Origin of the sequence: Candidatus Poriferisodalis sp., from assembly GCF_965214215.1 — a bacterium.
In the GTDB taxonomy this organism is placed as follows: domain Bacteria; phylum Actinomycetota; class Acidimicrobiia; order Acidimicrobiales; family Poriferisodalaceae; genus Poriferisodalis.
Genome location: NZ_CBDCBD010000001.1, coordinates 1 through 49,349, shown reverse-complemented (window position 1 = coordinate 49,349; position 49,349 = coordinate 1). Strand labels below are relative to the sequence as shown.

Sequence of the window (49,349 nt, the reverse complement as noted above, 5' to 3'; positions counted from 1 at the left end):
GAGCCGCTTGAACAGGCGCCGGTTCTCGGGGACCATCGTGATGCCGCGCGCCACCCGGTAGCTGGTCGGGCGGTCGTTCACGACCTCGCCGTCAAGCACCACCTCGCCCGAGGTGGGCTTGAGCATGCCGAGCAGTGTCTTGAGCGTGGTCGACTTGCCGCTCGCGTTGCCGCCCAGCAGGCACACCAGCTCGCCCTCGTAGATCAACAAGTCCACGTCGCGCAGCGCATGCACCGCCCCGTAGTGCGCGTTCACCCTGCGCATCTCCAGCAGCGGGATGCGCACGCCGGGATGTGCGTCGGGGCTGGGGACGGAGCTTGCGCCCGGCTTGGCCTCGGGGCTCTGCTCGTCGTTCATGCCGACGCCCCGTGGCCCAGGTACGCCTCGACGACCTGGGGGTCGGCCGACACGTCGGCGTAGTCGCCCTCCGCGATCTTGACCCCATGGTCGAGCACGATCACCCGGTCCGAGACCTCGCGGACCACCTCCATGTCGTGCTCGATGACCACGATGGCAAATCCCCACTCGTCGCGCAGCCGCCCGATCAGGCCGGTCAGCTCGGCCGACTCGGTGGGGTTCATGCCCGCCACGGGCTCGTCCAGCAGGATCAGCTTGGGCTGGGTGGCCATAGCCCGGGCAATCTCGAGGCGTCGCCGGTTGGCGTACGACAGCGTGAACGCGGGCTGGTCGAAGCGGTAGCCCGTGAGCCGGTTCCCGAAGAACGACAGCACCTGCTTGCCTCGCTCGGCGATCTCCTCCTCCTCGCGACGAAAGGCCTTCGTCCACAGCAGCGCCCCCACGACGCTTTGGCGCGTCCGACAGTGCTGGGAGACCATGACGTTTTCGAGCACGGTCATGTTGGCGAACAGCCGGACGTTCTGGAATGTGCGGGCGATGCCGCGTGCGGTCACCCGGTTGGGGTCAAGGCCGATGAGCGACTCGCCCTCGAAGCGGATGTCGCCCTCCGAGGCCGACACGGTGGCCGTGATGGCATTGAACAACGTGGTCTTGCCGGCACCGTTCGGCCCGATCACCGAGACGATCTCGCCGGGATACACGGCGAGATCCAGCCCGTCGAGCGCTGTGAGGCCGCCGAAGTCGACGCTGAGGCCTCTCGTTTCCAGAAGCGGCTGCTCTGGCGGGGCGTCGTGGCTCATGACTCCCCCGCAACCGTCCGGCCGGCCGTGGCACCCTTGTCGTCGTCTGCTTTCTCATCGTCGCCGGTCTGGCCTCGCAGCCAGGCGTCTTGGGCCATCTCCTCCTGATGCAGCTCGCGAGTGCGGCGCACACTCGGGATGAGCCCCTCGGGCCGGGCCAGCATCATCCACACCAGCAGCGCCCCGTAGATCAGCAGCTTGAACTCGGAGAACTCTGCCAGCAGGCCTGGCTGTTTGGGCCCTCCCAGCACGCCGATCAGCACTGCCGAACCGGCGATGACGCCGACGATGCTGCCCATCCCGCCGAAGATGACCACCACCAGGATCACTATCGACACCAAGATCAGGAAGCTGGAGGGGAACACCGAGCCCACCTTCGCCGCGAAGATCGCCCCGCTGAACGAGCCGAGCACCGCCCCCACTACGAACGCCAGCAGCTTGACGTTGACCGTGTTAATGCCCATCGCCTCGGCCACGGTCTCGTCCTCGCGCACCGCCATCCAGGCCCGCCCGATGCGCGAGCGCTCCAGCCGCCACGAGACGTAGATTGCGATCGCGCAGAAAGCCAGCACCAAGTAGAAGACGCTGCGCGGATCGGTGCCCGACACCTCAGCGAGGCCGAAGATCTCCGCACCGGGAATGTTGGTGATGCCCTGTGAGCCGCCGAACCAGCCCGACAGCCAGTCCGACAGGAACAGCAGCCGGATGATCTCGCCGAAGCCGAGCGTGACTATGGCGAGATAGTCGCCGCGCATGCGGATGACCGGCGCGCCGATGAACAGGCCGACCAGCCCGGTCAGAATCACGACGCCGATGAGTGCAACGAACCATGGCAGCTCGGGGTTGATACGCGGTGAGGCAGCAGCGGTGAGGACTGCAGCGCTGTAGCTGCCGACGGCGAAGAACGCCACGTAACCCAGGTCCAATATGCCGGCGAGCCCGACCACCACGTTGAGACCCAACGCCAGCAATACGAACAGGCCCACGTTGGCCAGCAGCTCGTTGGTGAGCTTGCCCGCGAACATCGGCAGGATCACCAACACCGCTCCGGTAGCCAGGATCAGCCCGAGATGCGCTCGGGTGCGGGCCGGGCCTTCGAGCGAGTCGATACGGGCCTTTGCCCCCTTGACGCGGCCGCGTCCGACCACGGCGAGCACGGCTGACCCGATCGCCAAAGCGATCGCGCCGGTGACGGTCAGCCCGCCGCGGGGGGCGTAGAACCACTCGACCGGCCCTTCGAGACCCATCCCCTCGGCCAGGTCGGTGGTCAGCGATTCCAGCACCGCAGCGCCGAACAGCGTGAGCACCACCGTCCACAGAATCCGCTTGGCGAGCGGCGGTATCACACGCAGCAGCCCGCCCAAGGCACCGATCACCGCGCCCACAGCGAGCCAGATCACCACCGCGAACACGGTGCCGCGGTTGAACGCCAACAGGTCCGCCAGGATCGGGCTCCAGTTGACCAGCGGCTCGCGCAGATCGAAGTTGGCAATCAGGATCGCCAGCAGCGACAGCCCCCCGCCGACCACCGCGCCGCACGCTGCCCCGCCGACCACCTCATAGGTGCCGGGTCGGTGGAACGGCACACCCTCGCGGCGGACCTGATACCCGACGCGGCTTCCCACAGCGAACGGCAGGACCACAAGCGACAGGTACCCCAGACTGAGGATGCCCTCGATGATCGCCCGGCCGTCGAGCTTGACGGGCATGTTGGACAGCGAGATGAAGATCTGCCCGACGGCGCCCACCGCACCCATGCGGGCGATGCGTCCCCAGTCCTGCGCGAACGGCGGGCGCGGCGGCGAGTCATTGCTGGCTGTGCTCGCCGCGGGCCCCGGCGTCGGCTGCGGCCCAGTTTCGGGCGGCACTGTGAGACTCATGCCCGGTCCTCCGCAGGGAGCCGCTCGCCGAACAGGCCGGCCGGCTTCACCAGCAGCACGATGATGAGCATCGAGAACGCAACCGCGTCACGCAGCTGCGACACGCCGCTCACGCCCAGCGGCTCCAGGATCAGCAGCGGCCCGACCGACTCGGCCACGCCGATCGACAGCCCGCCCGCCATCGCACCACCCAGATGCCCGATGCCGCCCACCACCGCAGCACTGAACGCTTTGATGCCCGGCAGGAAACCCGTCGTGTGGATGACGCTGCGGAACAGAATCCCCCACAGGATCCCAGCCATCCCCGCCATGGCACCGCCCACCGCAAACACCTTCACGATGGTGCGGTTCACGTCGATTCCCATGAGCGCCGCTATCTCGGCATCTTCGGCGACGGCACGCATCGCCTTGCCGGTCTTGGTGCGGTCGACGTAGTACCACAGCGCTGCCATCGACAGCGCAGCCACGACCACCACCAGGATCTTCGCCCCCTCAATCTGCAGGAACGTGTGCTTGGCCTTCACCCAGTCCGGCACGTCGGGGTAGGACTTGCTGGCGGGCCCCAGCAGCACCACAGAAGCGTTCTGCAGGAAGAACGACACGCCGATCGAAGTGATCAGCGGGATCAGCCGCGGCGAGCCGCGCAGCGGGCGGTACGCGACCCGTTCCATGATCACCGCCGTCAGCGACGACACGATGATCGACACGACCACGATGAACACCAGTGAGCCGATGAAGTTCGACTCCCACAGCCCGGCATCGGCCAGCTTGTTCGAGGTGATCATGCCGGTCATGGCGCCCACCATGAACACCTCGCCATGGGCGAAGTTGATAAACCCCAGCACGCCGTACACCATCGAGTAGCCCAGCGCGATCAGCCCGTACATCGAGCCCTGGGCAATTCCCGATACGACCAGCCCCCGGAACTGGGCGCCGGTCAGGCCGGTCGCATCGGGATTCGCCCACCGGGCGAACGGATTGTCGGGGTTGATCTCCTGGGCAATAAAGGCCGCAAAGCCGACAGCGAGGACAATCAGCACCGCCGCCCGGATGACGGTGAGGAACCAGTCGACCCGGGTGCGGGGCCGCAGCAGTCGGGCGCGCACCGCCTAGAGCTTTTCTCCTCGGCTCACGGTGCGAAGGAGAACACCACGTTGTCCATGCTGGCCTCGGCGTTGTCCTCACCGCCGATGTTCTGCACGACGGTGATGCGAGCCGCACCGCAGTCGCCGAAGTCGTCGCAGTTGATCGTGCCGATCAAGCCGCTGTAACCCTCGACGCTGTTGAGGTGGTCGCGGATGCCCTGGCGGTCGACTACGAGCGTGTCACCGTCGAGATAGGAGGCCGCCGCAATCGCGTCCAACAGCAATGTTGTTGCGTCGTAGCCGTGCGCCCAGAACGGTGCTGCCGGAGACTCGCCCCAGCGCTCCTCGTAGACGGCCAGGAAGTCTTGCGCCGTCTTACCGGTGCTCTGGTTGACATTCTCGCCGAAGCGTGTGTCCGGACCCGAGAAGTACATGCCCGCGGTCTGCGACAGCGCCAGGTAGTTGGTGTTGAGCAGCCCGTCAGCGGCCAGCAGCACCGTGTTCTCCAGTCCCGAGACTCCCGGCGCCTGGTCGGCGATGAAGTCGCCTGCCGGCTGGAAAATCGGGAAGAACAGCGCCTCGGGACCGCCCGCAGCGATCTCGGTCAGCACCGGCACCATATCGGTGTCTTCCTTGTTGACCGCTGAGAACCCGGTCATGGTGCCGCCCTCGGCCTCGAATGCGTCGGCAAAGGCCTGCGCAAGTCCCTGGGTGTAGGGGTCGCCGTCATGGATCGCCGCGGCCGTGGTCAGCCCCAGCTCGCCGAAGACGAACTTCGCCATGGCAGCGCCCTGGAACAAGTCGTTGTGAGCTGTGCGGTAGTAGCCGACGTTGTAGTTCTCGCCCGGCGTTCCCGCCAGGTCCGATGTGAGCGCAGGCGACGTGTTGCCGCCTGAGATCAGCACCATGCCGGCGTCGGTGATGAGCGGCGCCGCTGCGACGGCAGCGCCTGAGCACGAGGTGCCGATGACGCCGAGCACGTCTTCGTCAGCAACGATGATCTGGGCTGCTGCCTGACCGCCGTCGTTGGAACACAGATCGTCGAGCCCGGTGCCCAAGTCGACCTCGAAGCCGTGGATCTGTCCGTAGTCCTCGATCGCCAGCATGACCGCACGTTCGAGCGGCAGACCGAAGAACGCGACATCTCCGGTGATGGCGTTGAGCGAGCGGATCTGGACCGCACCGCCCGATTCAACCGTGACGACACCGAGGGAGCCGTCGCCGAGATGGTCCATCATCTCTTCTGACGGAGCCTCCGTGACCGCCAGCGCATCGGTCGCTGGGGGCGCCGTCGTGGTCTCCGCATCGTCACTGTCGTCGCCGCACGCAGCGGCGAACAGCGATACCGCGAACAGCGTCGCTGCCAGCGTCAAGAGCTTTCGTTTCATGCGCAAATCCTCCCCGGTACGTCAGCCTGAGGACCCTGCGCAATGCGCTCGCGCCTCCAGCACTTGCGGCCTCAGCCGTCGGCTTCGTGCACAAGTGCCAGCATGGTTTGCCAAGCTGAATGCGTCTCTTCCTGAGCATAGATGACACGTGTCGTCGGAAGGTACCCAGTGAGCGCCTCTGTCGAACGCAATTGGCGGGCGGGCAGGATCTCGCCCGAGGCGCTGTTCGCCGTCGGCGCGGTGTCGCAGTATCTCGGCGCCGCCACGGCTTTCGAGTTGTTCGACGAGATGGGACCCAGCACCGTCGCACTGCTGAGGGTTGCAGGCGCCGGTGCCGTGCTCGTCGTGCTGCGGCGCTCGTGGCGGCGGCACTGGTCACGCATCGAGCTGGCGTGGACGGCCGCTTTCGGCGCCGCGCTGGCGTCGATGAACCTGTTCTTCTACCTCGCTATCGAGCGGGTGCCGCTCGGCAACTCCGTCGCCATCGAGTTCATCGGCCCGATTGCCGTCGCAGCTTTCGGCACCCGCACGTTGAGATCAGGTTGGGCGCTGGCGTTGGCAATCGCCGGGGTCGTGGTGCTGGCCGGATTCGCGCCTCCCGAGGCACAGCTCGGCGCGCTGTTCTCACTGATCGCAGGCACGCTGTGGGCGGGCTACATCATCCTGGGGCACCGGGTGGCCCGTTCGGGCATGGCAGTGGACGGGCTGGGCGTCGGCATGCTCATCGGTGCCGTCGTCATCAGCCCGGCTGGTTTCAGGGGCCTCGATGCCGGGGTGGGAGCGCCGCTGCTGCTGGCGGGCGGCGTCGCCGCGGGGGTGCTGTCGAATGTCATCCCCTATGGCATCGACCAGCTCGTGATGCAGCGTCTCGAACGGGCACGGTTCGCGCTGCTGCAGGCGCTGCTGCCGGTGACGGCGACGCTGATCGGGCTGGCGTGGCTCTCCCAGGTGCCGAGCCTGCGTGAGGTGGCGGGCATCGCAGCTGTCATCGCCGCCATCGTCATCAACCGCGAGTCCGATCCGACGCCGCGCGACGTGATTCCCTGAACAGCGCGGCCGTCTCAGAACAGTGGGTTGCGCCACGTCGACGCCGCCGCCAGCGCCCCAGCGAATGACGCCGATCCGGTGAGCGCCAGCAAGCCCCAGACCACCAGGGGCGAGCGGCGCGAACGTGTGTCGACAGGCTCGCCCGAGAGCCGCTCGGCGAGCGTGGGCAGGTGCTGGCGCCGGCTTGTGTCGCCGATGGCAAAACCGGCCAGCACGCCCGCCACCAGGCCGCCGAGATGCCCGCCGATGGAAATGCCCGGAATGAGGAATGAGATGAGGACGTTGATGATGATCAGGCTGCCCAGCCCGTCCTGCCACGGCTTGCCGCCGCGGAGGTACTCCACCACGAAGGCCGCGCCCATCAGGCCGTACACGGCGCCCGAAGCCCCCACGACAAAGGCGTCGGGCCGCAGGAGCAATGCGCCCGCTGATCCCCCGAGCAGGGACACGACGTAGGTGCCAGTCAGCAGCGCCGGGCCCACGGAGCGCTCGAGGCGTCTGCCCAGCAGGTACAGCACCAACATGTTGAACAGGAGATGTCGCAGATCGGCGTGCAGAAACGTGCCGGTGACGATCCGCCACCACTGCCCGAACTCGGCGATGTAGGGGCCCAAAGTGCCGTAACCGTCGAGCACCGAGTACCGCAGCGAGCTGCGGGAGAACGGCAGGACGCGCGCCAGCTCGTGGGTCCCGAAGAAGACCACGACCGAGACGGCGCCGAGCACGACCGTTGCCGCCGGCTGCCCGCCGCGTCCTACTCCGAGCCCGCGCACGGCCCTGAACCCTACGAGTCGCGCTGGTGCGAGCCAGTGCAGGCGGGTGCATACAGACACCGGCTGATGCTGGCCGGCGCAGACGGGTGCAGGCCGCACTAGCTTGATCTTGGCCGGGAAGCTCGTCCGGGTTCGCCGAAGGACCAGAGACTGTGTCGACGCTGCAGGAGGTCATGGCGCAGTTGCAGCTCGCCGGAACAGCGCAGAATCGCAAGGTGTACGCCCGCCACGGCGCCGCTGAGCCGATGTTTGGAGTCAGCTACAAGGACCTGGGCCGCATCGCCAAGCCGCTGGGGACCGACAAGTCGCTGGCCATCGACTTGTGGGACTCGGGCAATCACGACGCCCGCGTGCTGGGGCTGCGCATCGCCGATGCCGCTGCGATGACCAAGACGCGGGCGCGGCGCTGGCTGCGCGATGTCGACAACTACATCCTGGCCGAGGCGCTCGGCGGGCTGCTCGCGCAGTCGCCGCACGCGCGCGGGCTCAGCGACGAATGGCGAGACTCGCCCCGTGAGTGGCCCGCCTCGGTGGGCTGGTTCATCGTGACCTGCACCGCCGAGCAGACCGACGTGTGGTCGATCAGCGAGCTGCGAGATCTCGTCGCCCAGATCGAATCGGAGATCGGTGAGCGACCGAACCGGGTGCGGCACGAGATGAACGGCGTGCTCATCGCGATTGCGTTGCGAGACGACACCTTGCGACGCTCGGTGCTCGAAGTGGACAGCCGCATCGGCCCCATCGTGGTGGACCACGGCGAGACGGGCTGCAAGACGCCAGCCATCGCTCCCTACATCGACCGCACGCTGACGCATCGGCGCAAGATGGCGCAGCGGCGGGCCCAACAGGCTGCGGCCAAGGCGGCTGTGAAGGAAATCGCCTAGCCCTTGTCGCCGGAACCGACTGTTTCGCGCCTGTCAGCCCCTAGCTTCCGTCGCCGCAGTCACGCACGTCGAGGAGTCGCCGGGCGATGATCCGGGCCTCGTCCAAGTCGGCCACGAAATGCTCAGCAGGAACCGAGCGAAGGACGTTCAGCTCCCTGATGCTCGCCGCCTGCGACACCTCAATGCCCATCACGATGCATTTCGCGCCCCCCTCGACGGCGACATCGACCAGATTGCCCACCATGTAGGCGGCGCTGTCGTCCATGTAGCGCGTGTCGGTGAAGTCGAAGATCACCACCTCATGTTCGGCCACATCGGTGGTAATCGACTTGAGAAGCTTGATCGAGGACGCGGCGGTATAGGTGCCGCGCAGTGATAGCAACCCAGTGCGCGCAGCGAACGGATCTGGGCCGTCGAGGTCGAATCTGGGCAAGCCGCCGGCCCCGGCATCATCGCCGTCGTTCTCGGATTCGTCCGGAGCATTCAGGAACGTCATGTCCAGCAACGGGGTGGAGACCACCGTGTCGAGCTCGAATCGCTCGAATTGTCGGGCGGCAGTCATCGCCGCTGCGATGAGGCCGGCACCGACCGCCACGACGAGGTCAGCCACCATCGACAGGCCCAGCGTCAACACCATCACGCCGTACTGATCAAGCTGAACTCGGCGCACGCGAGTCAGGTACTGCCAGTCGATGATGTCGAAGCCGATCTTGATGAGAATGCCCGCGAGCACTGCGTGCGGGATGAGTTCGGCGTAGCTGCCGAGACCGAGCACCAGCGCGAGCAGCACCAATGCGCACAGCACGCCCGAGACCCGTGAACGTCCGCCGCCCTTGACATTGGCGACCGTGGCTGAGGTGGCGCCCGCACCGGGCACAGCACCGAAGAAAGCAGCGACGACGTTGGCGAAGCCGACGCCGATCAGCTCACGGTTCGGCTGATGCTGGTCTCGCGTCATCGAATCGGCGACCATCGCCGTCAACAGACTGTTGATCGAACCGAGCAGCGCGAGCGTCACAGCCGGCGCCAAGGCACCTCCGAGGTCTCCCCAGCCAAACTCGGGCATCTCGAACTCAGGCAGCCCGGAAGGTACGTGGCCGATGACGTCGACGTCACCGAACCACAGCACGCTGATCAGCGTGCCGATGAGCAATGCCGCTACTGAAGGGGGAAGCATCCGACGCAGTCGCCGCGGCCAGAACATGCACACGACGATGGTCAGCACGCCGAGCACCAGGGCACCGGTTTCAATGTTTCCGATGGCGTCGGGAAGCGAGCGAATGGAGGCCGACACCCCGCCGAGCGCCACGTCGCTTCCGAGGAATGGCACCAACTGGACTACGACGATGATGACGCCGACGGCGGAGGTGAAGCCTGACACCACCGGGTAGGGCGTATAGGCCACGTAGCTGCCAAGACGCAACGCTCCGAGCAGTATCTGGATGACTCCCGCAAAGGCGACGATCGCGAGCGCCTTTCCCAGGTCTTCGCCGGCGTAGTCGATGACAACAACGGACATCGCCACCGACAGCGGTGCAGTCGGTCCCGAGACCTGCGTCCTGGAGCCGCCGAAGACCGATGCCAGCAATCCGACGGCGATGGCGCCGTACAGGCCAGCGATCGCGCCGAGGCCCGAGGCCACGCCGAACGCCAGCGACAGCGGCAGCATGACCACCGCTGCGGTGAGTCCGCCGAAGACGTCCCCGCGCATCTGTTCCCCGCTGTAATCAAGCCTCCGCGTTCTCAGCGCTGGCATGTCAACGCCGGTTCAGGCCGTCCGCCGGGCTATTGGCCGATGAAGGTGTCCAACGCCGCGAAGACGGTGGCCTTGTCAGGGTCCACAAAGACGTGGGTCGCGCCCGAGCTGTAGAGGGAGTCTCCGATGCGTACCAGGACGCCGTAGCGGTTGACGGGAAGCCCCTGGAAGGTGGCCACGTAGTCGGTGCCGAAGGACTCGTCCCCGAGGCCCGGGTCTTCGCCGTAGCTGAACGAACCCACCGCGCCGGTCGTCGGCTCGGGGAACTCACCGCAGTCGACCAGCTCGGAGCGGTAGTTGATAAAGGCTTCCGAGGCCGCTTCAGGTGACTCGAATCGAGCGACCGAGACATCAAGAAATGGCCCCGTCAGCGGATCGGCCGCCCACATGGCTTCGGAATAGGCCACTGGCCCGATCCCGCCGTAGGCCGGGAACCCCGGACAGGTCTCGACCCGTGGTGTGTTGCTAGCGACTTGCAGGGAGTCGAAGCCGCCTGGCGTAGTGCCTTCAAGCAGGACGCCCTCGACCGCGGGGGGTAGCGCGTTCGCCACCGGCGCAGCCTCGGTCGTCGGGGGCGGCGCTTCGGTAGTCGTCGGGGGCGGCATCTCGGTCGTGGGCGGCGGCGCCTCGGTCGTCGTCGGGGGCGGCGCCTCGGTCGTGGGCGGCGGCGCCTCGGTCGTCGCGACCGGGTCCGGCGCCGCCGCTTCGGTGACAGGAGGCGGACCGTCGTCAGAGCCGCCGCACGCGGCAGCTACGAGGGAAAGCACAACGTACAAAGCGCAGATGCGTCGCATAGGGGCAGACTAGGACCTGCAGCATTGTGAAGAGAGGTGCACAGTGAAATTCGGAATGACACTGGCCAACACGGGCCCCAACGTCGAGGGCGATTCGGCGATCGCGTATGCGCAAGCGGCAGAGGCAGCCGGCTTCGAGTCGCTGTGGACGGTCGAACACGTCGTGGTGCCGGAGGGTTACCAGACGCCGTACCCGTACTCCGAAGACGGCAAGATGCCCGGCAAGCGGGACGACATCGACATTCCAGACCCGTTGATGTGGATGGCCTTCGTCGCCTCGGTGACCTCAGAGATCAAGCTGGGAACCGGGATTCTCATCGTGCCGCAACGCAACTTCGCCGTTACCGCAAAGGCCGTGGCGTCGCTTGATCGGCTCTCGGGCGGCCGGGTACTGCTCGGCATCGGCGCAGGGTGGATGAAGGAGGAGTTCGACGCGCTTGGCGTGCGATTCGAAGACCGCGGCTACATCACCGACGAGCATCTCGGCGCGTACCGCGCGCTTTGGCAACAAGACGTCTGCTCGTTCGATGGCGAGCACGTCTCGTTCGACCGCGTGTACTGCCGTCCCCAGCCGAAAGGGGACATCCCGATCATCGTCGGCGGCGACAGCAAGCGCGCCGCCCGGCGGGCGGGCGAATTCGGCGACGGCTTCTTCCCGGTTTCGGGTGACCTCGACGAGATGGCGATGCTCTTCGACCACGCGAAACGCTGCGCGGAGACGGCCGGGCGAGACCCCGACAGGCTCGACTTCACCACAATCGGTGCTGCTACTCCCGAGTGGGTGGAAAAATACGCGACGATCGGCGTGACCCGACTCATCACCAATCCGATGTCACGGTCCAAGTTCGATGACTTCAGCCGGGACATCATCACCGCATACGCCGACGCCTGAACCTGCAAGCGAGATTCAACTTGTGCTTGAAGCTCACTCTGTGCTCGAGGCCCTGTTCGACTACATCGAGGCGTCACCGTCGCCATTCCACGCGGCTGCTGCTGCCGTGGATCGGCTGAGAACTGCTGGCTTCGCCGAAGCCGCGCGCAGCGACGACTGGAGCGACTTCGACTTCACCGCTGGATTCGCAATTCGAGACGGCGGCACCGTGTTCGCCGTACGTGCCAGTCCGGACGTCAACCCGCAGGAGCTGCGCTTCAACGTGATCGGCGCCCACACCGACAGCCCAAACCTGCGCATTCGCCCGCAACCCGATAGCGGCACGCTCGGCTATCGCCAGCTCGGCGTGGAGGTCTACGGCGGTGCACTGCTGAATTCGTGGCTGGATCGCGACCTGGGCCTGTCGGGCCGAGTCGTCGTACGCGACTCGATGTCGGGTGACACCGCAACAGTGCTGTGGCGCTGCGACCGGGCTTTGCTACGAGTCCCGCAGCTCGCGGTTCATCTCGATCGGGAGGCGAACGACGGCTTGAAACTGGACCGCCAGCAGCACATGACCCCGGTGTGGGGGCTCGGCGAACCGAGCGCGCACGGATTCCGCGAGTTTCTGGCAGCCGAACTTGCGGTCGAAGCCGATGCAGTGTTGGCGTGGGATGTCATGGCACACGATCTCACCCCGCCAGCCCGCCTCGGCCAAGACGGCGAGATGTACGCGGCCGCTCGAATCGACAACCTCGCTTCGTGCCATGCAGCTATCGAGGCGCTGGCCGGGTGCGCAGAACAGCACGACGACACCGCTGGCGTCGTCGTGCTATTCGACCACGAGGAGATCGGCAGCTCTTCTGCTACCGGCGCCAGCAGCCCGATCTTGGCCGACGCGCTGGAGCGCATCGCTCAAGGCCTCGGTGCCAATCGCGAGCAGTACCTGCGCTCGGTGGCTCGTTCGCTGTGCGTGTCAGCCGATGGAGCCCATGCCGTGCATCCGAACTATCCCGAGCGCCACGAACCCGGTCACCTGCCGGCGCTGAACGGCGGCCCAGTCGTCAAGACGAACGCGAACGTGCGCTACGCCACTGACGCGCGCACTCATGCTCGCTTCGTGGCAGCATGCGGCGCCGCCGGAGTGCCCCATCAGGTCTATTCCCACCGTGGCAATCTGGCGTGCGGCTCAACCATCGGGCCGATCACGGCCTCCCGACTGGGAATGAGCGTCGTCGATGTCGGCTCGCCGCAGTTGTCGATGCACTCGGCCCGCGAACTCGGCGGCAGCGACGACCCCGCGATGCTGACTGCGGCGCTCGGCGCTTTCCTCGCCAACGGCTGAAGCCGGCCCAGCGCTCAGATCCCGGCTTCGCCTCAGGCGACGGGCAGGCTATCGCACCTCAGAATGCCCAACGCCTTGCTACCCGCTCTAGTTCGCTGCGCTCACGGGCCGCTCAGGCCCCGGCTTCGCCTCAGGCGTGGTGCAAGTAGTCGTCGAGGTGTGAGCAGTCGTTGAAGCGGCGCAGCACCCAGTCGCCGTCGCAGCAAACGACCTGTGTGACCGAGCAGTTGTCGGAGCCGCCGAACGAGAACGGCGTCGACCCCGTGATGTGCGCCAGAACGGCCCCGATCACCCCGCCGTGAACGCATGCGGCCACGAGCTGATCGGGATGCGCGGCGGCGATGCGCCCAAGCGCGCCCATGCACCGTCCGACGAGCTGCTCGTTCGACTCAGCGCCGGGAATGACGTCCCATCGCCGCTCGATGTGCAGCCGCTCGTACAGCGGATGGTTGTCGGCTGCGTACTGGCGGATCTTCCCGCCGTCCCATTCCCCTAGGGCCACCTCGCGCAGGTCGGGCTCGATGGTGGGAGTCATGCCGAGGCGCTCGGCCAGCGGCGCAAAGGTCTGCTGGGTGCGCTGCAGCGATGACACGTAGAGCGCGTCGATTGGTTCGGTAGCCAGCCGGCGGGCCATCATCGCAGCCTGGCTGTGCCCCGCCGGGGCCAGCGCGGGATCGCCTTGATCGCCCAGCATCGGGAAGGGCTCGCCGGGAATGAACGCCTGAGACGCGCCGTGGCGTACCAGCAGAACTTCGGTGGCACCCGGCGGCCGCATCCACCGCTGCTGCTCAAACTGGCGCACCTCGGTGTCGGAGGCCGCGGCGTCGTCGTCGTATGCCTCGCCGGAGGGTGCGAGGCCGTCTTCGAATTGGGTCACGGCGGCAAGCTAGCCCCGGCAGCGCCGTCGCCGACGCAAGGTCCGGCCGCGGCCTGTGATCAGTGCGCTATCGGCCCGTGACGGCGTTTACTCGATCTGGTAGGCGGCTTCGCCGTGGTCGCTGACATCGATGCCGGCCATCTCCACCTCGGCCGAGACCCGGATGCCCATGGTGAGCTTGATCACCGTTGCGATGATCCATGTGGCCGCAAACGAGTACAAGGTGACCACGGCGATCGACAGGACTTGATTCCACAGCAGCACGCCGCCGCCGAAGAACACCCCGTCGATGAAGTCCTGAGTCTCTCCAGGAGCGGCGGGCACCGCAGACGAGTCGGCGAGGAAACCGAGCAGGATGCCGCCCACGGCGCCGCCCACCCAGTGAATGCCGACCACGTCGAGGCTGTCGTCGAAGCCGACCCTGAACTTGGCCTCGATCGCGAAGAAGCAGATGACGCCGGCGATTGCGCCGAACGCCAGCGAGTGCATCGAGCCGACGAAACCCGCCGCCGGTGTGATGGCCACGAGCGCCGCCACAACGCCCGAGGCGATGCCGATGGTGGACACTCGCTGGTGCCGTGCGTACTCGGCGAACGCCCAGCCGACCATGCCGGCTGCTGCCGCAATGAACGTGTTGACGAACGCCTGCGCCGCAGCGCCGTCGGCTGACAGCGCCGAGCCGGCGTTGAACCCGAACCAGCCGAACCACAAGATGCCCGCGCCCAGCATGACGAAGGGCACGTTGTGGGGCACGGGCCGGTTGTCGGGCCAACCTGAGCGCTTGCCGACCACCAGCGCCAGCGCCATGGCTGCCGCGCCGGCGTTCACATGGATCGCCGTGCCGCCAGCAAAGTCGTGCGCCGGCAGGTTGAAGATCCAGCCGTCAGCGCCGTACACCCAGTACACGACCGGCGAATACACCAGCAGCGACCACACCGGGACGAACACCATCCAGGCAGAGAACTTCATGCGGTCTGCGACAGCGCCCGAGATGAGGGCCGGGGTTATGGCTGCGAACGTCATCAGAAAGCCGAACGTGGCGAGCCCTTCGGCGTCGTGAATGCCAGCCATGCCAGCCAGCGAGAAGTCGCCGATGATCGGCAGGCCGCTTTCGCCCGCCGCGAGGCTGTAGCCCACGAGCACCCAGATGACAGGCACAATGCCGAGACACCACATGTTCATGTTGAGCATGTTCAGTGCATTCTTGGCACGGACCATGCCGCCGTAGAACAGCGCCAGACCCGGCACCATGAATAGCACCATCGCCGCGGACGTCAATATCCAAGCGATATTGCCTTCCATCACATCCCTCCTCGTCGCGCATGGACGCGCCAGTGGACAGTTCAGAGGCTGATCCGAACATCATTGCAGGTCAACCGCCCCGACACTGTGTTCTGCGGTGGCCCGCAGAACTGCCCACGCCTCGGCCCGAGGGTCTATGGGGCTCCGGAGGATGCAGCATCGAGCGCCGCTTGGAGATCGCCCAGCAGGTCGGTGACCGTCTCGAGCCCGACCGACAGCCGCACCAAGTCGTCGGGCACCTCGAGGACCGAACCGGCGGCCGAGGCATGGGTCATGGCGCCTGGATGCTCGATCAGCGATTCGACTGCACCCAGTGACTCCGCCAACGTGAACACCCTCGTCGAAGTGACGACGCGCTCGGCTGCGTCACGCCCGCCGTGCAGCCGGAACGACACCATGCCGCCGAAGGCGCTCATCTGCCGGCAGGCGACGTCGTGGCCAGGGTGATCGGGTAGTCCCGGGTACAGCACCGAGCGCACAGCGGGGTGCGCCTCGAGGAGCTCGACGATCGCCTGCGCGCTCGCGCTGTGACGGTCCATACGTACGCCGAGCGTCTTGACACCTCGCAGCGCCAGGTAGCAGTCGAACGGGCTCGGCACCGCGCCCACGGCATTCTGGGTGAACACCAGGTGGTCAGCCAGCCCGTCGTCGTTGGTGGCCACGAAGCCGCCGACAACGTCGCTGTGCCCGCCGATGTACTTGGTGGCCGAATGCACGACGACATCCGCGCCGAGCGCCAGCGGCTGCTGCAAGTAGGGCGTGGCGAACGTGTTGTCCACCACGACGACGCCGCCCAATTCGTGCGTGACGGCGCAGATGGCCTCGATGTCGAAGACCGTGAGCAGCGGGTTGGTGGGTGTCTCCAGCCACACCATGCGGGTGCTGGGCGTCCAGGCGTCGCGGATCTTGTCGGGCGCGGTGAGATCGGTTGCCGCCATACCGACGCCTGCGTTGCCGAACACCGTGTCGATGAGCCGGAAGGTGCCCCCGTACGCGTCGTCGCCGAGCAGCAGGCTGTCGCCCGGTCGCAGCACCCGAAGCAGCGCATCCGATGCCGCCAGCCCGCTGGCGAAGGCGAACCCGTGACGGGCACCCTCCAGCGACGCGACGCACACCTGGTAGGCGTGCCGGGTCGGGTTGCCGGTGCGGCCGTACTCGTAGCCGTGGCGGGGCTGGCCGACAGCATCCTGTGCAAAGGTCGTGGCCAGCGAGATCGGTGTGACCACTGCACCGGTGTAGGGATCGTGGGGCTGGCCCGCCCGAATCGCCCGCGTCTCGAAGCCGAACTCGTCGGGATCCTCGAATCCCGACACCTGTGGATCGCCGCCCAACATCAGCCTTCCCCCAGTTCACCCGGCGGGCTGACGTCGACCTCGTCGCCCGGCTGCAACCCGCGGGACTTCAGCCAGTCGTCGTCGAAGACGCGGCTGAGGTAGCCGCGTCCCGAATCGGGAATGAGCGTGACCACCAGCGACACGCCAGCGAGGCCCGCAGCGTCAAGCTCGGCGGCGACGCGCAGCGCGCCGGTCACCGCAGTGCCGCCAGAGCCCCCGACAAGCAGGCCCTCGGTGCTGGTCACTCGCCGGGCCATGGCAAACGAGTCGGCGTCGGTCACCGGCAACACCCGGTCAACGATCTTGGCGTGGTAGGTGGTGGGCCAGAAGTCCTCGCCGATGCCCTCCACGAGATAGGGGCTCCCGTCGCCGCCTGCGTAGACCGACTCGGGCGGATCGGCCACGATGACCTCGATCGCCGGGTTCTGCTCTTTGAGGAAGCGACCGACACCGCTGACGGTGCCTCCAGTACCTGCGCCGGCGACAAAATGGGTGACCCGCCCACCGGTTTGAGCCCAGATCTCAGGACCGGTGGTCTCGTAGTGCGCCTGAGGGTTGTTCTGGTTCGAGTACTGATCGGGCGAGAAGGCCCGGGGTGTTTCGGTGCGCAGCCGCGCCGCAGTGGAGTAGTACGAGCGCGGGTCTTCGGGATCGACCTTGGCCGGGCACACCACGACCTCGGCGCCGTAGGCACGCAGCAGAGCCACCTTCTCGGGCGCCACCTTGTCAGTGCACACGAACAAGCAGCGGTAGCCCCGCTGGGCGGCCACAACGGCCAGGCCCACGCCGGTGTTGCCAGAAGTGGGTTCGACGATGGTGTCGCCGGGCTGCAGGCGCCCGTCAGCCTCGGCGGCGTCGATCATGGCGACCGCGGCACGATCCTTCACTGATCCGCCGGGGTTGGCGGTCTCGAGCTTGGCTACCACCGGGGTAGCGATGTCGGGCGCCACCCGACCCAGCCGTACCAAGGGCGTCTGACCGACGAGATCGAGCACCGAAGACGCTATGTCCAAGCCTTCGAGGGCCCCGGGCATCGGACCGGCATCAGTCACGGCGTCACAGCCTACGAAGGGTGAACTCGCCGCGCCGCTGCGTCGAGACTTGTGCGGGAACGCCGCTCAAAATGGCCTGCCTGCACACGGAACGAAAGGTCCAGCTTCGTTGCGCAGATTTGCCGGAGGGTCAGGAGGCGGGGTCGGCGAGGCCGGCGAGCGGGGAGAGGTCTGTGTTGAGCAGCTCGACACCGCCTTCGGGCAGTACCGAGACTTCGTGCCACAGGCGCAACTTCGGCGGTCGGCCGAGGAGCTGAACCGTTGAGAGAAACGAGTGGAAGATCGCCAGGTGCGTGGAGTGCGATCGCGACCACGCTTCGAGCGAGGCCAGGTCTTCGAACCATCCGACGAAGCTGGTCGATTCGAGGTCTTCGCCGTCGATGGTCTGCTCCCGCAGGAAGCGGCTGGAGATGCAGCCGGTGTCGGGGTTGTTGGCCAGGAAGTCGATGCCGGCACGCAGCTTCGGTTCGATGTCGGTGAAGTACATCTCTCGCTCGTCGTCAAGGCATTCGTCCCACTTCTGTCCTGAGCGGATCAGGCACAGGTTGGCGGGCAGCGGCGAGCCCGGCGCCGCCTCGAATGGATCCTCAGCGCTGTCCGCCATGCGGTCTCGCGCTGCGCCCCAGTAGTCGTGCAACTCGGTGAGGTCCACCGAGGTCAGGTTGCGCACGCCCGGCAGCGGTCGCTTCGTCCCCGCGATGGTCTCCCAGCGATCTGCCGGAATGACGGCCGTCTCGCAATAGACCCCGGCTCGGTGGAGCACATCGCAGTCCTGCCGCCAACGCTCGTAGACCGCCGGATCGACCCAGTAGGCCATGAATACGGTCTCGACATCACCCTCGGCCTCGGCTGCGTCATCGCCCTCGTCGGTGAAGTTGACGATGCGAGCACGCTCCACGTGATCGGGCCGGTCGTCGCCACCAGTCAGTGCCGCTTGCAGATCTGGCAGGGTCTCATCGTTGCCGGGACCCTTCGAGAAGATCATCGAATAAGCCGTCAGCTCGGGAAAATCGACGACGCACCACGCCGGAGCGCTCGGCGTATGCCCCTCGGGCCGGTTCGCTGCCATCAGCCAGCAGGTGCCGTCATGCTGCGGCGGCCGCTCGGCGAGTTGCGCTCAGGCGCCGAGTTCGGCGGCGCGGGCCCGGAACTGCTCGACGTTGGCTTCCTTGATGTCCTCGTAGCCGCGGATCATGTCGGGAAGCTGTGCGATCTCGACGGCACGGGCGTACGCAGCGCTGTCACCGCTCGCCAGTGTGTCGAGCGCCCGTGAGATCATCCCGCGGTACTCGTCGATCAGCTCTCGCTCCATCTTGCGATGAGCGGTCTTGCCGAAGATGTCGAGCGCCCCGCCGCGCAGGCCCTTCATCCGGGCCAGCAACGCGAATGCGACATCACCGGAGCGGCCGAGGCCGATCTTCTTCTCGACACCCATGCGCCGCATGATCGGCGGGTGCAGCTTGTAGGTGACCTCGGTCTTGTCGCCGAACTGGTCGCGCACGGCCTGCTGGAAGGCGTTGTTGCGATGCAGGCGGGCAACTTCGTACTCGTCCTTGTAGGCCATCAGCTTGTGCAGGTACCGGGCCACGGTCTCGCTGAGTGCGGTGTCGTCGCCCGCAGCAGCCTCGGCCTCGCGCACCTTGGCCACGAACTCGGCATAGTCCGCCGCGTAGTCGACGCTCTGGTACCCGACCAGGTCGGGCACACGGATACGCAGCAGCCGGGCCAGTTCTTCGGACTGATCGGGAACCGAGTCGATGAGCTTCTGCTCCCGCTTCGACGGACCGCTGTCGCGCTTCACACGGCCACCGCGCTCCACGTGCAGCGTCGCCATGAAGTCGGGATCGAGCACGATCTTGCGGCCGATGCGGAACGCCTGGGTGTTCATCTCGACGGCAACGCCGTTGAGCTCGATGGCCCGCTCGATCGCCGAGGCGCTGATGGGCACCACGCCCGACTGGTAGGCGGCGCCGAGGACCAGCACGTTGGCCGGCATGTGCGAACGGAACAAGTTGTCCGACAGCGTGCCTGCGTCGAAGTAGATGTTGCGCTCGGGCGTAGTGGCATCGTCGATGGAACGCTGGAAGGCCGTCCACTCCGGGAACTCTGCGGAGGTGTCGCGCACCATTGCGCTGGTCGGCACTTTCGACGAGGACACCAATGCAACCGTGCGGCCCGCCTGCGCCTTCTCGAGGTTGACCGGGTTCGTGCCCGACAGCAGGTCGAACACGATGTAGGCGTCGGCCTCGCCGGTGCCGATCTTGTTGGCTTCGCCGGCATCAGCGCCATCGGGAGCGTCGGCATCGGGAGTGCTGCCGAGGCGGCGGACCTTCAGGTTTGACACCACCGGGCCGCCCTTTTGGGCAAGCCCCGTTTGGTCGAGCCCGTTGGCCTGCTTGCCGTCGAGCAGCGCCGCTGTAGCGAGCATCTGGTTCACGGTCACGACACCGGTGCCGCCGATGCCCATCATCAAGATGTTGCCCTCGTCGAGCCGATTCGGCTCAGGCAGATCGTCGCCGATGTCGTCGACGGCTGCGGTCGCCTTGGTGGGCACCTTGCCGCCGGGCACCACCTCGATGAACGCCGGGCAGTCACCGTCGAGGCAGGTGAAGTCCTTGTTGCACGAGGACTGGTGAATCTGAGTCTTGCGGCCGAACTCGGTCTCGACCGGTTGCACGCTGAGGCAGCTGGACTTCTCGCCGCAGTCGCCGCAGCCTTCGCAGACGGCCTCGTTGATGAACACCCGCGTCGCAGGCTCGGCCACCTTGCCGCGCTTGCGGTCACGACGGAGCTCGGCCGCGCACGCCTGGTCGTAGATGAGCACAGTGCAGCCGTCGATGTCACGCAGCACCCGTTGCGCTTCGTCAAGCCGGTCGCGGTGCCAGACGTCGGTGTCGGGCGCGAACTGCGCGTCGGATGGGTACTTGGAGGGATCGTCTGCGACGACCATCACCTTGGCCACGCCCTCGGCATGCAGCGAACGAGTCAGCTCCGGCACCTCCATGCCGCCGTCCACGTCTTGGCCGCCCGTCATTGCGACCGCTGCGTTGTAGAGGATCTTGTAGGTGACGTTGGTGCCTGCCGCGACGGCTTGGCGCACGGCCAGCGAGCCGGAGTGATGGAACGTGCCGTCGCCGATGTTCTGGAAGCGGTGATCCATCGTCACGAACGGCGCTGCACCGACCCACTGAATGCCCTCGCCGCCCATCTGAGTAGTGCCGCGGACGTTGCGGGTGGGCGTCATGGCTGCCATGCCGTGGCAGCCGATACCGCCGCCGGCCTCGGAGCCCTCAGGAACCCACGTCGAGCGGTTGTGCGGGCAGCCCGAGCAGAATCCCGGGGTGCGGCCCGCTGCCTTGGCCCCGTCCTTGGTGGTCACCGCCAGCGGGATCGTGATGCGCTCGGGCACCGCAGGGCCGATGCCGTCGCCGCCGAAACGGTCCACTAGGAACGGCCGGATCTTGCGGGCGATGAGATCAGCATCCATCTCGCCGTGGCCGGGGAACCAAAAGCCGTCGGAGGCGTCGCGCTTGCCCAGGATGCGCGGAGCATCGGGCGTGCCGTAGAGGATCTCGCGCGCCAGCGTCTCGATGATCGAGCGCTTCTCCTCGACCACGACGATCACGTCGAGCCCGTGAGCGAATTCGCGCAGGCTGGTGGGCTCGAGGGGCCACACCACTGTCGGCTTGAAGATGCGGATGCCGCGGCGAGACAGCTCTGCCTCGCTGAGGCCCATGCGGTCGAGTGCCTCGCGCAGGTCGTAGTAGGTCTTGCCGGCCGCGACCAAGCCGACTTTGGCGTCGGGGCTGGTGACGGTCTGGCGGTTGAGCTTGTTCTCGGCCACGAACTTGTCGACTGCAACCATGCGGCCCTCATGGATTTCGAGTTCCATGCGCACGGCATTGGGGCCGAACAGGGCGTCTTGCTGGGTGTGTGCCCAGGGCTTGCCTTCCCATTCGAAGGCGGGGCGCCTGGCACTCACCCGTCCTGGTCCGACTTCGACGGTCGAGTAGCCGTCGGCCACATTGGTGACAATCTTCAGCGCCGACCAGAAGCCCGAGTAACGGGAAAGCTCGTAGCCCCAGCGGCCGTAGTCGATGACTTCCTGGACCGAGCCGGGGTACAGGATCGGCGTCTGGAAGTGAATAAGCACCGCCTCGGACTCGGACGCCAGCGTGGACGACTTGGAAGCCGGGTCGTCGCCCGCTACGAGCAGCACGCCGCCCTTGGGATCGACGCCGCAGACGTTCGCATGCTTGATGGCGTCGCCAGAGCGGTCTACTCCGGGGGCTTTGCCGTACCACATGCCCAGCACGCCGTCGTAGATGCCTTGGAAGTTGCGGTTGGCGAGCTGGCTGCCCCACACGGTGGTTGCGCCGAGATCCTCGTTGAGCCCGGGAACGAAGCTGATGTTGTTCTGCTTCAGTTCCTCGGCATTGCCGGTCATCAGCGCGTCGATGCCGCCCAGCGGTGAGCCGCGGTATCCCGACACCATCGCCGCGTTGTTGAACCCGTCTCGGCGGTCGGCGCGCAACTGGTCTAGCAGCACCCGCAGCAGGGCCTGCACACCTGACATTGCGACATCGCCTTCGGCGCGGTCGAAGCGGTCCTCGAGCTTGAAGTCTGCGAGTGCCATCGAATCCCCCTGATCCGCCGTCATGGCTTCCTGCGGAGGCTACCCGTCAGCCCAAATCGCTGCCCGTTGAACGAGGGCGCCGGGGATGAGCCTGACGGCAGATCAGCTCTTTGCCAGCAAGGCCGGCCGCGGGAGCGTGAAGGCCAAGCCGAGCGCGCAGGCATTCGAGGCGGCAGCCATGGAAAACGTCCAGCCGTAGCCGCCGGTGGTGCCGAGCAGCAGCTGAGCGACGTAGGGGCCCACCGCAGCGAACGAACCCGCCGTAGCGAAGAAGCGTCCCACGATTGCGCCGGCGTTGGTGCGGCCGAAGTAGTCGGCGACCAGTGCCGGGAACACCGCCACGCTGCCGCCATAGGACAGGCCGAACGCGATTGACGAGGCATAGAGCAGCACCAGCCCGTCGGACATCGCGATGCCGACGAAGGAGAACGTTTCCACCGCCAATGCCAGCATCACGGCGCGGCGACGGTCGATGTGGTCCGAAAGCGGGCCGGTCACGATGCGCCCGACGAGCCCGCCGATGCCAATGGAGCTGATGACGCCTGCCGACCACAGCGGTGAGAAGCCGAGGCTTCGGGCGTACTGAACGCCATGCGCGAAGGGCACGAACACCACGACGAAGGTCAGGGCGAACATGCCGAAGATGCGCCAGAACACCGAATTGCGCCACGCTTGGGCAGCGGTCCACGCAGTTGCGGGATTCTCGCCATTGGGCGAGCGCCGGCGTACTGCGTCCACGACGAACGCCGACGGTCTCGACACAATCCGCGAGCGCAGAGTGGGACGCTCAGCAGGATCGGGTGTGCGCCCGTCAGGTCGCTGGCCGATCGACTCAGGATCGCGCACGAACACCATTGCGGTCGCCGCCATGAGCACGCCGCTCGTCACCGCCATCACTGCGATAGCGGTACGCCATCCGTACTGCGAAACGAGCCACGCAGCGATCGGCGGCGCCACGATCCCCCCCGCGCTCCCGCCGGAGCCGACGATGCCGGTCGCCAGCCCGCGCCGATCGGTGAACCAGCGCACGACGGTGGCGTTGGCAGGCACCCACGACGACGACATGCCGAGGGGGGCGATCACCGCAAGGCCAATGAACACCATGGCCAGGCTCCCTGCGACCGAGAGCACCAAGTAGCCCGCTGCGAGCAGCACTGCGCCCAGGGCAATCACCCTGCGCGGCCCGAACCGGTCGGTGAGCTGTCCGGTCCAGGCGCTCGCGGCGCTGTAGGCGAGGATGTAGGAGGCATATGCGAGCTGCAGCCAACTCGCCGACCAGCCCTTGTCAGCGCTGATGGCCCCTTCGAACGTGCCGTAACTGAACTGGATGCCGTAGACAATGAACAGCACCCAGAAGCCGGCCCATGCCACACGCCAGCCGTGGAATGGCCGACCGATGAGTGGGTTCACGAAGCGTGCATTCTGGTGCGTGGCAGCCGCCGATGGCGGCGGCCGCTACATGTCGCCGGGCGTGATGTAGAACCAGATGGGGTGCTTCTCGCCGGCATCAGCCATGGCCTTGCGGGCAGCCAGGATGGTGCGGCCGGCTTCCGTCGAGGTGAAGAACCACCGAGCGCCGGCCCACGCAGCGGGTGCGTGCTCGGCGAGTGCCAATGCTGCAGTCTCGTAGTAGCCGCGGATGTCCTGGGCCACACGCGCGGGGATGCCCGGAATGCCGGCTTCCTTCCATGGGGTGCCCTCTGCAACATTGATGAACGACTGCACCGCTGAGGGAATGTCGTCCGCGCTGACGGTGCGGCCTGCGCCTGTCCTGTTGCCGAGCTTGGCCACTGCCCGGTCGTAGGCGGGCCGCAGGCCGTTGGCCTCGTCCACAGCGGGGTGCAGGCTGGGATCGTGGCGGGGCGGCAGCTCGCACGACATGGTCTCGGTGCCGTCGTCGGTGATGGACTCGGCGAATTTTTCCACGACCGGTTCGGACGAGCGCAACAGCCCGAAGGCGTGAGCCAGGACGCGGTGCTGAAAATCTGCGTCGTTGGGCTTGCCTAGCGGGCGGCCCAGCGGGAATTCGCACCAGAGCCCCCGGGGCGGGGCCGTGCCCTGGATGTGGGCGCCGATGGAGCCCAGCGCCACCGTGGCGATTCCGGCTTCCTCAAAGACGTGGGCGAGCGTACTCACGGTACGCGTGCACAACGGTCAGACAGGGGTGAACAAAGCGACGTCCACCTCCTGGTCGCGGAGAAACTTTGCGCCCGCAGGCCCGGAGTCCATCCGGACTGCGGAGAGGTCGAACTGGTTGCCCGCATAGGACAGGTGGATGTCGGAAACCTTGCCGATCGTGCCGTCGGCTGCGAGCTCATCGAGACGATCGATCGGGAACACCGTGTTGAGGTCGAGCGCAATGCCGGTGGCGTCGAAGTTGGGGCTCCAGTGGCCGCACATGTAGTCGCGGCGGCTGCCGTCGAGCACGCGATAGCCGGTGTCCATCGGTGCGAAGTCGTCCTGGTCGGGATGGTGCAGCGAGGCGGAGGTCACGATCGCCACCGTGGCCTCGGCCAGCGGTGGCGGCGTGGTGAACGCGGTTGTCTCAAAGTCGGGCATTTCGAGCCCGCCGGTCAGTGCCTTGACATCGGAATCAGCCATAGAGGCAACGCTAGGACTTGCGACAATGCCTTGCTCGGGAAGTGCGCCCGCTGCGGAGGCGGCAGGAGACTCTGCTCCAGCGATCCTGCAGGCGAGAGATGCGCACCGCACCGCATCTCTTGCCGACGTCATAGACGATTCACAGTGCATCCACTCGGGAACTGGTCGCAACGTCGCAAAGTCTCCTGCCGCCTCCGCTGCTATGGCATCTGTGTCAATCGGTTCAGGCGCTAGGCGGGTTGTTCCAGGCTGAGGGAGCGTTGGCGGAGGCGGCGCATTCCTCGCAGCCAGCGGTCTGGGTCTGAGGCTTTGCGTTCTACGTAGGTCTGGGCCTCGGGGTGGGACAGGATGAGGAATCGCTCTTCGGCCATGGCCTCGGTGATGACTTCGGCGACGAATTCGGGCTCGACGATGCCGTCGGTACTGCCGTCGGCGAGTCGCTGCGGGGCCATGGCCGTGTTGACGCCTTGGGGGCACAGCACAGACACGCGGATGCCGTCGTCGCCGTGGAGGATTGCTTCCATCTCGGCCAGCTTGATGCAGGCGGCCTTGGTGACCGAGTACGGCGCCGAGCCCATCGCAGCCAGCAGGCCTGCTGCGCTGGCGGTGTGGACCAGGTAGCCCTCGCCCCGGGCCAGCATCGAGGGCAGCACTGCACGAGCTGCGTACACGTGGCTCATGACGTGCAACTCCCACTGGGACTGCCATGCGTCGTTTGACGCAACCACCCCGCCTTCGGCGCCAGCGCCTGCATTGGAGAAGAACACGTCGATCGGGCCGTGCGTATCGAGCGTTTGCTCTACGAGGCGTGCGACGGCCGCCTCGTCGGTGACGTCCAACCCGACGCCTTCGCAGCCGAGTTCGGCTGCCACGGCTCCCGCAGCATCAGCGTTGTAGTCGGCGACCACCACATGGCGCGCGCCCTGCGCCAGCCAATGACGAGCGGTGGCGGAACCGATGCCGCCCCCTCCCCCGGTGATGATCGCTACCCGATCGCGCAGTTCCATTCCCTGTGCTCCTTGTTCCGCCTATCGGCTCAGCCTCTGCGGCTCGGCGGTGCCGATGCCGCCGATTTCCTCGCCGTCGTCGATGGCCTTGATCCGAGCCGCGTACGCCGTCTCGGCGAGGCGCTCGGCACCCAGGTACCGGCCGGGGCTGGCCCCGTCGACATGGCCCATGATCCCCCGGTACAGGCTGAACCCGCACAGGGCTGCCAGCTCTTCGGGCATATCGCGGACGTCTTCGGGAGTGAGGCTGTAGTACTGGTTCTGCTGCTGGCGCATCCAGCCCCGGCAGTACTGCACGCTGATTCCCAGGCGCCAGTCGTCTTCGGTGGTGTTGGCGCCGCCGCAATGCCAGGTGCCGCCGTTCACCACCAGCACCGAGCCAGCCCCCATCTCGGCGGCGATGTACTCGGGCTTCTCGCCCGGCTGGGGCTCGTGGTCGAAGCGATGCGAGCCGGGCACCAGGCGGGTGGCGCCGTTGGAATCGGTGAAGTCGGCGAAGGCCCAGATGGTCGTGACCATGAACGGCGGGCGCGGGCGCGGCACGTCGATCTGATCCACGAGGCCGTCGTCGGAGTGCAGGCCCTGGTGCACCTCGCCGGGGCCGATGTGCATGCAGGTGGTGCCCGACAGGATTGCCCCCGGCTCCATCAGCCGCTGCGGGAAGGGCAGCACGTTGCGGTGGATCGGCAGCTTCCAGAACGAGCGGTGCTTGTTCAGCAGGTTGTACATGCGCTTGGTGGCGAACCCCTCGATGCGGTTTCCCTTCGGTTGGACGTTCCGCTCCTCTTCGACCTGGGCGACGGTCTCGCAAATTTCGGTGACCAGCTCGGGTTCGATGGCGTTCTCGACAATGCAGTAGCCGTTCTCTTCGACTTCGTCGAGATAGCACTGGAGCTCAGTTTCGTTCGCTGTGAGATCGGTGATGCCGCTCATGGCACCAGTCTGGCAGGGAGCAGGTGCCATCGCCCCTCCTCATGAGGGTTGAGGTTTTGCGTTCGTAGGATGAATGCCGTGGACGGCGAGAGCACGTACGCGTCGAGCCATGGCAACGCCGAGCTGCGTCCGCTCATCGACCTGACGTCGGGGCCCACGGCGCTGGACTACCTGCGCGAGGCTTGGCGCAGGCGAGAATTCGCCATCGTCGTGCCGGCCCAGGATCTTCGGGCCCAGAACATGGACACGACGCTCGGCCAGTTTTGGCATCTGATGAACCCGGCGCTGCTCGTGGGCGTGTACTTCTTGGTCTTCGGCGTCGTCATCGACACGAGTCGCGGTGTCGAGAATTTTTTGGGATTCTTAATCGTGGGCATCGTGCTGTTCCACCTCTCCCAACGGGTGGTGCAGGAGGCAGCCGTCTCGATCACTCAGAATCTCGGTTTGATCCGGTCCATACAGTTCCCGCGCATCCTGCTCCCTGCCGCTTCGGTCAACGGCCAGACTGCGGCGTTCGTCCCAGCGATCGTCCTCGCACTCCTCGCGGTGCTGGCCACCGGCGAGAGACCATCCACACGCTGGCTGGTGCTGCCGGTCGTGCTGGTAGCACAATTCGCGTTCAACTTCGGCTCAGCGCTCATTTCGGCGCGGATCGGCGCCGCCGTCACGGACTTGAGACACATCCTGCCGCACCTGTTCCGGCTCTTGTTCTACGCCTCGGGCGTGATCTTCAGTGTCGAAGCATTCGTGGACAGCCTCGCCTGGCGTCGGGCTTTCGCACTCAATCCCATCTACGACCTGATCACGTGCGCTCGCTGGTGCCTGCTTGGACAGACAGTTGATATGTGGGTTCTGATCGGCACCATCGCGTGGAGCGTCCTGATGCCCATCTTGGGATTCATGGTCTTCTTCCGCTCAGAACAGCGACTCGGTGCGTGATGGCAGACGTGGGAGCTGTGACCGTCCAGATTCGCGACGCTCACGTGAACTACCGGGTGTACGAGGAGCCGGCCAAAGGGCTCAAGCAGGGATTCGCTCAACGTCGATTTCGTCGTCGTTACCGCACTATCGAGGCAATTGTCGGGGTGACACTGACTCTCCACGAGCACGAGACGCTCGGACTGATCGGGGCCAATGGGTCAGGAAAGTCGACGCTGCTCTCGGCGATGACCGGATTGTTGCCGCTTGCATCCGGCAACATTCGGGGCCGTTCGAGGCCATCGCTGCTTGGTGTGTCGTCGGTGATGCGACCGTCACTGTCGGGCCGCCGCAACATCCTGATCGGCGGCTTGGCGCTGGGCTTCTCTCGGACGGAAATCGAGCACCGCATGGACGACATCATCGACTTCGCGGGTGTTCGCGCAGCAATCGACCGCCCCATGGGCACGTACTCGTCTGGCATGCGGGCGCGGCTGCATTTCGCTATTTCCACCGCTCGCATACCCCAAATCCTGCTCATCGACGAGGCGCTCACCGTGGGAGACGAGGACTTCCGCCGCCGTGCGGCCGAACGCATGGACGATGTCTGCAGTGCAGCGGGCTCTGTGGTTCTGGTCTCGCACAACATGGCAGAAGTCGAGCGCTTCTGCGATCGGGTCGCCTGGCTGGACGACGGCCGGATTCGAGCTGTTGGCGAACCTGCCGAGATCATCGAGACCTATGTGACGACCTCGCGTCCCAACTCCCGCTGAATGGGCCGAGCGCTGCGGGAAGAGCAGCGCGAGACTGATCGGGTGGCTGGAGAGGCACGCCCGCACCGGCGCATCATCCTGAACGCGTTCACCATGAACTGCGTCGGTCACATTCAGCAGGGCCTGTGGGTACGCGACGACACTCGCCAGCGCGAATACACCTCGCTCGAGCCGTGGCTGGAACTTGCCCGCATCTGCGAGGCGGGCTGCTTCGACGCCATATTCCTGGCGGACGTGATCGGGCTCTACGACACGTACCGAGGCAGCGCCGACACGTCGCTGCGCGAGGCCATGCAGGTGCCCGTGAACGACCCGATGCTGCTGATCCCCGCCATGGCAACGGTCACTGAGCACCTCGGGTTCGCCTTCACCAGCAGCGTGCTGCAGGCTCACCCGTTCACGTTTTCTCGCCAGATCACCACGCTCGACCACCTCACCGGCGGGCGCGTGGCCTGGAATGTTGTGACCTCCTACCTGCAGAACGGCGCGCAGAGTCTCGGTTACCCCCGGCTGCCCAAGCACGACACACGCTACGAGCGGGCCGAGGACTACCTCGACGTCTGCTACAAGCTCTGGGAAGGCAGCTGGTCTGACGATGCAGTGGTGGCCGACACCGAACGCGGCGTCTACACCGACCCCGACCGAGTCCGGCCGATCGACCACGAGGGCCCGTACTACTCGGTGGCCGGACCTCACTTGTCGGAGCCGTCACCACAGCGCACGCCAGTGATCTACCAGGCCGGCTCGTCGGACCGGGGGCGGGACTTCGCAGCGAAGCACGCCGAGTGCGTCTTCGTCGTGGCGGGCACGCGAGGCCTCGGACGCGTTGCGGAAGACATCCGGCGCAGGGTGAGCGCTGCGGGACGTCAACCCGACGATGTGAAGATCATCACGGGCCTGTCCCCCATCGTCGGCGGGACGGAAGCCGAGGCGAAGGCCAAGCACGCCGACTACCTCGAGACGCTCTCGGTGGAAGCGGGTCTTGCGCACCTGAGCGGCAATCTCAATGTCGATCTCAGCCACATCGACCCCGACCAGCCGCTCGAATCGCTGCGCACCGAAGGAGTGCGCGGGACGGTCAAGTCCTTGCTGGATTCCGCGCGGCCGGGCACCCGAACCTTCGGCGACCTCATCAAGCTGAACATGGCTGGGCAATTCCTGGTCGGCTCACCCGAGCAGGTCGCCGATGGCATGGCGCGCCGGCTGGACCAAGGCGTCGACGGTTTCAACTTGGTGTATGCCACCACCCCAGGCACGTTCGTGGACTTCATCGAAGGGGTCGTCCCAGTGCTGCGCGAGCGAGGTCTCGTGCGGCGGGAATACCAGCCGGGAACGCTGCGCGAAAAGCTCTTCGGCTGCAGGCGCCTGCCCGACACCCACTACGCCGCCGGTTTCCGCCAATAGCCGAAGCTGGGAGTTCGCACTCGGGCGCTCCTGGCGCCGATTCGCTCTCTCGGCGGGGAGTTGCGGACAGGTTTCGTGGAGGAATGCTGCACTGGCCGCAATGCGGCCCGATCAACCCTGCAGTGTGGCGCGTGACGGCCCCCGCAGCGTCACGCCGCCGTCGACGACGAGCGTGTGGCCGGTGATGTAACGGGCCTCGTCGCCGCACAGGAACCTGACTGCTGCGCCGACATCCCAGCCGCTGCCCTCAATTCGCAACACGCTGGCTCGGCGACGGGCTTCGGCGAGGTCGTCGGGCATGTCGTCGCCTCCGACAAGCGGAGTCCGCACGGGGCCCGGTGCCACGCAGTTCACCCGGACGCCGTCAGCGCCGTGGTCGACCGCCATGGCCGACGTGAGGGCCATGATCGCCCCTTTCGAGGTCGAATACGCCGTCATGCCGCGAGGACGCAGGGCCGAAATGGATGAGATATTGACGACCGCTCCGCCGCCTGAGTGGGAGATCATCGCCGGGATTGCATGCCGGGATGCGAGCACCATCGAGGTCAGGTTCACGTCCATGACCCGCTCCCAGCGGTCCAATTCCTCGGTGACCACCGTTCCGCTGCTGCCGATGCCGACGTTGTTCACGAGAATGTCCAGCCGACCCCAGCGCTCCAACGCCGCCTGGGTCGTGGCCTCGCAGTCGGATTCGACGGTCACATCGGCGCCGATCGCGACGGCGCCGCCACCTTCGGCGCTGATCATGTCGACGGTGGCCTCGGCGAGATCGAGCTTGCGATCCACCGCCAGCACATGCGCCCCGGCCTCGGCCAGCAGGATCGCGGCGGCCCGCCCATTGCCGATTCCGTCGCCCCGCGCCCCCGCCCCGGTGACGATCGCCACCCGCCCGCTCAGATCGGCGCTCGCCCGCGTCGCAGTCATCATCCAGCCCCGCTGCGGGGCGAGTGCTCAGCCGCCACTGTTGCGGCGCAAGGTGCTGCGGTCGTCCAGCGGCGTCCACGCATCGGCGTAGTCGTCTTGCAGCTCGCTCAGTCCGGCAGCCCAGGCCGTCGGGATCCACGCATAGCGGGATTCGAGCATGAAGACCAGCATGTCGGCCATCCGCCGGGGCTCCAGATCGGCTGTGGTGCCGGCGTCGTAGGCGTCGATGTCGGGGCCGTGGGGCAGGAAGGCGTTGTGGATGCTCACGCCGCCGGGCAGGAATCCTCCTTCGGGCTTGGCGTCGTAGGTGCCCTCGATGAGCCCCATCAGCTCGCTCATCACGTTGGAGTGGTACCAGGGCGGCCGGAACGTGTGCTCCTGCACGGCCCAACGCTCGCGGAACAGCACAAAGTCGACATTGGCGGTGCCGGGAATGTCCGAGGGAGATGTCAACAGCGTCCAGATCGACGGCGCCGGATGGTCGAACAGCAGCGGTCCGAGCGGGCAGTAGTTGCGCAAGTCGTACTTGTACGGGGCGAAGTTGCCGTGCCACGCCACGACATCGAGCGGCGAGTGCGGCAGGTGGGTCTCAAGCAGGCGGCCGTCGTGCTTGAAGACCAGCCGCGTGGGCCGGTCCTCGGCCTCGTAGCCGGCGACCGGGTACAGGAAGTCCCGCGGCATGGCCAAAGCGTCCACGCCGATGAGGCCCGGGTCAGGCAGGCGGAACGGCGCCCCGTAGTTCTCGCACACATAGCCCCGGGCTGCTTCCTCCATGAGCTCGACCCGGAATTTGACCGCACGGGGGATCGTCGCCATTTCAGCCGGCCCGACGGTGAGCGTCCCCAACTCGGTGACGAGCCGCAGCGTCCCCAGCTGGGGCAGGATCAGCATCTCGCCGTCCGCGTTGGCGAACACTTCGTCTTCCATCGAACGGTTAGCGAAATACAGGTGGGTGGCAGCGCCGCGTTGGGTGTGAGCGTCGCCATTTGCGGCCAGCGTGCAGAGCCCGTCCAGCCAGGTGCTGGGTTCGGTGGGAACGTCAATCGGACTCCAGCGCAGCTGCGCGACTGGTGGCGAACCCTCACGGCACGGCGAGGTGCGTATCGCACCCGGGCCGATGTCGCGGAGCCCGGTGACATGGCGCACTGACGGCCGGATCCGATACATCCACGTCCGCAACGCATCGGCCCGGGCAACTGTGAAGGCGCTTCCGGTTAACTGCTCGGTGTACAGGTCGTGGGAGACGCGCTGGGGGCTGTTCTGGCCGATCGGCAGCGTGCCGGGCTCAGCCTCGGTGGCGTGCTCGTTGCCGAACCCGCTCTGATACTCGACACCGAAGTCGTCCCCCATAGGTGCCAGCCTAGAACGGGTCCGTGAAGCCCCTCTTCGGGTAGGGGAATGTTGGCGCTTTCTCAGATGACCGGACCGCTCCGGCGCATGGTCATCGCCAGCACCGAAGCGCCTGCGGCGCAGACCGCAAAGGCCAGCCAGACCGTCTCGAAGCGACCCGTCCACTCGATGACATAGCCGGCAGCCAGGCTGCCGATGCTGAGCCCGGACATGAATCCGAGCATCACGATGCCGGACGCCCGCCCGGCCCGCGCGACGGGAACGCCGGTGATGATGGCCAGCATTGCCACGGCGTTCCACGACATCATCGTGAAGCCCGCCACCAGTGACATCGCCCACATCAGCGAACCGTGGACCGAGGTGGCCCCCAGCAACAGCGCCATGGCGACCACCGTGAACGCGGACTGGATGGCGAGCGCGCTCGCCGGACGGACTCGAGTCTCGGTGAGTCGGGCCCACCAGATGCGCGACCCCGCCGCAGTGATGCCCGCGAGGGCGCTGGCCATCCCGGCCCAGAAGTTGGTCCAGCCCAGCGACTGCTCAGCGAACAGGACCTGAAAGCGGCCGACGCCTCCGACGACGCCGCCCATCAGCAGCGAGAACCAGGTGATCTTCGCGATGAACGCGCGCTCGGCGAGCGCCATGCGCACCGGTCGGGGATGCATGGGCCGTACGGCGAACACTGCGTCGGGCGGTGAGGCGTACTCGGGCTCACCGTCGGCGCTCGGGCGGGTATCGGGCCGCATCCACAGCCCGATGCCGAGCGCACACACCAGCGCTGCGACGCCGTAGACGCCGAAAGCGGTTCTCCAGCCGAACCAGACGGCCAGCGTCGGCAGCGTGGAGCCGGACAGAAAGATGCCGAACATGACACCCGACTGCTTAAGACCGGTGATGGTGCCGCGGCGTCCTGGAGGCACCCGCTCGGCGATGAGCTTGTTGGTAGCTGGGTTGCACCAGCCCTGGCCGAGGCCGGCGAACGCTGCAGACGCCATCAGGAGCCACACGTCGGTAGCGAAAGCCATGCCGAACATGCCCACACCAGCGGTGCTGATCGTCAGCACCGTCGAGAGCTTCGGTCCGACGCGATCGGTGAGCCGGCCCGACAGCGGCGCGAATAAGGCCGCGACGACCGTGTTAGCGGTGAGGGCCAGGCTGAAGGCGCCCGTCGTGATGTTGAGGGCGCCGATGAGATCGACTGCCAGCACCGCCGGCAGCATCATGGGGATCGGACCGAGCACCATCGTGGCAACCAGCACGAAGTTCAAGCCGAGGCGCTGCATCGGGCTGTCGCCGGTCGATCCGGGCGCTGTAGGCGCGTCTGACGTTGCGCCTGCAGCGTCGCCCGTTGTCATCGACTGGCACCCTATGTCTGCTGCCCGACGACCGTGCGGCCGCTGCAACTCGGCGCAGTTGTGTCACCAGCCACACCTCGGTCAGCGACGAGGCATCAGCCGCACATTCCCACGAAGGCACCGGCCGTTCGGAGTGCATAGCGTTCCAGCGTGAATTTCCCACAGGTGTTGATTCCCGCCGACGACTACGAGCGGCTCGCCGACCGGCTGTCGGCGCTTGACCACGACATCGAGCCGCTGCTGTGGAGACGCGATGGCGTGAGCCTCCCTGACGGTTCGGCGATTGCGGACGCAGACGGAACGCCGGTCGGCGAAGCTGGCTACGCCCCCAACGCCGCCTGGATCTCGATCGGGCTGCTGTTCGGCGGCGATCTAGCGCCCTTCGTCGAAGCCGCCCTCGCTCCGGGGACGCTGCGCTGGACCCAGGCGTGTCTCGCCGGTACTGATGCGCCGCCATTTCAGCAACTGCTGGCCGGCGGCGTGCAGCTGAGTCGCAGCGACGCTCCCAACGACGCCACTGCCGAGCACACAATGTCGCTGGTGCTCAGCACATTCGGTGACTGGGCTGGGCGCATCGATCGGCGGCGGGCCGGAACGTGGCTGCAGGTGCCATGGCGGGAGGTACGCGGCAGCCGCTGGCTCATCGTCGGATTCGGATCGATTGGCCGCAAGCTTGCCGCGCTCGCCCGACCCTTTGGCGCACTCGTTGTCGGCGCCCGCCGCAGCGTCGCTGGTGACGCCGATCTCGAAGCCGCCGACGCGATGGTCACGATGGAGGCCGTGGCCGACGAGCTGCCGCTGGCCGATGTCGTCGTCCTGACGTGCCCGCTCACCGATGAGACGCGGGGGCTCGTCGACGCCGATTTCCTGGCGGCCATGCGCAGCGACGCTGTCCTGATCAACGTTTCTCGAGGCCCCGTCATCGACGCCGATGCGCTGCTGGCGTGGCTGGACGCGGACAACGAGGCCACCGCTGCGCTCGACGTCTTCGACACCGAGCCGCTGCCCGCTGAGAGCCCACTGTGGAATCACCCCAAGGTGGTGATGACCACCCACATCGGCGGTGCCGGCAGCGGCATGGCGGCCCGCAACGACGACCTGTTCGTCAGCCAGCTCGAGACGTTCCTCGCTGGCGATGCGCCGCGCCTGCTCGTGGCGGGCTGAACCAGGAGAGCTGGACGATGGAGGCCGTGAAATGAAGACGGAGACGCTGCTGCCGCTGGGCAAGCTCGACCCTGGGCTGCGAGCCCCCGATGTTCCGCTCGACGTGAGAACCATCGGCGAAGCCGCAGCCCAGATTGAGGCCCTGGGCTACGACGCTCTCGTGGTCGAGGAAACCAAGGACGACCCGTACCAGCTGCTCGCCATGGCCGCAGTGGCGACGACGACGCTCGGACTCGGCACGTCGGTGGCGATGGCGTTCCCCCGGTCCCCGACAGTCACCGCGCTGTCGGCTTGGACATTGCAGAAAGCCTCCGCAGGAAGGGCGATTCTGGGGCTGGGCAGCCAGGTGCGCGGCCACATCCGCCGCCGCTACGGCATGGACTGGTCGGCACCGGGTCCGTGGATGCGCGACTACGTCGGCGCGGTGCGCGCGGTGTGGCGATGCTGGCAGGACCGCACTCCGCTGGAGTTCGAGAGCGAGCACTACAACCTCAACTTGATGGTGCCGCTGTTCGATCCCGGCCCGATCGACCATCCCGATATTCCCGTCCACATCGCAGCGATCAACCCGAACATGTGCGGCGTTGCCGGCGAGGTCGCTGACGGCGTCCGACTGCACCCGGTGTGCTCGCCCCGCTACATCACCGAGGTCATGGCGCCTGCAGTGGCCCGAGGCGCCGAACGCGCTGGACGTGACGCCGACGAAGTGGACTGGTGCATGAAGCCACTCGTCGCTACGGCGCCCGACGAAGCAAGCCTGGACGTCGTGGCCCGCACCGTGCGCGAGCGGGTCGGCTTCTACCTCTCGACGCCCGCCTACCGGGCAGCCTTCGATGTGCACGACTGGACCGAGGAGGCGAACCAGGCCGCGGTGCTGTCGAAGGCGCAACGCTGGGAGGAGATCTCGGCGATCGTGTCCGACGAGATGCTCCACACCATCGCCACCGTCGGCACCTACGACCAGATCGGCCGGCTGCTCGCCGAGCGATACGGTCCCCACATCGACCGCATCGAGTTCTCGATTCCCGTCAATACACGTGACGACGGCGAGCAGCTCTCGGCGATCTTGGCCGAATTGGGCTCCGCCAATGGGCTCAGCCTCTCAGCAGGCGATCTTCGGACGGCAAATCTCCGGGGGGTCTAGGGTCTCGCCGTCGGCTCTTGCGGTACGCGGGGCCACGTCAATAGGTACAACAGCACAGCGATGGGGAGACAGCAGATGGGTGTCCTGGACGGACGGGTTGCGATCATCACCGGCGGCGCACGAGGGCAGGGCGCCATCGAGGGCCAGCTCTTTGCAGACGAGGGAGCGACGGTGGTGCTCACCGACGTGCTCGACGACGAGGGCGGACGAACTGCCGCCGAAGTGGGGTGCGAGTACCTGCACCATGACGTGGCTTCAGAGGCCGATTGGGAAGCGGTCGTCGCCGATGTCGTCAATCGCCACGGTCGCATCGACGTTCTTGTAAATAACGCCGGCATCTTCCAAGGTGCGGGTCTCATGAACACGTCGGCTGCCGACTTCGACCGCATGCTCGCAATCAATGCCCGAGGCGTCTTTTTGGGCATGCAGAAGGTCGGCGCCGCCATGGCCGACGCCGAGGCGGGCTCGATCGTCAACATCAGCTCGGTCGCGGGCCTTATGGGAACCATGGGATCGTTCGCGTACAGCGCCAGCAAGTGGGCGGTGCGGGGCATGACCAAGTCGGCTGCGAAAGAACTCGGCCGTCGCAACGTGCGGGTCAACTCGGTACATCCCGGCTACATCGACACCGAGATGCTGGCGCAGACCAGCGTGTTCAACGAGGACGACGATCGCACCCGCCGGGTACTGCGGCAGGTGCCGCTGCGACGCATCGCCGAGCCTGCTGAAGTCGGCCGGGTGGTGCTGTTCCTGGCCTCGGACGCCAGCAGCTACTGCACCGGCCAAGAATTCACCGTCGACGGGGGCATGTTCGGCTGAGCTTGCTCAGCCGAACCATCGGACACAGCGGGTGAGCTTGCTCAGCCGAACCATCGGACACAGCGGCTGAGCTTGCTCAGCCGAACCATCGGACACAGCGGGTGAGCTTGCTCAGCCGAACCATCGGACACAGCGGGTGAGCTTGCTCAGCCGAACAATCAAGCACATCGGCTGAGTGGCCCCGGGGCTGAACTACTGTGACCCGCGGGTGCATCCCACGCGGCGAGGTCTGAGATGAACTACGACAGCGGTAATCTCCGTGCGGATCTCCGAGCCGGAATCGTCTCGGCGATCGTCGTGCTGCCCTTGGCGCTTGCCTTCGGCGTGGTGTCAGGTCTGGGGCCCATCGCAGGTCTGTGGGGAGCGGTCGCCGTCGGCTTCATTGCCGCCGTCGCGGGCGGCACCCGGGTGCAGATCTCCACCGCGACGGCACCGGTGGCTCTAGCGGTGTCTTTCGTCCTCGTCAGGTATGCAGATTCACCGGTCGAGGCACTGACCATCATCCTCATTGCGGGGATCATCCAAGTCCTGCTCGGGTTGTTGCGGGTCGGCAACCTGTTCCAGTACACGCCCCACTCGGTGACCTCGGGCTTCGTCAGCGGTGTCGGGGTGATGGTGGTCTTGCTGCAAGTGCTGCCGTTCTTCGGCGCCGACCCGGTGCTGGGCAATCCGATCGACTCGATCCGCCACTGGGACGACGCGGCCCGCGACATGGACTTCCACGCACTCGGTGTGGCAGTCGCCACCTTCGTGATCTGTGCCGGGTGGCCGAAGAAGTGGCGCAAGTACGTGCCCTCAGCAGCTGGCGCCCTGGTGTGCGGAACCATCCTCGGCGCGTGGATCTTTGACGGAGCGCCGCGAATCGCTGACGTCGTGGAGGCACCGTCTTTCTGGGCCATGGAGATGCCAGGCGGCGGTTTCTGGACAGCCGTCGCGGCCGCCATGACCATTGCCCTCATCGGCTCGCTGAGCAGCCTGCTGAGCGCCTTGACAGCCGATTCGATGACCGGTCACCAACACGACCCGAACCGTGAACTGCTGGGCGTGGGCATCGGCAATGCGGTAGCCGCAATGTTCGGCGGCCTGCCGGGTGCGGGCTCACCAGGTGCCACTCAGTCGAATATTCGGGCCGGAGCACAGACCCGTGTCGCGGGTGCCGTCTCCGCCGTGATCGCACTCGTGCTGATTGTCGTGCTCTCCGGCCTCATTGACAACGTCCCCTACGGCGTGCTGGCAGGCATCTTGCTGTGGCTCGGGCTCAGCCTCATCGACTGGCGACTGATCACCCACCTGTACCGGGTGCAGCCAGAGCACGTGCTGGTCATGCTGCTGACGCTGGGCCTGACCGTGTTTGTCGACCTGCTCGCGGCCATTGCTGCGGGGATCGTCGTGGCAGCACTCGCTGCCAGCCGTCGCTTCGAGCGGCTGGAGCTCGACAGCGTTCTGTCGGTGCCGATGCTCGACGCTGTGTTCTTTGCCGACAGCGACCGGGTCGACATCACCCAGTTCGATGCGTTTACCGCACGGGTCGGCATGGTGAAGATGCGTGGCAGCTTCACCGTTGCATCGTCGAACCGGCTGCGGATCGCCATCAGCAAGGACATCCAGGAGCACGAGATCGTGATCCTCGATTTCTCCGAGACCAGCTACATCGACGACAGCGCTGCGCTTGTGGTGGAACAGCTCATCGACGCCGCCATGGAACACGACACCGAGTGCATCGTGATCGGGCTCGACAGCCTGCCCTCGGGAAGTCTGCAATCACTGGACGTGCTGCACCGGGTGCCCGGCGACCACTTCGTAGCGAGCTTTGACGAAGCCCGGTTGATCGCAGCACGGCTGCTCGAGATCAATATGGAATCCAGCTCGGAGTCCTGACCTCCGGCATACGTCCCGCAACCGAGTTGCTCAACGCCTCCGTTAGAGGCTGAGCCGATAGGCGACGCCGTGGCCCGAGCGGCCCGTGAGCGACTGCGAACAACAGCGAGAAACAACTGGTGCGACAGCGGGAAGGTCCACCTATCCGCGCATCTCCCTAGCAGGTCAGTACAGCTGGGGGACGAAGGTCTGGTCTGACATCGGCGGCCGCACGTAGCCGCCCGAGGGGCTGCGCTCAGGCAGCTCGACGTGCTCCCACGGAACGGCTTCGTAGGGAATCTGCGTCAGCAGGTGGGCGATGCAGTTGAGCCGTGCTGCCCGTTTGTCGTCAGCCTCAACGACGAACCACGGCGCCTGCTTGATGTCGGTATGCGCGAACAGCGTGTCCTTGGCACGAGAGAAATCCACCCAGCGCGTTCGGGCTTCGAGATCCATCGGGGACAGCTTCCAGCGCCGTGCGGGATCGGCGATACGGCTCTGAAAGCGGCGCTCCTGCTCCTCGTCGCTGACCGAGAACCAGTACTTGATCAGGACGATGCCCGAGCGCACGATCATCCGCTCGAACTCGGGGCACGAGCGCAGGAACTCCTCGTATTCGTCGTCGGTGCAGAAGCCCATGACCGGCTCGACGAGCCCGCGGTTGTACCAACTGCGGTCGAAGAGCACCATCTCGCCAGCCGCAGGCAGCTCCTCCACGTAGCGCTGGAACCACCATTGGGTCCTCTCACGGTCGCTGGGCGTCCCGAGGGCGACCACACGCACCACACGTGGGTTCAGCCGCTCGGTGATGCGCTTGATCGTGCTGCCCTTGCCGGCCGCGTCCCGTCCCTCGAAGATGACGACGACCTTGAGGCCCTGGTGGCGGATCCAACGCTGCAGTCGGGCCAACTCCTGCTGCAGCAGCTTGAGTTCCTGCTCGTATGTACGACGAGACAGGCGACTCTTGCGCTTCGGTGGCCGTACAGGCGCTCCGTCCTCAGGCTGGTGAGCGGAATTGACATCAGGCCCAGTGCCGGTCTCGCGATGCGACGCAGCGCCTCCCGGTGCGGCCGTAGTCCCCATGGGTTCGGACAGTATCCGAGCGGCTCGCAGGGCGAGGACCCGCGCGCTCAGAAGGGCTTGGCCGGCGCGTGCGACTCAGTCGCTGCCGAACGCCACTGCGCCTCTGCGGTCGAGCACCGTGGCATACAGCATCCCGAAGATCACGACGACTGCACCCGCGACAGCGATGAACTCGGGATATTCGCTCAGGAAGACGGCTGCCCAGAAGATGCCGGCCACGGTTTCCACCGGCGCGAACAGAGCCACTTCGCTGGCGGGTGCATACCTGGGTGCGTAGCTGTAGGACAAGCGGCCAAGCGGGTTGCAGACCAGGCCCATGACCAGCATCGCGGCAAGCGCCTGTGCGTCCAGCGAGGTCGGATTGGCGACGAAGGCCGTGGGGATCACCAACAGAACAGAGGCCAGGATCAAACCGACGACGCGACTCATGCCCTGATGGCGGCGCCAGATGACCGTGCTGGCGGCGAAGCAGATCACGGCGATGAGGGCCAGGAAATCGCCCAGCAAGTTCGGCGAGCCCACCGACGTCGAGACCACCAAGCCGATGCCCACGACGGTGAGCGCAATGCCCACTGCGACACGGGAAGATGTCCGCTCGCGCAAGCCGATCCATGCGAAGCCAGCGGCCAGCACCGGCGCGGATGCCACGATCGCGACCACGTTGGGGATCTCGGTGTGTGTGATCGCCGAGATAAAGGAGAGCTGGCTGACCGCGCCGAGCACGCCGATCGCCAGCAGTGGCTTCTTGTCGGCGCGAAGAGATGCCAGTGAGTCTGCGGATCGGCGGATCGCCATCGCGCCGTACAGCACCAGCGACAGCAAACCGACAATGAAGGCGATGTCGAGCGCGTCAGCCCCCGAAGTGCGCACCCACAGCGAATCGGTGGAGACCAGCAGCATGCCGAGGGCCGCGAGGCCCCAGCCAAGGCGTCGGCTGCCGTGTCGGGCCATCACGAGCGTCGGATTCCAGAGCATGTGGTGCAAGTGCAGGGTCTCACGTCATTCCACCGCAACTGCGGCCCAAGACGTGGTCACGAGGCCGCAGTGCCCGGATCATGTGCCTTCAGCGCGCCCGTGGAAATGCGACGGTGTACGAGCCTGGCCGCAGCCAAGTCTGACAGTGCAAACCCGACCGATTTAAACAGGGTGATCTCGTCGTCGGTTGTGCGGCCCTGATGGCGGCCGGCGACGAGTGACGCCAGGTCAGCGGCGATATCGCTGGTCGAGATGACCCCAGCGTCGAGCGGCTGTGCCAAGTCTCCCGCCCCGACAGCACCGTCAAGGGTGTCGACGAACAGTGTCGCCGCCATGACGCCCGCATCGTCGGTCTCTCGCATGTCGGCCCGAAAGGATCCCACCAGATCGATGTGGGTTCCGGGCGCAAGGAGGTCTCCCCGCACCAGTGGGCTGGTGGAGCCAGTACCGCAAGAGATGACGTCGGCACGCTCGACGGCGTCGTCCAGCGATGCGGCTGGCTGTGCCGGCAGATCGCGGTCCGCGAGTTGTTGTGCCGTGGCGGCGGACCGCCGCGGGTTGCGGCCCCACACCTCGACAACTTCGAAGTCCCGAACGGCGGCGTGAGCGAGCGCCAGGTTCGGTGCGAGATTGCCGGTGCCGACCACGAGCAGGCGACGGGCGTCGGACCGGGCGAGGCGGTCGGCCGCGAGCGCCGAGACGGCTGCGGTGCGCCGCAGCGTGAGCTCGTCGCCGTCGAGCACTGCGCTGAGCTGCCCGGTCTGGCCGTCGAACAGCAGGTACCCGGCGTTGATGGTCGGCACGTCGGTGCCTGCATTGGAGGGGTAGTAGGTCACGGCCTTCACCCCGAGAAGCTGGCGGTCGATCCAGGCGGGCATGACCAGCAGCGAACCGGTGCCGCCATCGGGCAGGCCGACGTCGTGGATCTCTCGTTGTGGCACGTGTGCGGTGTCTTCGCCGAGCAATTCGGCGATGGCAGCCATCAGCTCATCCCACGGCGTGGCCTCTCGCACCGCCGCCGCGTCGAGCTTCAGCATCACCCAGATCCTGGAACAGGGCCTCGGCCATGCCAAACGACGCGCGGCAGCTGCTTGTCTTTGTCGACGAACGGCAGGGTGTCGACCGTCGCCGGGTGCGGCGTGCCGTCGTAGTCGTGCACAGACACCGACTTGGCGAACCAGTCGTCACCGCCGAGCGGTTCGTCGAAGCGCACGTAGCCGACGCCTACGTCCAGCGTGGGCGACCAGGTCCCGATGGTCACGTGCCCGACGTGCCGGTTCTTATAGCTGACGCCCATCTGGGGCTCCGGCATCGCTGTGGGGCACACGAGGCCGAACAGCAACTGGCTGCGGTCGGCCCGCTCCAGCGCCGCCTTGCCGATGAAGTCGTCTTTGTCGAGCCGGACGAATTGGCCCAGACCGGCACCGTAGGGCGTCAGGTCCCGTTCGATGTCGCTGCCGTTGTCGAGGATTCCGGCTTCGATACGCCGAATCCCCATGGAGGCGCCGGTGCTGAACTCCATGCCGAGCGGTTCGCCGCAGGCGAACAGGCCGTCCCACAGAGCGTCGTAGTCGGTGGGCTCAGGCCCGCTGTTGGTGTAGATCTCGATGCCGATTTCGCCCGTCCAGCCGGTTCGGGACACCCACAGCGTCTGGCCGCAGACCTCGAAGAAGCCGGCGCGGAAGTACCGGAAGTCGGTGGTAAGCCCGCCACCGATCGCTGCATCCAGCACGTCGAGCGACTTCGGCCCTTGGATCTGCAGCACACGTGAATGGGGGTCGAAGACGTTGACCTCAAGCCCAACAGCGAGGGCGCCCAACCAGCTCAAGAACTCGCCGTTGGCGATGACGTACCAAAAGCGGTCGGAGGCGAGGCGCATCAGCACTCCGTCCATCAGGATCGAACCGTCATCGTCGCATGCGAGCCCGTAGCGGCAGCGGCCGATGCCCAGATCGGCGACCCGGCACACGAGAACGCGCTCAAGCAGCTCGACCGCGTCGGGACCCTCGATCGCCAAGGGCTTCTCGGGGACGTCGTACAGCATGACGCCGCGGCGCAGCTTCCAGTAAGCCGGGATGGGGTCCTCGTCGGGGCTCGACTTCATGGGGTACAGCCGGTTGCAGTACACCGCGTGGACGGTCTGATCGGTGGTGTAGCGGTGCGCGAACGGCGACCGGCTGATCCGGTAGGGCGCCAACGAGATCGTGTCGAACGACTCGACGTAGTAGTGCCGGCTGGTCCTCACATCAGATCCTCCACACGAGCCCCGAAACTGCGAGGAGACCGGTAGACGCCATGGCTGACGGCGCCGTCGGCGACATGCAGTTCCCAGATCGACGCCTTCTTGCAGCGTGTCGGATTCACATCGATGCCACGGCAGGCGAGACGCCAGAGCACCTCGGGAATGACGTCGCCGTGGCTGCACAGCACGCTGTCGCCCGCCTCGCCGCACAGCCGCTCCACGAGGGCCTCGCTTCGCCAGCCATCGGCGCCTTCGGCAAGCTCGGCAGACAGTTCAATGTCGAGACCGAGCTTTGCTGCAAGGGGTTCGATCGTCTGGATGCAGCGGACGCTGGGACTTGAGAGCAGGTACTGGATCTGCGCCGAGACGAGCGTGGCTGCGATGACCTCGGCTTGGGCGTGGCCGGTGGGGTCAAGCGGCCGGGCGCTGTCGTCGCCCTGCCACGCGCGCCGATCGCCGGCGGAAGCGTGACGGATGAGATACAGCACGCGGCAAACGCTAGAGCCGCGCGGAGGTGTCCGGTGACACTTGGCGACTGCTGAAGTCGAGCCGTGACTGCGGGAATGCGCCCGCAGCAGTAGTGGGGCGCTGCGGGCATCCGGGCGCGCCGAAGCGGGCCGGTGGAGAGGGAACCGGCCCGCTTCGGGAGGCTGCCGCTTGCGGCGCGGCGGATCTATGCAGCCGTTGTCGAAGTGGACGTTCCGGCGGTGCCTGTGTGTGCGTGGCCGCCCCAGCCGATCTTGCCGCCGAGATGCCCGCCGCGTCGGCCGCGACGGCCGTCCTCGCCCTCGAGACGCTCCGGCTTTTCGCCATTAACGAAGGAGGTGACCTTGGCGGTCAGCTCGTCGGTATCGATCTCACGGTCGTTCTCAGCTAGACGCTCGCTGATGGCGGCGACGAGTGCGTCGACCACTTCGGAGACAGCGACGCCTTGAGACGCCGCGACGTCGGCCAGCGTCGAGCCGGCCTTCAGCTTGTTGCGCAAGGTCTCGGCGTCGATGCCGAGCGTCTCGGTCAGCGTGTCGCTCATGCCTGCCCGCCAATGCTTGCCGCCGCGGTGGGCGCCGTCGCGATCGCAGGTTCCGTCATCGTCGGAGTCGTCGGCGCCGTCACCGTCAGCAGAACCATCGGTGCTGTCATCGGTCTGCTGTTGGTAGGCGTCACCGTTGTCGCCGGTCGTCTGGGCGCTCGCGGTGCCCACACCGAACGCGACCATCGCTGTCGCCGCCACCAGCGCTGCCACCAGTAGCGCCGTCAGGCGGTTGCGAGCAGGCTTGTGCCTCGATGTCGGCGAATGCTCGTTGTCTTCGCTTAGCTCGGTCATGCCGTCGCTCCTTTCGGAAGGGGATGTGCAACGACTCGAACGATGGCAGGCGAACCTGAACGCTCCCTGAGATCAACCTGAAGGCGACATGAGAATGCGCGCTCGGCCGCAGTGACCACCAAGCCGAGGAGCGCTGATGTGCCCCGCTCAGCCGGCTTCGGAGTGGGTGACGGGCTCCTCGCCCATCCACTCACGCAGAGTGTTCTTCAGCTTTGTCTGCTGGATGAACAGGTCGTGCTCGGGTCCGGCAGGATCGGCCGACTGGGGGGCCTTGAGGTAGAACGACAGCCACTCCTGCACGCCACCGTGGCCGGCACGCTGCGCGAGGTCCAAGAACAGCGCCAAGTCGAGCACGATCGGTGCCGCCAGAATCGAATCGCGGCACAGAAAGTCGATCTTGATCTGCATCGGGTAACCGAGCCATCCGAAGATGTCGATGTTGTCCCAGCCCTCCTTGTTGTCGCCGCGGGGCGGGTAGTAGTTGATGCGCACCACGTGATCGATCTCGCCGTAGAGATCGGGGTAGGTCTCGGGCTGCAGGATCGTGTCGAGGACGCCCAGCTTGGACGTCTCCTTGGTCTTGAAGTTCTCCGGATCGTCGAGCACTTCGCCGTCACGGTTGCCCAAGATGTTGGTGGAATACCAGCCGCGCAGGCCCAGCATCCGGGCCTTGAGTCCCGGCGCCACCAACGTCTTCATGAGCGTCTGGCCGGTCTTGAAGTCCTTGCCGGCGATGGGGACGCCACGACGCTGCGCCAGCTCGGTCATCACCGGAATGTCGACCGCCAGATTCGGCGCGCCGTTGGCGAACGGCACGTCGCTCATGAGTGCTGCGTAGGCGTAGAGCTGGCTCGGCGAGATGTTGTCGTCGTCGTCGGCGAGCCCCGCTTCGAACGCCTCGACCGTGGCGTGCACCTCGGCGGGCTCCTGGTAGGCCTCTGTCGAACCGCACCACACCATCACCAGCCGATCGCATTCGTTCTCGGCGCGGAAACGCTCGATGTCATCCATCAGCGCCTGGGCCGCTTCCAGCTTGCCCATCGGAGGTTTCGTGCGGGTGCCTTCCAGCCGGCTCACCCAGCGGGGGTCGAACACGGCGTCCATCGCCACGATGCCTTCCAGCTCACGCGAGATCACGCCGAGGTCACGTTCTTCCAGCACCCCTGCGGTGCGGGCGCCTTCGAGCGCGTTGGGGGTGATGGGGTCCCAGCCGCCGAAGACGAGATCGTCGAGCTCGGCGAGCGGCACGAAGTCGCGGATCAGCGGATTGCGGCCGTCGGCCCGGCCGCCGAGACGGATGTGGGCCATCTGGCTGACTGAGCCAATAGGCGCCGCCAGCCCGGCGCGTGCAGCGAGGACACCCGCAATGAACGTGGTAGCCACCGCCCCCATGCCGGGCGTCAGCACGCCGAGCTTGCCAGTGGCGGGCGCGATCTGCGGTTGGTTCATGGCGAGAACGCTACGGCGCGAAGGACGAGGTACCCCAGCACCAGCCTCACCACCAGTGGCCTGTGTTCCCTGGGCATTATCTGCGCAGATGTGCCGCCCCAGACGGCATTCCTGCACAGAGTTTCGCGAAGCAGCGGCGAGGCTCAGGCGGGCAGCGGGGCGGCGGGCGTGAATTCTGCGTCGAGACGCTTGACGCCGTGGATGAACGATGCCTGCAGCAGATCGGGTTCTCCGACCGCCACGATGTCGGGCAGTCGCTCGAAGATCTCGCGGTACATGGTGGTGATCTGACGGCGTGCCAAGTGGGCGCCCAAGCAGTAGTGCGGGCCTGGGCCGCCGAAGCCGTACTGCGGGTTGGGGTCGCGCAGCACGTCGAAGCGGAACGGATCGTCGAACACCGCTGGGTCGCGGTTCGCAGCGATGTAGAACATCGCCACCTTGTCGCCTTCACGCATCTGACGCCCACCGCACTCGAAGTCTCTGGTCACCGTGCGGCGCATGTAACCCACCGGGCTCGCAACGCGGACGATCTCCTCGACAGCGGTAGGCGCGACGGCGTCGAAGTCGGCCATCCAGATGGCGCGTTGATCGGGGTTGTCGGTGAGGAACTTCAGCGCCCAGGCGGTGGAGTTGCGGGTGGTCTCGTTGCCTGCCACCACCAGCAGGATGAAGAAGCTCGCCAGGTCGGATTCGCTCAGCCGGTCGTCTTCGAGTTCTGCGTTGACGAGGATGCTGGTGAGGTCGTTGCCGTCGCCGCCTCTCTTCGAGGCGGCGACATCCTTCATCAGCTCGGCTAGTTCGGCGCCCGCTTGCAGCAACGCCGTGGCGAGGTCGCCGTCGGGCGGCTGAAAGTCGGGGTCGGAGATTCCCAGGATGATGTTGGTGCGGTCGAACACGAACCTGTACTCAGAGCCAGGGATGCCCATGAGGTCGCACACAATGCGCAGCGGCAGAGCAGCCGCCACGTCCCACACGAATTCGCATTTGCCCTGCTCGCAGATCGAGTTGACAATCTCGCGCGCTCCGTCGCGGATGCCGCCGTCGAGCTGCTCGAGCATCTTGGGCGTGAAGCCTTTGGCGACGATGCGGCGCAGCCGGGCGTGGCGGGGGTCGTCCATGGCGATCATGGAGCTGAAGAACTCGGTGAACTCGGGCGGGTTGTCGCCCAGCGTGATGCCACGCGCTGAACTGAACACGTCGGCGTTGCGCGAGACGGTGGCGATGTCCTCGTGACGGGTGACACACCAATAGCCGGGACTGGGAGCGACCCACTCGGAGAAGTACGGCTCCTCGAACCAGTCCAGCGGCGCTTCAGCGTGGTACCGGGCGATCACCGAGTCGATTTCGTCCGCCGATTGTGTCCAAAACCACGGCTCCATCAGATTCGGCAGGTCGGTGTTCCACTCGCGCATTGCCGCACGGTAGCGCCGCTCCAGCAGCCGCTGACACCGGCCGTGCCCTCCGCAAATCCCGCCCTCTTACATGGCCACACCGAAACGCCTGCGCGCCCAGAGCACAGCCGGAACGGCGCGTGCCTTGCGCGCCTGCGGACTCAGGACCGGGCCGTCTGGCACGATGTAGCGCCGTGAAGACCGACTGTGCCCCTGATCTCGATTCGGCCGCGGACAATTCCGAACTGAACTACGTCGTTCACGGCGCCGGGGCTATCGGCTGCGTGCTCGGCGCCCGGCTCGCCCAGGCAGGACGGCAGGTCGCACTTGTCGCGCGCGGAGAGCATCTGGAAGCTCTGCAGCGTGACGGGCTGCGCATTTCTGGATACACCGAGGGCCACTTCGAGCTGCCGGCCGTGCGTACTGCGCACGAACTGGATCTGGATGAGCGAACCGTGGTGCTGTTGGCCATGAAGACACAGCACACCTTCGAGGCGATCGAACAGCATCGGGACCTGTACCGAAACGTGCCGCTGTTCTGCTTCCAGAACAGCGTCAGCAACGAGGAATGGCTGATCGCACGGGGCTTTCGCGCGTACGGCGTGATGGTGCGGATCGGCGCTCGCATCGACGAACCCGGCGTGGTCACCCACACCGGTGCTCGCCGGGCTCAGATCGGCTGCTGGCCCACCGGCGCCGACGAGCTGTGCGCGGCCGTGGCGGACGACCTCGTCGCCGCCGACATGCGCGCTTCGGTCGATGCCGAGGTTGCTGTCGCCAAGTGGGGAAAGCTGGTGCTGAACCTCACGAACGCGTTCTCAGCACTGATTGACCTGCCCGTGCAGGAGTGGTTCAGCGCCGAAGAAACCCGTTTCTTCATGGCCGATCTGCAGGAAGAAGCAGCCGATGTGCTGGATGCGGCTGGGATCTCGCCGGTCATGGACGACGGCCGGGACTTGCGCGAGTGGATCGAGCGCATGCGCAAGCCCGGCGAACGCGAGCCCCGCGGTGATGCAGACCCGGTGATGCACAGCTACCCATCCACCTGGCAGGACCTGTACTTCCGGCGTCCCACCGTCGAAGTGGAGCACTTCAACGGTCGCATATGCGAGCTCGGGGAGAAGTTCGGCATCGCCACGCCGCTGAACCAGACGCTGAACGAGCTGTGCCAGGACGCCGCCGCCCGCCGCCTGGGACCGGGTACTGAGACCGTGGCATCGCTGCGCGCCGCCGCTGGGCGCTGATTCCCGCCGCCAAGAAATTCCACCTCAGGCTTCAGGCGGCTGGTCCTAGTGTCGCGACAGCGCCAGCCCACCGTGTGACGCCTCTTGCGGTACGTCTGCCAAGCTCGGGGAGGCTGGCCTCTGCACCCGAGACTACTCGCTGCTCCGAGCGACTCGGGAGCGAATTGCCACGTGGCACATGCGTAGCCGGTGCCCGGGGCGGGATTCGAACCCGCACGCTCCCGCAGGAGCCGAGGGGTTTAAGCCCTCTGCGTCTACCAGTTCCGCCACCCGGGCCGGCCAGCGCGACCGCTTTGTCCGCGCCGCCCATCATGCTCGTTGCACGACTCAATCACCATGCCGAGTCGCTCAGGCAGCCTCGGCATCGCGCCACGGTTCGCCGGACACCAAATCTAGGGCACCCGCTTGAGGCCGCCGTTCGCCGTGGCTCAGCCGGGCAGACTCGACTTCTCGCCACAGTTCGTCGCGCGCGGGCCCGGCGGCAGCGGCGCTCAGCTCGTTGCAGACCACGATGCCCTCGATGGCATCGGCCACGACGGCGCCGAAGGGGCGTCCGCGCACGCGCACCGCCACGACGCAGTCGCCAGACGGTGTGCGCCCAATAGCACGGTCAAGCTCATGGGAACGAGGCGGGCTCTGAAAGCTCGGAGCCCTGAGGCCCAGCGAACGAGCCGCCATTGCGAGCGCTCGCACCGTCAGGACGAACCGACCCGACAGGTCGAGACCAGGATCGTCGACACTTCGTTGGACGCGGGTCGAAGCGTTGCCGGAGCGGTGTGACCGGCGGCGGGCCGGCGAGGCATCGACCAGCCGGAGCGGTGCGGGCGGATGGGTGCGGGGTGTTGCTGGCATGTGCCAAGCATCACCGGGGGGTGTCACATCAAACGGGCGACGCCGGGTCGCGAGTTGGATGCGTGCCGCATCGCCGTGGCGAGGGCCACAATGGATCGAGATGGACAACACCGCCCCTGCACTGCTCCCCGCCCAGCAGGTCACGCTCGACGCAATCCGCACGCCCGGTCCCGAACGCCCCTCCTACCCCGGCGATTTCGCTGCCGAATTGCGAAACCGGGCCGAATCTGCACTGGCCGAACTGGTCGACGCAGCTCGCGACATCGACAGCCGCGGATTGTGGGTGCGCAAGCGAGACCTGGCAGGCGTCTTCGGCTGCCAAGCTCGGCACCGGGCCGAAGCGGAGTCTCCCTTCGCAT

The 49,349-nt window shown here is 66.5% G+C and carries 43 protein-coding genes, 1 tRNA gene and 1 pseudogene; 13 read left to right on the top strand and 32 right to left on the bottom strand.

Features of this window, described 5'->3' with window-relative positions; translation table 11 throughout:
• From ACOOF5_RS00225 to ACOOF5_RS00205, 5 genes are all read right to left on the bottom strand, one after another.
• Positions 1-357: ATP-binding cassette domain-containing protein (locus ACOOF5_RS00225; RefSeq protein WP_420435425.1), on the bottom strand; the 357-nt coding region annotated here is incomplete at its 3' end.
• A complete protein-coding gene (locus ACOOF5_RS00220; protein WP_420435423.1) occupies positions 354-1,157 on the bottom strand; it encodes an ABC transporter ATP-binding protein in 804 nt (267 codons plus the stop codon). The genes ACOOF5_RS00220 and ACOOF5_RS00225, both read right to left, overlap by 4 nt.
• A complete protein-coding gene (locus ACOOF5_RS00215; RefSeq protein WP_420435421.1) occupies positions 1,154-3,037 on the bottom strand; it encodes a branched-chain amino acid ABC transporter permease in 1,884 nt (627 codons plus the stop codon). The genes ACOOF5_RS00220 and ACOOF5_RS00215 overlap by 4 nt, the downstream gene beginning before the upstream one ends.
• Positions 3,034-4,143, bottom strand: coding sequence for a branched-chain amino acid ABC transporter permease (locus ACOOF5_RS00210; protein ID WP_420435419.1), 1,110 nt, complete (start codon positions 4,141-4,143; stop codon positions 3,034-3,036). Before ACOOF5_RS00210 ends, ACOOF5_RS00215 begins: the two co-directional genes overlap by 4 nt.
• A 23-nt stretch (positions 4,144-4,166) precedes the next feature.
• Entirely contained in the window at positions 4,167-5,510 is a 1,344-nt protein-coding gene (locus ACOOF5_RS00205; protein WP_420435417.1) for an ABC transporter substrate-binding protein, read from the bottom strand.
• A 168-nt stretch (positions 5,511-5,678) separates the two neighbouring features.
• On the opposite strand from ACOOF5_RS00205, the gene ACOOF5_RS00200 reads away from it, so the two are divergent.
• Positions 5,679-6,557: an EamA family transporter gene (locus ACOOF5_RS00200; RefSeq protein WP_420435415.1), complete on the top strand. Its 879-nt coding sequence runs from the start codon at positions 5,679-5,681 to the stop codon at positions 6,555-6,557.
• Between the two features lie 14 nt (positions 6,558-6,571).
• On the opposite strand, the gene ACOOF5_RS00195 is transcribed toward ACOOF5_RS00200, so the two are convergent.
• The gene (locus tag ACOOF5_RS00195) at positions 6,572-7,330 is read right to left on the bottom strand and encodes a rhomboid family intramembrane serine protease (RefSeq protein ID WP_420435413.1); all 759 of its coding nucleotides are present in this window, start codon (positions 7,328-7,330) and stop codon (positions 6,572-6,574) included.
• Positions 7,331-7,482: 152 nt separating this feature from the next.
• Here ACOOF5_RS00195 and ACOOF5_RS00190 point away from each other — a divergent pair, with 152 nt between their 5' ends.
• A complete protein-coding gene (locus tag ACOOF5_RS00190; protein ID WP_420435411.1) occupies positions 7,483-8,214 on the top strand; it encodes a DNA alkylation repair protein in 732 nt (243 codons plus the stop codon).
• Between the two features lie 40 nt (positions 8,215-8,254).
• Here the strand turns inward: ACOOF5_RS00190 and ACOOF5_RS00185 are convergent, their stop codons facing one another.
• Both ACOOF5_RS00185 and ACOOF5_RS00180 read right to left on the bottom strand, forming a co-directional pair.
• Positions 8,255-9,925, bottom strand: a complete 1,671-nt coding sequence (locus ACOOF5_RS00185) for a SulP family inorganic anion transporter (protein WP_420435409.1) — start codon at positions 9,923-9,925, stop codon at positions 8,255-8,257.
• Between the two features lie 74 nt (positions 9,926-9,999).
• Entirely contained in the window at positions 10,000-10,764 is a 765-nt protein-coding gene (locus ACOOF5_RS00180; RefSeq protein ID WP_420435407.1) for a hypothetical protein, read from the bottom strand.
• Between the two features lie 55 nt (positions 10,765-10,819).
• Here ACOOF5_RS00180 and ACOOF5_RS00175 point away from each other — a divergent pair, with 55 nt between their 5' ends.
• Both ACOOF5_RS00175 and ACOOF5_RS00170 read left to right on the top strand, forming a co-directional pair.
• Positions 10,820-11,656, top strand: a complete 837-nt coding sequence (locus ACOOF5_RS00175; protein ID WP_420435405.1) for an LLM class F420-dependent oxidoreductase — start codon at positions 10,820-10,822, stop codon at positions 11,654-11,656.
• Between the two features lie 22 nt (positions 11,657-11,678).
• Entirely contained in the window at positions 11,679-12,980 is a 1,302-nt protein-coding gene (locus ACOOF5_RS00170) for a M18 family aminopeptidase (RefSeq protein ID WP_420435403.1), read from the top strand.
• A gap of 130 nt (positions 12,981-13,110) precedes the next feature.
• On the opposite strand, the gene ACOOF5_RS00165 is transcribed toward ACOOF5_RS00170, so the two are convergent.
• The 11 genes and pseudogenes from ACOOF5_RS00165 to ACOOF5_RS00115 form a co-directional block, all read right to left on the bottom strand.
• Complete coding sequence (locus tag ACOOF5_RS00165; RefSeq protein WP_420435427.1) at positions 13,111-13,755, bottom strand: histidine phosphatase family protein; 645 nt, start codon at positions 13,753-13,755, stop codon at positions 13,111-13,113.
• A 189-nt stretch (positions 13,756-13,944) separates the two neighbouring features.
• Positions 13,945-15,159: an ammonium transporter gene (locus ACOOF5_RS00160; RefSeq protein WP_420435400.1), complete on the bottom strand. Its 1,215-nt coding sequence runs from the start codon at positions 15,157-15,159 to the stop codon at positions 13,945-13,947.
• Between the two features lie 134 nt (positions 15,160-15,293).
• A complete protein-coding gene (locus tag ACOOF5_RS00155; RefSeq protein ID WP_420435398.1) occupies positions 15,294-16,493 on the bottom strand; it encodes a cystathionine gamma-synthase in 1,200 nt (399 codons plus the stop codon).
• 38 nt (positions 16,494-16,531) lie between these two features.
• Positions 16,532-17,506, bottom strand: a pseudogene (locus ACOOF5_RS00150) (PLP-dependent cysteine synthase family protein); the annotation flags it as partial.
• A gap of 169 nt (positions 17,507-17,675) precedes the next feature.
• On the bottom strand, positions 17,676-18,614 hold the full coding sequence (locus ACOOF5_RS00145) for a phenylacetaldoxime dehydratase family protein (RefSeq protein ID WP_420435396.1): 939 nt from the start codon (positions 18,612-18,614) through the stop codon (positions 17,676-17,678).
• Positions 18,615-18,662: 48 nt separating this feature from the next.
• A complete protein-coding gene (locus tag ACOOF5_RS00140; RefSeq protein WP_420435394.1) occupies positions 18,663-22,181 on the bottom strand; it encodes an indolepyruvate ferredoxin oxidoreductase family protein in 3,519 nt (1,172 codons plus the stop codon).
• Between the two features lie 102 nt (positions 22,182-22,283).
• Positions 22,284-23,591 (bottom strand): MFS transporter, encoded by a 1,308-nt coding sequence (locus ACOOF5_RS00135; protein ID WP_420435392.1) that lies wholly within the window; start codon positions 23,589-23,591, stop codon positions 22,284-22,286.
• A gap of 45 nt (positions 23,592-23,636) precedes the next feature.
• A complete protein-coding gene (locus tag ACOOF5_RS00130) occupies positions 23,637-24,317 on the bottom strand; it encodes a hypothetical protein (RefSeq protein WP_420435390.1) in 681 nt (226 codons plus the stop codon).
• Between the two features lie 18 nt (positions 24,318-24,335).
• Positions 24,336-24,782, bottom strand: a complete 447-nt coding sequence (locus ACOOF5_RS00125) for a glycine/sarcosine/betaine reductase selenoprotein B family protein (protein ID WP_420435388.1) — start codon at positions 24,780-24,782, stop codon at positions 24,336-24,338.
• A 230-nt stretch (positions 24,783-25,012) separates the two neighbouring features.
• On the bottom strand, positions 25,013-25,789 hold the full coding sequence (locus tag ACOOF5_RS00120; RefSeq protein WP_420435386.1) for an SDR family NAD(P)-dependent oxidoreductase: 777 nt from the start codon (positions 25,787-25,789) through the stop codon (positions 25,013-25,015).
• 21 nt (positions 25,790-25,810) lie between these two features.
• Entirely contained in the window at positions 25,811-26,752 is a 942-nt protein-coding gene (locus tag ACOOF5_RS00115; protein WP_420435384.1) for a phytanoyl-CoA dioxygenase family protein, read from the bottom strand.
• A gap of 48 nt (positions 26,753-26,800) precedes the next feature.
• Here ACOOF5_RS00115 and ACOOF5_RS00110 point away from each other — a divergent pair, with 48 nt between their 5' ends.
• The 3 genes from ACOOF5_RS00110 to ACOOF5_RS00100 are packed head-to-tail and all read left to right on the top strand — an operon-like array spanning position 26,801 to position 29,817.
• Entirely contained in the window at positions 26,801-27,661 is an 861-nt protein-coding gene (locus ACOOF5_RS00110; protein ID WP_420435382.1) for an ABC transporter permease, read from the top strand.
• Positions 27,661-28,413: an ABC transporter ATP-binding protein gene (locus tag ACOOF5_RS00105; RefSeq protein ID WP_420435380.1), complete on the top strand. Its 753-nt coding sequence runs from the start codon at positions 27,661-27,663 to the stop codon at positions 28,411-28,413. Before ACOOF5_RS00110 ends, ACOOF5_RS00105 begins: the two co-directional genes overlap by 1 nt.
• Positions 28,414-28,455: 42 nt before the next feature.
• Positions 28,456-29,817 carry an LLM class flavin-dependent oxidoreductase gene (locus ACOOF5_RS00100; RefSeq protein ID WP_420435378.1) on the top strand — a complete coding sequence of 454 codons (1,362 nt, stop codon included), beginning with the start codon at positions 28,456-28,458 and terminating at the stop codon, positions 29,815-29,817.
• 111 nt (positions 29,818-29,928) lie between these two features.
• Here the strand turns inward: ACOOF5_RS00100 and ACOOF5_RS00095 are convergent, their stop codons facing one another.
• The 3 genes from ACOOF5_RS00095 to ACOOF5_RS00085 all read right to left on the bottom strand — a co-directional run bounded on the left by ACOOF5_RS00095 (position 29,929) and on the right by ACOOF5_RS00085 (position 33,446).
• Positions 29,929-30,741: an SDR family NAD(P)-dependent oxidoreductase gene (locus tag ACOOF5_RS00095; protein ID WP_420435376.1), complete on the bottom strand. Its 813-nt coding sequence runs from the start codon at positions 30,739-30,741 to the stop codon at positions 29,929-29,931.
• Positions 30,742-30,768: 27 nt separating this feature from the next.
• Complete coding sequence (gene hmgA / locus ACOOF5_RS00090; protein ID WP_420435374.1) at positions 30,769-32,091, bottom strand: homogentisate 1,2-dioxygenase; 1,323 nt, start codon at positions 32,089-32,091, stop codon at positions 30,769-30,771.
• Between the two features lie 62 nt (positions 32,092-32,153).
• Positions 32,154-33,446: an MFS transporter gene (locus tag ACOOF5_RS00085; protein ID WP_420435372.1), complete on the bottom strand. Its 1,293-nt coding sequence runs from the start codon at positions 33,444-33,446 to the stop codon at positions 32,154-32,156.
• Positions 33,447-33,596: 150 nt separating this feature from the next.
• Here ACOOF5_RS00085 and ACOOF5_RS00080 point away from each other — a divergent pair, with 150 nt between their 5' ends.
• From ACOOF5_RS00080 to ACOOF5_RS00065, 4 genes are all read left to right on the top strand, one after another.
• Positions 33,597-34,610 (top strand): NAD(P)-dependent oxidoreductase, encoded by a 1,014-nt coding sequence (locus ACOOF5_RS00080; protein WP_420435370.1) that lies wholly within the window; start codon positions 33,597-33,599, stop codon positions 34,608-34,610.
• A gap of 31 nt (positions 34,611-34,641) precedes the next feature.
• On the top strand, positions 34,642-35,754 hold the full coding sequence (locus tag ACOOF5_RS00075; protein ID WP_420435368.1) for a TIGR03617 family F420-dependent LLM class oxidoreductase: 1,113 nt from the start codon (positions 34,642-34,644) through the stop codon (positions 35,752-35,754).
• A 75-nt stretch (positions 35,755-35,829) separates the two neighbouring features.
• Positions 35,830-36,573 (top strand): SDR family NAD(P)-dependent oxidoreductase, encoded by a 744-nt coding sequence (locus ACOOF5_RS00070; RefSeq protein ID WP_420435366.1) that lies wholly within the window; start codon positions 35,830-35,832, stop codon positions 36,571-36,573.
• Positions 36,574-36,807: 234 nt separating this feature from the next.
• Positions 36,808-38,451, top strand: a complete 1,644-nt coding sequence (locus ACOOF5_RS00065) for a SulP family inorganic anion transporter (RefSeq protein WP_420435364.1) — start codon at positions 36,808-36,810, stop codon at positions 38,449-38,451.
• A gap of 165 nt (positions 38,452-38,616) precedes the next feature.
• Here ACOOF5_RS00065 and ppk2 read toward each other — a convergent pair whose 3' ends face one another.
• From ppk2 to ACOOF5_RS00025, 8 genes are all read right to left on the bottom strand, one after another.
• Positions 38,617-39,513, bottom strand: a complete 897-nt coding sequence (gene ppk2, locus ACOOF5_RS00060) for a polyphosphate kinase 2 (protein WP_420435362.1) — start codon at positions 39,511-39,513, stop codon at positions 38,617-38,619.
• A gap of 75 nt (positions 39,514-39,588) precedes the next feature.
• Positions 39,589-40,488 carry a DMT family transporter gene (locus ACOOF5_RS00055; RefSeq protein WP_420435360.1) on the bottom strand — a complete coding sequence of 300 codons (900 nt, stop codon included), beginning with the start codon at positions 40,486-40,488 and terminating at the stop codon, positions 39,589-39,591.
• 56 nt (positions 40,489-40,544) lie between these two features.
• A complete protein-coding gene (locus ACOOF5_RS00050) occupies positions 40,545-41,525 on the bottom strand; it encodes an ornithine cyclodeaminase family protein (RefSeq protein ID WP_420435358.1) in 981 nt (326 codons plus the stop codon).
• Positions 41,525-42,733 (bottom strand): aminomethyltransferase family protein, encoded by a 1,209-nt coding sequence (locus ACOOF5_RS00045; protein ID WP_420435356.1) that lies wholly within the window; start codon positions 42,731-42,733, stop codon positions 41,525-41,527. The genes ACOOF5_RS00050 and ACOOF5_RS00045 overlap by 1 nt, the downstream gene beginning before the upstream one ends.
• Complete coding sequence (locus ACOOF5_RS00040) at positions 42,730-43,218, bottom strand: SixA phosphatase family protein (RefSeq protein ID WP_420435354.1); 489 nt, start codon at positions 43,216-43,218, stop codon at positions 42,730-42,732. The genes ACOOF5_RS00045 and ACOOF5_RS00040 overlap by 4 nt, the downstream gene beginning before the upstream one ends.
• Positions 43,219-43,403: 185 nt before the next feature.
• The gene (locus ACOOF5_RS00035) at positions 43,404-44,054 is read right to left on the bottom strand and encodes a hypothetical protein (protein WP_420435352.1); all 651 of its coding nucleotides are present in this window, start codon (positions 44,052-44,054) and stop codon (positions 43,404-43,406) included.
• Positions 44,055-44,201: 147 nt separating this feature from the next.
• Positions 44,202-45,503, bottom strand: a complete 1,302-nt coding sequence (locus tag ACOOF5_RS00030) for an inositol-3-phosphate synthase (protein ID WP_420435350.1) — start codon at positions 45,501-45,503, stop codon at positions 44,202-44,204.
• 143 nt (positions 45,504-45,646) lie between these two features.
• A complete protein-coding gene (locus ACOOF5_RS00025) occupies positions 45,647-46,915 on the bottom strand; it encodes a cytochrome P450 (protein ID WP_420435348.1) in 1,269 nt (422 codons plus the stop codon).
• Positions 46,916-47,088: 173 nt separating this feature from the next.
• On the opposite strand from ACOOF5_RS00025, the gene ACOOF5_RS00020 reads away from it, so the two are divergent.
• Positions 47,089-48,138 carry a ketopantoate reductase family protein gene (locus ACOOF5_RS00020; protein ID WP_420435346.1) on the top strand — a complete coding sequence of 350 codons (1,050 nt, stop codon included), beginning with the start codon at positions 47,089-47,091 and terminating at the stop codon, positions 48,136-48,138.
• 190 nt (positions 48,139-48,328) lie between these two features.
• Here the strand turns inward: ACOOF5_RS00020 and ACOOF5_RS00015 are convergent.
• Positions 48,329-48,414 (bottom strand) — tRNA-Leu (locus ACOOF5_RS00015).
• A gap of 72 nt (positions 48,415-48,486) precedes the next feature.
• Complete coding sequence (locus ACOOF5_RS00010; RefSeq protein ID WP_420435344.1) at positions 48,487-48,990, bottom strand: hypothetical protein; 504 nt, start codon at positions 48,988-48,990, stop codon at positions 48,487-48,489.
• 100 nt (positions 48,991-49,090) lie between these two features.
• On the opposite strand from ACOOF5_RS00010, the gene ACOOF5_RS00005 reads away from it, so the two are divergent.
• Positions 49,091-49,349: hypothetical protein (locus tag ACOOF5_RS00005; protein ID WP_420435342.1), on the top strand; the 259-nt coding region annotated here is incomplete at its 3' end.

Bases quoted from the DNA above. Each gene is read 5' to 3' on its own strand.
- ACOOF5_RS00095 (WP_420435376.1), bottom strand. From the start codon at position 30,741: ATGACTGCGACGCGGGCGAGCGCCGATCTGAGCGGGCGGGTGGCGATC.
- ACOOF5_RS00160 (WP_420435400.1), bottom strand. From the start codon at position 15,159: ATGGAAGGCAATATCGCTTGGATATTGACGTCCGCGGCGATGGTGCTA.
- ACOOF5_RS00125 (WP_420435388.1), bottom strand. From the start codon at position 24,782: ATGGCTGATTCCGATGTCAAGGCACTGACCGGCGGGCTCGAAATGCCC.
- ACOOF5_RS00070 (WP_420435366.1), top strand. From the start codon at position 35,830: ATGGGTGTCCTGGACGGACGGGTTGCGATCATCACCGGCGGCGCACGA.
- ACOOF5_RS00205 (WP_420435417.1), bottom strand. From the start codon at position 5,510: ATGAAACGAAAGCTCTTGACGCTGGCAGCGACGCTGTTCGCGGTATCG.
- ACOOF5_RS00105 (WP_420435380.1), top strand. From the start codon at position 27,661: ATGGCAGACGTGGGAGCTGTGACCGTCCAGATTCGCGACGCTCACGTG.
- hmgA (WP_420435374.1), bottom strand. From the start codon at position 32,091: ATGGGGGACGACTTCGGTGTCGAGTATCAGAGCGGGTTCGGCAACGAG.
- ACOOF5_RS00025 (WP_420435348.1), bottom strand. From the start codon at position 46,915: ATGCGCGAGTGGAACACCGACCTGCCGAATCTGATGGAGCCGTGGTTT.
- ACOOF5_RS00115 (WP_420435384.1), bottom strand. From the start codon at position 26,752: ATGGCACCTGCTCCCTGCCAGACTGGTGCCATGAGCGGCATCACCGAT.
- ACOOF5_RS00180 (WP_420435407.1), bottom strand. From the start codon at position 10,764: ATGCGACGCATCTGCGCTTTGTACGTTGTGCTTTCCCTCGTAGCTGCC.
- ACOOF5_RS00050 (WP_420435358.1), bottom strand. From the start codon at position 41,525: ATGCTGAAGCTCGACGCGGCGGCGGTGCGAGAGGCCACGCCGTGGGAT.
- ACOOF5_RS00120 (WP_420435386.1), bottom strand. From the start codon at position 25,789: ATGGAACTGCGCGATCGGGTAGCGATCATCACCGGGGGAGGGGGCGGC.
- ACOOF5_RS00215 (WP_420435421.1), bottom strand. From the start codon at position 3,037: ATGAGTCTCACAGTGCCGCCCGAAACTGGGCCGCAGCCGACGCCGGGG.
- ACOOF5_RS00065 (WP_420435364.1), top strand. From the start codon at position 36,808: ATGAACTACGACAGCGGTAATCTCCGTGCGGATCTCCGAGCCGGAATC.
- ACOOF5_RS00155 (WP_420435398.1), bottom strand. From the start codon at position 16,493: ATGTTGGGCGGCGATCCACAGGTGTCGGGATTCGAGGATCCCGACGAG.
- ACOOF5_RS00165 (WP_420435427.1), bottom strand. From the start codon at position 13,755: ATGCGGCCGCCGGGTGCCACCGAAGTTCTGCTGGTACGCCACGGCGCG.
- ACOOF5_RS00085 (WP_420435372.1), bottom strand. From the start codon at position 33,446: ATGACAACGGGCGACGCTGCAGGCGCAACGTCAGACGCGCCTACAGCG.
- ACOOF5_RS00035 (WP_420435352.1), bottom strand. From the start codon at position 44,054: ATGACCGAGCTAAGCGAAGACAACGAGCATTCGCCGACATCGAGGCAC.
- ACOOF5_RS00010 (WP_420435344.1), bottom strand. From the start codon at position 48,990: ATGCCAGCAACACCCCGCACCCATCCGCCCGCACCGCTCCGGCTGGTC.
- ppk2 (WP_420435362.1), bottom strand. From the start codon at position 39,513: ATGGGGACTACGGCCGCACCGGGAGGCGCTGCGTCGCATCGCGAGACC.
- ACOOF5_RS00075 (WP_420435368.1), top strand. From the start codon at position 34,642: ATGAAGACGGAGACGCTGCTGCCGCTGGGCAAGCTCGACCCTGGGCTG.
- ACOOF5_RS00220 (WP_420435423.1), bottom strand. From the start codon at position 1,157: ATGAGCCACGACGCCCCGCCAGAGCAGCCGCTTCTGGAAACGAGAGGC.
- ACOOF5_RS00055 (WP_420435360.1), bottom strand. From the start codon at position 40,488: ATGCTCTGGAATCCGACGCTCGTGATGGCCCGACACGGCAGCCGACGC.
- ACOOF5_RS00140 (WP_420435394.1), bottom strand. From the start codon at position 22,181: ATGGCACTCGCAGACTTCAAGCTCGAGGACCGCTTCGACCGCGCCGAA.
- ACOOF5_RS00175 (WP_420435405.1), top strand. From the start codon at position 10,820: ATGACACTGGCCAACACGGGCCCCAACGTCGAGGGCGATTCGGCGATC.
- ACOOF5_RS00030 (WP_420435350.1), bottom strand. From the start codon at position 45,503: ATGAACCAACCGCAGATCGCGCCCGCCACTGGCAAGCTCGGCGTGCTG.
- ACOOF5_RS00185 (WP_420435409.1), bottom strand. From the start codon at position 9,925: ATGCGCGGGGACGTCTTCGGCGGACTCACCGCAGCGGTGGTCATGCTG.
- ACOOF5_RS00145 (WP_420435396.1), bottom strand. From the start codon at position 18,614: ATGGCAGCGAACCGGCCCGAGGGGCATACGCCGAGCGCTCCGGCGTGG.